The sequence below is a fragment of the Mycobacterium sp. NGS63 genome (assembly GCF_059812295.1).
The window spans coordinates 1-54,583 of sequence record NZ_JCALCJ010000004.1 but is presented as its reverse complement, the minus strand read 5'-3'; the positions used below and the strand labels follow the sequence as shown (position 1 = coordinate 54,583).

The following is a 54,583-nucleotide window of genomic DNA, read 5'->3' as shown; positions in this document are numbered from 1 at the left end:
ACCAGCTCGCGCGGACTGTCCGTGATACCGATCTTGACCTCCACCGTGGCCCCTTCCGCATGCTGTCGAAGTCTTGAAGTCATCCGACGTGTCAGCAGCAGGCTAGTGGACGCCCGCGCGGCGCATGTCCCCCCGGGCCGTGGTTCGCGATGAGCGAAACGTCGTCCGCCCGAAGATAACGATTCGCTCCCAGCTCGGCCACATGGCGCTCGGCGCCCCGGCGGGGCATCCACCACATCAGTAACATCGGCACCATCAGAAACATGCTTACCGATCGTCTCGGCCCAGTTCACGACTACCCCGACGACGACTACGACGACGGAGCCGACACCGACGTCCTGGGCGGCTACGGCGAGCTGGCGTGGCCGGCGGACACCCGCTGGCGCCCGGCGGCCGCGATCCTGGGCACCGTGGTGGCCGTCGGCGCCATCGCGACCGCCGTCATCATCAACAGCGGCGACAGCGCGTCGACCAAGGCCACCGTCGGGGCGCCCGCCCCGCACCCGCTGACGTCGGCACCGAGCGCGTCGCCCAGCCCGGCGCCCAGCGCCTCGGTGCCCCCGCTGCCGCCCGAGACGGTGACGACGGTGGCCCCGCCGCCCAGCGCGTCCCCGGTCCCGGTGCCGGCGCAGACGCCGACGGCCGCGCCGCCGCCCGTCGCCGCGCCGCCCCCGGTCGCGCTGAATCCGCGGACCGTCGTCTACAGCGTGACGGGGACGAAACAGCTCCTCGACCTGGTCAACGTGGTCTACACCGACGCCCGGGGCTACCAGCACTCCGAGTTCAACGTGTCGCTGCCCTGGTCGAAGGTGATCGTCCTGAATCCGGGCGTGCAGACGGTGTCGGTGGTCGCGACCAGCTTCTACGGCCATCTCAACTGCTCGGTCGTCAACGCCGCCGGTCAGGCGGTGGCGATGTCGGCCAACGGCGGCCCGGTGGCCACCTGCAGCCGCTAGCTCAGGCCCAGTTCGCGCATCCGGCGGTCGTGGGTCTGCTGCAGGCGGTCGAAGAACGCGCTGAGCTGGCCCAGGCCGCCGGGGCCGGCCACCACCAGGTCGACCAACTCGTCGTGCTCGGCCAGCACGTACTGGGCCTGGGTGATCGCCTCGCCGAACAGGCGGCGGGACCACAGCGCCAGCCGGCTGCGCTGCTTGCCGCTGGACATCACCGCGGCGCGCACCTCGGCGACGACGAACTGCGAATGCCCGGTCTCCGACAGGGCCGCGCGCACCACGTCGGCGACCTCGTCGGGCAGCCCGTCGGCGATCTCGAGGTACAGGTCGGCGGCCAGCGCGTCGCCCACGTACGTCTTCACCAGGGCTTCCAGCCAGGTGCTCGGCATCGTCAGCCGGTGGTAGTTCTCCAAGGCCGAGACGTACTTCGCCATCGCGGCGACCACGTCGACGCCGCGGCGCTCCAGCGCGTCGCGCAGCAGCTCGTAGTGCTGCATCTCGGCGGCGGCCATGCACGCCATGGAGATCCGTCCCCGCAGGTCGGGGGCCATCCGCGCCTCGTCGGTGAGCCGGTAGAACGCGGCGACCTCGCCGTAGGCCAGCACGGCGAACAACTCGTTGACGCCCGGGTGGTCCGCCGACAGGCGGGGGGCGGGCGAAGTGTCCACCTGGCCGGCGGGGGCGGGCACCGACGAGGGCGCCGAAGAGGGCGGGGTCATGGCAACACTCTAGTCGGCGGAATTAGGACAAACTGGGCGCCAGCTATCGACCAGCTATCATGGAACCCGGTATCGGCTGAAATTCAGTAGTGAGCCGGTACCGGCGAAATGTGCGTGCACAGCTGGCCCGCCCAGCCTGAGCCCCGCTCAGGCTGTAACGAGGGCCGCGACTCGGCGACGAATCGGAGTCGGAAACTCGTGCGCGCGTGACCGCGACAGAGAAACAACCGACAACACCGATACGTCACCGAAAGGCTTGTCATCCACGCATGACCGCACTCATCAGCACAACTGAAGCGACCCCCAAAACCACCTTCGCCGGCCTCGGCGTGCGCGACGAAATCGTCCGCGCGCTCGCCGAGAAAGGCATCGAGAGCCCCTTTGCCATCCAGGAGCTGACCCTGCCGCTGGCGCTCGCCGGCGACGACGTGATCGGCCAGGCCCGCACCGGCATGGGCAAGACCTTCGCGTTCGGCGTGCCGCTGCTGCAGCGCATCACCGACGGGACCGCCGCCCGGCCACTGAACGGCACCCCGCGGGCGCTGGTCGTGGTGCCCACCCGCGAGCTGTGCCTGCAGGTGACCGACGACCTCGCGCTGGCGGCCAAGCACCTTGTCGCCGACGAGGGACGCGCGCTTTCCGTGGTGTCCATCTACGGCGGGCGCGCCTACGAGCCCCAGATCGACGCGCTGCGCGCCGGCGCCGACGTCGTGGTCGGCACCCCCGGCCGGTTGCTCGACCTGTGCCAGCAGGGCCACCTGCAGCTGGGCGGGTTGTCGGCGCTGGTCCTCGACGAGGCCGACGAGATGCTCGACCTGGGCTTTTTGCCCGACATCGAGCGCATCCTGCGACAGATCCCCGCCGACCGGCAATCGATGCTGTTCTCGGCGACCATGCCCGGCCCGATCATCACGCTGGCCCGCACGTTCATGATCCAGCCCACCCACATCCGCGCCGAGGCGCCGCACTCGGCCGCCACCCACGACACCACCGAGCAGTTCGTCTACCGCGCCCACGCGCTGGACAAGGTGGAGCTGGTGAGCCGCGTGCTGCAGGCCCGCGACCGCGGCGCGACGATGGTCTTCACCCGCACCAAGCGCACCGCGCAGAAGGTCGCCGACGAGCTGGCCGAACGCGGTTTCGCCGTCGGCGCCGTGCACGGCGACCTCGGCCAGATCGCCCGCGAGAAGGCGCTCAAGGCGTTCCGGTCGGGCGAAATCGACGTGCTGGTCGCCACCGACGTTGCCGCCCGCGGCATCGACATCGACGATGTCACCCACGTCATCAACTATCAGTGCCCCGAGGACGAGCAGGCCTACGTGCACCGCATCGGGCGCACCGGCCGCGCCGGCAAGACCGGCGTCGCGGTCACGCTGGTGGACTGGGACGAGCTGCCCCGCTGGACGATGATCGACAAGGCGCTCGGCCTGGGCTCCCCCGACCCGGCCGAGACCTACTCCAGCTCCCCGCACCTGTACGAAGAGCTGGGCATCCCCGCCGAGGTGGGCGGCACGGTCGGCACGGCCCGCAAGTCGCACGGCCAGCGCCGAAGCGCTGCGACTGGCACGCAGAAGTCCGACAACGCTGAGAAGTCTGGGAAGTCCGGCCGCTCGCGCTCGGGCGCGCGCCGCCGGCGCACCCGCGGCGGCCAGCCCGTCACCGGGCACCCCAGCGCCGCCAACGGCGAGGCCGCCGCATCGGCGCCGCCCGCGGCGCCCGCCGCCCCCGCCGGGACCGGCGGGTCCGGCCGGCGCCGCCGCCGGCGCCGCAAGCCCGCCGAAGGCTCAGCGGCAGTGGCCAATTCGGCCGCCACGCCCGCCGGCTGACGGCCCCGCGGAAACGCATGGTCAAACCGGAGCGCCGGACCAGGGGCGACATCGTCGCCGCCGCGACCATCGCGGTCGTCGTGGCCGTCGCGGCGGCGCTGATCTGGTGGACCAGCGACGCCCGGGCCACGATCAGCCGCCCGGCCGCCGTGCCGCTGCCGGCACCGACTCCCGCCAAGGTGGTGCCGGCCGCGCTGAATCAGCTGTGGACCGCCCGGAGCCCCGGCACCAGCGCGCCCGTGGTGGTCAGCGGCACGATCGCCACCGGCGACGGCCGGCAGGTCGACGGGCGCGACCCGGGCACCGGCCAGTCCCGCTGGAGCTACGCCCGCGACCGCGACCTGTGCGGGGTTTCCTGGGTTTACCACTACGCCGTCGCCGTCTACCGCGACGACCGCGGCTGCGGGCAGGTCAGCACCCTGGACGGGGCCACCGGCCGGCGCGGGGCCGCCCGCAGCGGCTACGCGGATCCGCGCGTGCGCCTGTCCTCCGACGGCACGACGGTGCTCTCGTCCGGCGACACCCGGCTGGAACTGTGGCGCTCGGACATGGTCCGGATGCTGGCCTACGGCGAGACCGACGCGCGGGTCAAGCCGTCGGCGCGGGGGCTGCACTCCGGTTGCCGGCTGGTCTCGGCGGCCGCCAGCTCGTCGGCGGTATCGGTGCTGGAGAGCTGCGCGCAGCAGGCCGACCTGCGGCTGGTCCTGCTGCGCCCGGGCAAGGAGGACGACGAGCCCCAGCAGCGCGTCGTGGCCGAACCCGGGATCGGGGCGGATTCGGGCGCGCGCGTGCTGACCGTCTGGGAGAACAACACGGCGGTGTACCTGCCCGCGCCGCAGCCCCGGGTGGACGTGGTCGACGACGCCGGCACCACCGTCGCAAGCACGCTGCTGCCCAGGCCGCCGTCGAACGCGGCGGCGGCGTCGCAGGCGGGCAACCTGGTGACCTGGTGGACCGGCGATTCGCTGATGGTCTTCGACGCCGCCAACCTGACCCTGCGCTACACCATCGCCGCGGGGGAAAAGGCGCCGCTGGGTCCCGGCGCGATGATGGCCGGCCGGCTGCTGGTGCCGGTCACCGGCGGCATCGGCGTCTACGACCCGGTCAGCGGCGCGAACGAACGCTACATCCCGGTCAACCGGGCGCCGAGCACGTCGGCGGTGATCCCGGCCGTTTCCGGGGCGCGGGTGTTCGAGCAGCGCGGCGACACCGTGGTGGCGCTGGGCTGAGGCGCCGGCACTAGACCTCGACGGCGAAGGTGGGCAACGGTTTTCCCGACTTCCAGTGCTTGATCAACGCCTGCGCCAGCTCGCCGTAGGCCGACGCGCCCTTGTTCTTGCGCCCGGCCATCACCGACGAGCCCGACGCGCTGGCCTCGGCGAAGCGCACCGTGCGCGGGATGGGCGGGGCGAGCACCGGCAGGTCGTAGCGGTCGGCGACGTCGAGCAGCACGTCGCGGGTGTGGGTGGTGCGCGAGTCGTACAGCGTCGGCAGGGCGCCCAACAGCCGCAGCTCCGGGTTGGTGATCTGCTGGACGTCGGCGACCGTGCGCAAGAACTGGCCGACGCCGCGGTGCGCGAGCGTCTCGCACTGCAGCGGCACGATGACCTCGTCGGCGGCCGTCAGCCCGTTGAGGGTGAGCACCCCCAGCGACGGCGGGCAGTCGATGACGACCACGTCGAACTGGTCGGTGAGCTTGGCCAGCGCGCGCTTCAGCGCGTACTCGCGGCCCGCCCGCATCAACAGCATCGCCTCGGCGCCGGCGAGGTCAATGTTGGCCGGCAGCAGCGTCATTCCCTCCATCGTGGTGACCAGCGCGGCGTTCGGCTCGACCTCGCCGAGCAGCACCTCGTGGACGGACGCCGGCAGCTTGTCGGGGTCCTGGCCGAGGGAGAAGGTCAGACAGCCCTGCGGATCGAGGTCGACGAGCAGCACCCGTTTGCCCTCGTCCGCCATCGCCGCACCCAACGACGCGACCGTCGTCGTCTTGGCGACGCCCCCCTTCTGGTTGGCCACCGCCAGCACCCGGGTTTTGGTCACAAGCGCCGCTCCTCTCCCCATCGTCGCCGCGCGGTACAGTGCCCATCCTGGCATGTTCGACCGCGGTGCGCTGCGGGCTTCGACCCCCGCGACTCCGGCGAGCCGCGGGCGCGGTCGGGCAGAATCGGTCGATATGGGCCTGCACGATCACCAACTGCTGCTGCTTCGCCACGGCGAGACCGAATGGTCGAAATCCGGCCAGCACACCGGCCGCACCGAGGTCGAGCTGACCGACGCCGGCCGGGAGCAGGCCAAGCTGGCCGGGCGGGAGCTGGGCGAACTGGGGCTCGTCGACCCGCTGGTGATCAGCAGCCCGCGGCGGCGCGCGCTGGACACCGCCGAGCTGGCCGGACTCACCGTCGACGAGGTGTCCGACGTGCTCGCCGAATGGGACTACGGCTCCTACGAGGGGCTGACCACCGACCAGATCCACGAGTCGGTGCCCGATTGGCTGGTGTGGACGCACGGCTGTCCCGGCGGCGAGAGCGTGGCGCAGGCCAGCGCGCGCGCCGACCGCGCCGTGGCGATCGCGCTGGAGCACATGGAGTCGCGTGACGTGGTGTTCGTCGGCCACGGCCACTTCTCCCGTGCGGTGATCACCCGCTGGGTCGAGCTGCCGCTGGTCGAGGGCAGCCGGTTCGGCATGGTGACCGCCTCGATCGCGGCCTGCGGGTTCGAGCACGGGGTGCGGCAGCTCACCGCGCTCGGACTGACGGCCCAGTGATTCCGCCGTTCGCGCTGTGCGGGCCGCGCGGAACGCTGGTCGCCGACGGCGTGCGCGCCGGGTATCGCGACGTGGCCGCGGCACAGGCGGTGCTGCGCGCCGGGTCGGTCCCAATCGTGTTGGGCGCGTTGCCTTTCGACGTTAGCGGTTCCGCGGCCCTGCTGGTCCCGGACGCCGTGCGCCGCGGCGACGGGCCGCCCGACTGGCCGACGGGCCCGCTGCCGGCGGTGCGCATCGCCGCCGCCCTGCCGCCGCCGGCCGACTACCGCGCCCGGATCGCCCGCGCCCGAGACGCACTCGCCGCGCCGGACAACCCGTTGCACAAGGTGGTGCTGGCCCGCGCGCTGCGCCTGGTCGCCGACGCCCCGCTGGATGCGCGAATTATCCTGCGCCGCCTCGTGACCGCCGACCCGGCCGGCTACGGCTACCTCGTCGACCTGAGCCCCGCCGGCGGCGACTACGCCGGCGCGACGCTGGTGGGCGCCAGTCCCGAACTCCTGGTCGCGCGCGCCGGCGACCGCGTCGTGTGCCAGCCGTTCGCCGGCTCGGCCCCGCGTGCCGCCGACCCGGACGTCGACGCCGCAAACGGCGCCGCGCTGGCCGCGTCGGCCAAGGACCGCCACGAGCACCGGCTGGTGATCGACACCATGCGCGCCGCCCTGGAACCCCTGTGTGACGAGCTGACCATCGCGCCCGAACCCCAGTTGAGCCGCACCGCGGCCGTCTGGCATCTGTGCACCCCGATCAGCGGCCGGCTGCGCGAGAAGTCAACCACGGCAATCGATTTGGCGCTGACGCTGCATCCCACCCCGGCGGTCGGCGGGGTACCGACCAAGTCGGCGACCGAACTCATCGCCGAGCTGGAGGGCGACCGCGGCTTCTACGCTGGGGCGGTGGGGTGGTGCGACGCCGCCGGCGACGGCCGCTTCGTGGTGTCCATCCGGTGCGCGCAGCTGTCGGCCGACCGCCGCACGGCCGTCGCGCACGCCGGCGGGGGCATCGTCGCCGAATCCGATCCCGACGACGAAGTCGCGGAAACCACAACGAAATTCGCCACCATCCTCAGCGCATTGGAAGTCGAGCAGTGATGCCGACCATTCGCCGCGCCGCGCCGGGAGACGCCGCCGACATCGCCGACATGATTCACGCGCTGGCCGAATTCGAGCGCGCCGCCGACGAATGCACCGTCACCGAAACACAAATCTCCACAGCGCTTTTCGGCGATTCGCCCACGGTGCACGGCCACGTCGCCGACGTCGACGGCCAAATCGCCGCCATGGCGCTGTGGTTCGTCAACTTTTCCACCTGGGACGGTGTCGCGGGCATCTACCTCGAAGACCTGTTCGTGCGCCCGGGATTTCGCCGCCGCGGCCTGGCCCGCGCGCTGCTGGCCGCGCTGGCGCGTGAGTGCCGCGACAAGGGCTACACGCGGTTGTCGTGGGCGGTGCTGAACTGGAACGTCGACGCGATCGCGCTCTACGACGGCGTCGGCGCCGCGCCGCAGCGCGAGTGGACCACCTACCGGCTGTCGGGCCCCCGGCTGGCCGAGCTGGCCGGGCCGCCCTGATCGCCGGCGGCCCAGCGCACCGCCGCCGGGCTGAACAGCAAGCCCAACACCGCCAGCGCCACGACGGCCAGCGGAATGCCGAAGGCCAGCCGGTGCGAGCCGACCCCGAGGTACCAGGCCACCGGCAGCAACAGCAGCTGGGTGAACACCGCCAGCCCGCGCCCCCAGCGCCTGCCGACCACCAGCGCGCGCCCCGCGGCCAGCACGACGCCGCCGACCAGGATGAACCACACCGCCGTGCCTAGCCCGTTGACCACGCGCTGGTCGGCCCCCGCGATGCCCCGCACCACCAGCACCACGGCCACCACCAGTGCGGCTATGCCCTGCACGGCGACGATCAGGCCCGCGCCGCGCACGGCGCCCGGGGCGGCTGCAGGCTGCACAGCGTCAGCGTAGTCAGGCCGCATAAGCTCGGGGATCATGCGCGCCGTGCTGATCGTCAACCCCACCGCCACCTCCACCACCCGGGCCGGTCGCGACCTGCTGGCGCACGCGCTCAAGAGCCGCCTGCAGCTCACCGTCGAGCACACCACCCACCGCGGGCACGGCGCGGAACTGGCCCAGCGGGCGGTGCAGGACGGGGTCGACGTGGTCGTCGTGCACGGCGGCGACGGCACCGTGAGCGGGGTCGTCAACGGCCTGCTGGGCCGCCCCGACGCGCGCGCCGCGTCCCCGGGCGCCCCGGTGCCCGCGCTGGCGGTGGTGCCCGGCGGCTCGGCGAACGTGCTGGCGCGATCGCTGGGCATTCCACCGGATCCCGTCGCGGCCACCAACCAGCTCATCCAGCTGCTCGACGACTACCGCCGCCACCAGACGTGGCGGCGGATCAGCCTGATCGACTGCGGCGAGCGCTGGGCCGTGATCAACGCGGGGATGGGCGTCGACGCCGAGGTGGTCGCCGCGGTGGAAGCCCAGCGCAACAAGGGCGTCAAGGTCACGCCGCTGCGCTATTGGCGGGTGGCGATCCCCGTCACGCTCGCCTTCCGGCGCCGCGAACCGACCCTCACGATCGAGCTGCCGGGCCAAGAGCCCGTCGCCGGGGTGCACTTCGCCTGGGTGTCCAACACCAGCCCCTGGACCTACAGCAACAGCAGGCCCCTGGTGACCAACCCCGACTGCAGCTTCGAGTCGGGCCTCGGGGTGTTCGCGCTCACGGCCATGCAGGTGTTCCCGACGCTGCGGCTGGTCCGCCAGCTGCTGACCAAAGGCCCCAAAGGCACCCACAAGCAGCTCATCCGCGACGACGACGCCCCCTGCCTGACGGTGACCGCGACCGCGGGCCCGGTAGCCAGCCAATTCGACGGGGATTACCTCGGCCTGCGCCAAACCATGACGTTCCGGGCGGTGCGCGACGCGCTGCCCGTTGTGGCCCCGCCCACAAAAAGGGCCTCCGAGCTGCGCTGACGCCCGGGCCGCGAGATTTCCCCGGGGTGCGCGGCCTGGCAGTGTAGTACAACGGAGTAAGGGCCCGACTAAGAAATCACTGAAGTGAGATAGCCCACGAGGCAACTCGACACTATTGACATCTGTTGAGCCTGTGAAACGATCGAAAGGTTGCATGCAGAAATTTCGTAGGGGTGCGGACCCTTTTCTAGTGCACGCGTTAACAGCCGAAGAAAAAAGGCCGTGCGTCTTGCTGCGCACTCAGTGAGGAGTAATTACTTATGGATTGGCGCCACAAGGCGGTCTGTCGCGACGAGGACCCGGAGCTGTTCTTCCCGGTAGGGAACAGCGGCCCCGCGCTCGCGCAGATCGCTGACGCGAAACTGGTCTGCAATCGGTGCCCGGTGACCACAGAGTGCCTGTCCTGGGCCCTGAACACCGGCCAGGACTCGGGCGTCTGGGGGGGCATGAGCGAAGATGAGCGGCGTGCATTGAAGCGTCGCAATGCCCGGACGAAGGCCCGCAGCGGAGTCTGACCCAGTTTGCAGACAGTGCGGCCCCGACGATTGTCGGGGCCGCACTGTTGCGTAGTCCTATAGCAACAACCGCGTCCGCCGGCCGATCGGCACCCGCAGCACCACATCGGTGCCGCGCGCGGGGGCCCGGTTCATGCTCAGCGTGCCGTCCAGCTCCGCGGACACCAGCGTCCGCACGATCTGCAGGCCGAGGCTGTCGGAGGTCTCCAGGCTGAAGCCCTCGGGCAGGCCGCGCCCGTCGTCGTGCACGACGACGTCGAGCCAGCGCGCCGAGCGCTCGGCGCGGATGGTCACCGACCCCACCGGGGCCGCCGGGTCGAAGGCGTGCTCGATGGCGTTCTGGACGAGTTCGGTGATCACCATGATCAGCGCCGTCGCCCGGTCGGAGTCCAGCACGCCGAGGTCGCCGACCCGGTTGATGCGGATGGGCCGGTCCACCGACGCCACGTCGTTCATGATCGGCAGGATCCGGTCGATGACCTCGTCGAGGTTCACCTGCTCGTCCACCGACATCGACAGCGCGTCGTGCACCAGGGCGATCGACGACACCCGGCGCACCGACTCGATCAGCGCCTCGCGCCCCTCGGCGTTGGCGGTCCGCCTGGCCTGCAGGCGCAGCAGCGCCGCCACGGTCTGCAGGTTGTTCTTCACCCGGTGGTGGATTTCGCGGATCGTGGCGTCCTTGGAGATCAGGGCCCGGTCGCGGCGCTTGACCTCGGTGATGTCGCGGATCAGCACCGCGGCGCCGGCGCTGGCCCCGTGCACCACCAGCGGCACCGTCCGCAGCAGCACCGTGGCGCCGCCCGCGTCGACCTCCATCCGCATGCTCTCCCCGCCGGCCACCAGGTCGCGCACGTGCTCGGCGACTTCCTGCGCCTCGAACGGGTCGGAGATCAGCGGCCGCGTCACCTCGATGAGGTTGCGGCCCTCCAGCTCCGACGTCAGCCCCATCCGGTGGTAGGCCGACAGCGCGTTGGGGCTGGCATAGGCGACGACGCCGTTGACGTCGAGGCGGATGAAGCCGTCGCCCACCCGCGGGGTGGAGCGCGACATGACGACGTCGCCCACGTCGGGAAAGGTGCCCTCGGCGAGCATGTGCACCAGGTCCGTGGCGCACTCCCGGTAGGCGGTCTCCAGCTGGCCGGACGCGCGGCCGGCCGCCTCGGCGGTTTGATGCCGCGTCAGCACGGCCACCACGTGCCCGCCGTAGCGCACCGGCGACGCCTCGATGTGCGGGCCGGGCAGCGGCCACGAATGTTCTTGGCCCGCATCGCTTTCCGGTACGGCGGGCCCGGAGACGAAACTCTCGCCGACGAGCGGTAGCCGGCCGGCGGGGACGACGCTGCCCACCGCGTCGGTCTGCAGCACCGTCGGCGCCGTGTTGGGACGGCACTGCGCCACGCACACCAACACGCCGTCGTCGCGGCGCACCCACATCAGGTAGTCGGCGAAGGACAGGTCGGCCAGCAGCTGCCACTCCCCCACCACGGCGTGCAGGTGGTCCACGGCGTTGCCGGGCAGCATGGTGTGTTCGGCGAGCAGGTCACCGAGCGTGGACATGCGCCGGCTAGCTGATGACTGCGATGAGGTCGCCCGCCTGGATGACGTCGCCCACCGACACGCTCACCTTGCTGACGGTGCCGTCGACCTCGGCCAGGACGGGGATCTCCATCTTCATCGACTCCAGCAGCACGACGACGTCGCCCTTGCCGATCGGGTCGCCCTCGTTGACGACGACCTCGAGCACGCTGGCCACGATCTCGGCGCGAACATCCTCGGCCATATTCACCCCACTCATCCCGGCGATTTGTGCATGCTGGCTGCTAGGTCCGTCAAGCTCGGGTCTATCGAACCACAGGACCGGTCGGGGCCGCGGCACGTGGGCCGTTCAACCGCGCGCGGCGTGCCGTGAGACACTGGACGACAACTCAACGGGCGCCCGGCGCCTCGTTTGCACGCTATTCACGGAGGTTCGAAGACATGGCCAAGCGTGGCCGAAAGAAGCGCGATCGCAAGCACAGCAAGGCCAACCACGGCAAGCGGCCCAATTCCTAGTTAGCTTTGCTCCACTCCCCGGACGATCGTGGTCCGGCGGATTTCCAGCCGCAGGCGCTCCTTGAGGCCCTCGGGGGCCCGCTCGCCCTTGCATTTGGTCGCGATCAACGCCTTGAGCCGTTCCTCGATCCCATAGTGCTGGAAGCACCCGGGACACGCCTCGAGGTGCTGGCGCAGCCGTTCCTTGGACTCGGGGGTGCATTCGCCGTCGAGCAGGGTCCATACCTCGGCGATCACTTCGGCGCAGCCAAGGCCGTGCGAATGGCTGTCGTCGGCACGCGGACCGGTGGGGCCGGCAAACTCGCTCATGACGGCACCTCCTCGTGCGTCTGCTGACCGCGGCTGAAACCGCGCTCCTTGGCCACGTCAGCCAGCAGACCGCGCAGCTGACGTCGACCGCGGTGCAGCCGGGACATTACCGTGCCGATCGGCGTGTCCATGATCTCGGCGATCTCTTTGTACGGGAAGCCCTCGACGTCGGCGTAGTAAACGGCCATCCGAAACTCTTCCGGCAACGCCTGCAGCGCCTCTTTGATCTCGTCGTCCGGCAGCGATTCCAGCGCCTCGACCTCCGCCGAGCGCAGGCCGGTCGAGGAGTGCTCGGCGTTGGAGGCCAGCTGCCAGTCGGTGATCGCCTCGGTGGGGTACTCCGCCGGCTGGCGCTGCCGCTTGCGGTAGCTGTTGATGTAGGTGTTGGTCAGAATCCGGTACAGCCACGCCTTGAGGTTGGTGCCGGCCCGAAACGAGCGGAAGCCCGCGTAGGCCTTGACCATCGTTTCCTGCAGGAGGTCTTCGGCGTCGGCGGGGTTGCGCGTCATCCGCAGCGCACCGCCGTAGAGCTGGTCCAGCAGCGGAATGGCGTCGCGCTCGAAGCGCGCGGTGAGCTCCTCGTCGGTTTCTTCGGGCGGCGCCGGCTCGGCAGTTTCTAACAGCTGCTCGCCGTCGAGGCGATCTTGTGGGTCGGCCATCTCGATTAACACGGTCCCTTCCGCAGCCCTGTCGCCGGACGGCGCCGGACTCGCCAGCGAGCGGGTCAACTCGTCCTCCAACAGGCTCGTAGCCGTTGGCACCAGACTGCTCCTCCCAATCTAAAGGCTGCCCCCGACAGTGTCTGTTCTCGTCCGTCCCAGCCCTGCCGGTACCTGCCGCATCCGCATCAGAAACCGACTTCTTTAACAGCATCGGGCGACGCGCTATTTCCCGGGTGCAATTGCGCCCCGCGGTCCCCCAAGCGGTGGGCTTGAGCCGTGGCGTTAATGTGACGGCCATGTCTCTTCACGGCAAGACCATGTTCATCTCCGGCGCCAGTCGCGGTATCGGCCTTGCGATCGCCAAACGGGCCGCCGAGGACGGCGCCAACATCGCCCTGATCGCCAAGACCGCCGAGCCGCACCCCAAGCTGCCGGGCACGGTGTTCACCGCCGCCAAGGAGCTCGAGGAGGCGGGCGGGCAAGCCCTGCCGATCGTGGGGGACGTCCGAGACCCGGATTCGGTCGAGGCCGCGGTGGCCAAGGCCGTCGAGCAGTTCGGCGGCATCGACATCTGCGTCAACAACGCGTCGGCGATCAACCTGGGATCGATCACCGAGGTGCCGATGAAGCGCTTCGACCTGATGAACGGCATCCAGGTGCGCGGCACCTACGCGGTATCGCAGGCCTGCATCCCGCACCTGAAGGGGCGGGAGAACCCGCACATCCTGACGCTGTCACCCCCGGTGCTGCTGGGCAAGGAGTGGTTGAAGCCGACCGCGTACATGATGGCCAAGTTCGGTATGACGTTGTGCGCGTTGGGAATCGCCGAGGAAATGCGCGACGAGGGCATCGCGTCGAACACGTTGTGGCCGCGCACCCTGGTGGCCACCGCCGCGGTGCAGAACCTGCTCGGCGGCGACGAGGCGATGGGGCGCGCCCGCAAGCCCGAGGTGTACTCCGACGCGGCCTACGTCATCCTCAACAAGCCCGCCCGCGAGTACACCGGCAACACGCTGCTGTGCGAGGACGTGCTGGTGGAATCCGGCGTCTCCGACCTGTCGGTGTACGACTGCGTGCCGGGATCGAAACTCGGCGTGGACTTCTGGGTGGACGGCGTCAACCCGCCGGGATACACCGGGCCGTAGCCTCGTGGCGCGTGCCGCCACGCCGGGCATCGCGGCGCTCGTCAAAGCCGGTGTGCCGCACGAGATTGTGCACTTCGAGGCCGTCACCGACCTGTCACGGGACGCCGGGGCGGCGGCCGAGCAGGTGTTCAAGACGTTGATCATCGCGCTGCCGGGCGAGCTGGCGGTCGCGATCCTACCGGTGCCGGCGCGGCTGTCCCTGAAGTCGGCCGCGGCGGCGTTCGGAGTCGCCAGGGCCGGAATGGCCGATCCCGTTGCCGCGCAGCGGGCCACCGGCTACGTGGTCGGCGGCATCTCCCCGTTCGGTCAGCGCAGGCGGCTGCGCACGGTGCTGGACGCCTCGGCGTTGAGCTGGGAGCGGGTGTACTGCAGCGCGGGCAGGCGCGGCTGGGACGTCGCGGTCTCGCCGCACGACCTGATCCGGCTGACCGCGGCGCTCACCGCGGACATCCGGGCGATATGATTCGGTGGCCTCGCATCGCTTGGTGCTAACCCGTTGGCCGCCACGCGATCGCGGGACGCGAGCGGAGGCAGCGCGTGTCGTTTGTGCTGATCGGGACGGAAGCGGCGGCGGACGCGGCGACGGACTTGTCCGGCTTCGGGTCAACGCTCAGTGCGGCGAACGCGCTTGCGGCGGCGCGGACGACGGGAGTGCTGGCGCCGGCCGCCGATCAGGTGTCGGCGGCCGTCGCGTCGCTGCTCGGCTCGCACGCCGATGCCTACCGGGCGGCGGCCGGGCAGGCGGCGGCATTCCATGCCCAGTTTGTGCGCACGCTGAATGCCGGTGCGTTGTCGTACGCGGCCACCGAGGCCGCCAACGCGTCGCCCGAGCAGCAGATCCTCAACCTGATCAACTCGCCCACCGAGGCCCTGTTCGCGCGCCCGCTGATCGGCAACGGCGCCAACGGAGGGCCGGGCCAGAACGGCGGTGACGGCGGGTTGCTTATCGGCAACGGCGGCGCGGGCGGGGCCGGCGGCAACGGGCAGGCCGGCGGCAACGGCGGGAATGCCGGGCTGATCGGCAACGGCGGCGCCGGGGGGCTCGGCGGACCCGGCCAAGCGGGCGGCCACGGCGGAGCCGGCGGCCTGCTCTACGGCAGCGGCGGTTCCGGCGGGAACGGCGGGGCGAATCCCGCCGGAACCGGCGGCATCGGGGGTGGCGGCGGCAATGCCCCCGGGCTGATGGGCGCCGGCGGGGCCGGCGGCTCCGGCGGCACCGGTATGACCGGCGGCAACGGAGGTGGCGGCGGCACGGCCGGTCTGCTCGGTCACGCGGGCGGCGGCGGCGCCGGTGGCGATGGCAGCGGCAACGGCACCAACGGCGGAAACGGCGGAAACGGCGGAGACGCCGCGGTATTCGGCGCCGGCGGGAACGGCGGAGGGGGCGGCATCAACAATTCGGGGAACGGCGGCGCCGGCGGTTCCGGGGGCACCGGCGGGCACCTGTTTGGCAACGGCGGGAGCGGTGGACCCGGCGGCACCGGCGGCGTCGTCGGCATCGTCGGCGGCAACGGTGGCATCGGTGGCGCCGGCGGCTTCGCCCCCGGCCTGGTGGGCCAGGGCGGGGCCGGCGGACCCGGCGGGAGCGGCAGCATCAACGGTGCGCAGGGCGGCGCCGGCGGCGCCGGCGGGCTGCTGCTCGGCAGTGGCGGCGCCGGCGGGCATGGCGGTGCCGGCGACTTCGGGGGCACCGCCGGCAACGGCGGCAGCGGCGGCAACGCCGGGCTGATCGGCAACGGCGGGGCCGGCGGAACCGGCGGCGCCAGCGCGACGGGCGGCTTGGCGTCGGGGTCCGGCGGTGCGGGCGGCACCGGCGGGCAGCTGGTCGGCAACGGAGGCAACGGCGGTAACGGCGGTGCCGGCGCGAATGCCGGTGGCGCCGGCGGCGCCGGCGGGGCTGGCGGCGGGGCCGGCGGGCTGATCGGAAGCGGCGGGGCGGGCGGCACCGGTAGCGGTGGGACCGCCACCGGCGGGGCGGGCGGCAACGGCGGCAACGCGGCGCTGCTCTACGGCGACGCCGGCGATGGCGGAGGCGGCGGGGCAGGTGGGACCGCGGGCGGCAACGGCGGAACCGGCGGGATCGCAACGGGTTTGGGAAACGGCGGTAACGGCGGCGGCGGTGGCGCCGCGACGCTCGGCGGTCTCGGAGGCGCCGGCGGGACCGGCGGCGTCGTCGGTCACGGCGGGTCCGGCGGCGCCGGCGGCACCAGCCACGGCAATGGCGTCAACGGTGGTGGTGGCGGCAGCGGCGGTAACGCCCGGGTGTTCGGCGCCGGCGGTGCCGGCGGGGCCGGCGGCACCAGCGACACCGGGACCGGCGGGACCGGCGGGGCGGGCGGCCTCGGCGGGCGCCTGTTCGGCGGCGGCGGGGCCGGCGGTAGCGGGGGCGGCGGCGGCATCGTCGGCATCGTCGGCGGCAACGGTGGCGCCGGCGGTGCCGGTGGCAACGCCAAGGGGCTGATCGGCCAGGGCGGGGCCGGCGGTGCCGGCGGCGCCGGCACCCTCAACGGTGGGCGTGGGGGTGACGGCGGCAGCAGCGGGCAGCTCTACGGCAACGGCGGGCTTGGCGGCGCCGGTGGCGACGGGGGCGCCCCCGGTGTTGGCGGCAACGGCGGCAACGGCGGCAACGGCGGCAACGCCACCACCCCCGGAACCGGCGGCGTGGGCGGCACGGCCGGCCGGCTATTGGGCGCGCCGGGCGCTCACGGCGCTGACGGGACATAGCGCCCGGCGGCCAAGCCGCTTAGAGCTTCTTGGCCCGGCTGCGGGTCTGGAAGGCCGTGACGATGTCGAGGATGCCGATGGCGATCAGCCACCACCCCGCGACCAGGGTCAGCACCGCGATCGAACGCAGCGGGGAGATGATCAGCACGGCGCCGCCGACCACGATGATCAGCCCCGACAGCACCTGCCAGCCGCGGCCGGGCATGTGGTCCAACGCCAGCGCCGCGGTGAGCAGCGTCATCCCGCGGAACAGCCAGCTGATGCCGATCCAGATCGCCAGCAGCCAGACCGCCTCGAATTCGTCGCGGAAGCAGAAGAACCCCAGCACCAGCGACACGATGCCGGTGATGAACGTCAGCACCCGCATGGCGGCCCCGGCGTGGGTGCCGAACGACGCAAACACGTATCCGATGCCGGACACCACCAGGTAGATGCCGAACAGCACACCCGCCACAAACAGCGTCTTGCCCGGCCAGGCCAGCACGATGACGCCCAGCGCCACCGCGGCGACGCCGATCAGCAAAAGCAGCTGCCACGCGCTGCGAGCAAGCTGCTGCAGAGGACCCTCAAACACGGTCTGTTCGCTATTGGTCATGCGAATATGATTCGCCACCGCGGCGTCAAGAAAATGTCCATGGCGACACGATTCGGTATCGCGGGCGCGTATTGCGCACAATGAAGGCTTGAATAACGCGCTGGTGGTGGGCGGCGGGCCGAACGGGCTCGCCGCCGCGATCTGTCTGGCCGCCGAGGGTGTGCGGGTCACGGTGCTCGAGGCCGCCGACGAGGTGGGCGGCGGCGCCCGCAGCGGCGAGGCGATCGTCCCCGGTCTGCTGCACGACCACTGCTCGGCGATCCACCCGATGGCCGTCGGCTCGCCGTTCCTCGGGCGTTTCGACCTGGGGCGGTACGGCCTGACGTGGCGCTGGCCGGAGATCGATTGCGTGCACCCCCTCGACGGCGGCGGCGCCGGAGTCCTGCACCGCTCGGTGTCCGAGACCGCGGCGGGTCTGGGTCCCGACGGGCCGCGCTGGCGGCGCGCGTTCGGCTACGCCGCCGGCCGGTTCGACGCCCTGAGCGACGACATCATGCGACCCTTGCTGCGCTGGCCGCGCCACCCGCTGATGCTGGTCCGGTTCGGCGCGCCGACGCTGGTGCCCGCGTCGACGTTCGCGCGGCTGTTTCGCACCGATGCGGGCCGGGCGTTGTTCGGGGGTGTTGCGGCCCATGCCTTCCGGCCGCTGCACTACCCGATGACCTCCGCGATCGCGATGGGCATCATCGCCGCCGGCCACCGGCACGGCTGGGCGGTGGCCGAGGGCGGATCGCAATCGATCACCAACGCGATGGTGGCGCTGCTGACCGAGCTGGGCGGCACCATCGAGACCGGTGTCGCGGTCACGGCGGCGTCGCAGCTGCCGCCGGCCGATGTCACGCTGTTCGACCTGGCGCCGGGCGCGGTCGCCGAGATCTTGGGAGACCGCCTGCCACGCCGAATTTCGCGCGCCTTCACCAGGTTTCGCCGCGCCCCGGGCGCATTCAAGGTCGACTTCGCCGTCGAGGGCGGCGTGCCGTGGGCCAACCCGCACGCCCGTCGGGCCGGCACCGTGCACCTGGCCGGCACGTACGCCGAGCTGGCCGCGACGGAGCGGGAGATCCATGCCGGGCGCATGCCGCAGCGGCCGTTCGTGCTCGTCGGCCAGCAGTACCTGGCGGATCCGCAACGCTCGGTGGGCGATACGCACCCGGTGTGGAGCTACGCGCACGTGCCTCACGGCTACACCGGCGACGCGACCGAGGCGATCGTCGCCCAGATCGAGCGCTTTGCGCCGGGTTTCCGGGATCGCGTCATCGGGTTGGCGATTCGCTCGACGGCGGAGATCGCCACCTACGACGCCAACTTCGTCGGCGGCGACATCATGACCGGCGCCAAGGACATCCGCCAGCTGACGTTCGGGCCGCGAATCACGCTGGCGCCCTATAACATTGGCGTTCCGGGCATGTACATCTGCTCGGCGGCCACCCCGCCGGGACCCGGCGCGCATGGCATGTGCGGGGCCAACGCCGCCGCGCTCGCGCTGGCCTACCTGAAACGCTGATTCGCTGCCCGGTGTGGCGTACCCTCAACCCACCAGACAGATGAACCGGTGAGGTGGCTATGGGAGACGGTCGGTGGATTCGGTTGGGTGGCGTCGCAGGACTCCTCTACGTCGTCGTCGCGGTTGTCGCCGCAACGATCACCGGTGCACCGCCGCAGGCGAACGACGATGCCGCCACCTACCGCAACTTCTTCGTCGACCATCATTCCCAATTGGTCACTCAAGCATGGATGTACGCATTGGCCGCGCCGCTGATGGCCATGTTCGCCCTTGCGGTGCATCGGATCCTGCGCAGATCGGAGGACACCGGCTACCCCGCCGGGATATTCCTGCTCGGCACCGCGGGTGTCGCCACGCTGCTGCTGGTGACGCAGGCCATCCAGATCGCCATCGCCCAGCACGCCGACCGCTTGCCGGCTGAAGTCGTCTTCGCGGTCGGCGTGCACTTCCCGGGCGTGCTGATCGGGTTGTGGGGCTCATTCATGGCGGCAACGGCTTTCGCCTATGCGTACTGCGTCTTTACGCACGGCGTGCTGCCGAGGTGGACCGCCTATCTGGCGGTACTGGCGCTAACCGTCAACCTGCTCGGGACGGCGGGCGTCTTCTTCCGCACCGGCGCGTTCAGCATCGAGGGCGGCGTCTCGGCGTGGGCACCCGCCATCTCGACGGTGCTCTGGTATCTGGGCACGTCAATCGCGATCCTGCGCACCAAGGGCTCGGCGACAACCCGGCGTGACCCGGCCGCTCACGAATACGTGTAGAAGCCCTCGCCGCTCTTGACGCCGAGCTTGCCGGCGTCGACGTAGCGCTGCAACAACTCCCGCACGCTGACGGGGAGGTGCGGAAACTCTTCGGCGTAGTGGTTTTCGATGTCGAGCACGACGTCGAGCCCGATGAAATCCATCATCTGGAACGGTCCGGCCGGCACACCCCAGTTGACCTTGAACATGCCGTCGACGTCCTCGGGGCGGGCCACGCCCTCGGCGACCACCGCCAGCGACTCGCGCTTGATGGCCGCCCAGATGCGGTTGAAGATGAAGCCGGTCGACTCCTTGCGCACCTCGAAGGGGTAGACGCCGAACTCGGGCAGCACGGCCAGCAGCGTGTCGAGCACGCCGCGGTCGGTCTGGCCGTCGGACATCACGTCCACGGCGTTGATCTCGGGTGGCATGTGAAAGTGCGTGTTGCACAAGCGGGTTTTGTCCCGCACGTTTTCGGCCATCAGCCGCGACGGGTACGACGACGAGTTGGTCCCGAAGATGGTGTCCGGCGGGGCCGCCTGTTCGATCTGGCCCCACAGGGGAATCTTGATGTCGAGCTTTTCCGGGACGGATTCCACGGCGAGCCACGCGCCGTCCAGCGCCTCCTGCAGCGACGCCGCCGCCGTCGCGACGCCCACTTCACCAATCCCCCGGCGCTCCACCACCCCCGGTACGGTGTCCGCGACGTACCGCGTCGCGTCGGCGAGCTGTTCGGCGCGCCGCGCGTAGATGCGCACGGTCCCGCCGCGGCTGGCGAACATCACCGCGATGCGCCGCCCCAGCGTCCCCGCGCCGATCACCGCCACCGGGCGGTCGCGGATGTCGTCGAATGTGTACGGATACGAGCCGGTCACATACGCATACTAAGTGGTGCCGGTGCTACCTTACGAGTCGCTTTGCAAATAGCCAACATTCGGTTTCGGGTCGGAGCGCCTATTTGCCCTTCGCCATTTCTTCCACCCGCTTATCGACTTTGCGCCCCGTCTTCTCGCTCGCTTTGAGCGCCGCCTTCGCGGCCGCCACCTGCACTGCCTTCCTCGACACCATCTTCCCCGCCTACTTCCTCGCCGTCCGGTTCGAGAGCGGTTTGCTCGGCAATCAGCTGTAGCACCTTCGCATCGCTCTGCGTTGCCAGTTTAGATTCGAACTGGGCTTCCAGCACCTTCCAGCCGAGTTCGGCCTCGGTATTGTTGTCGCTGAATGTGCGTTCGAATGCCCATGCGGTGCGGCGCCACCACTCGGAGCGGTTGATCAGCTGGATCCACGCCTGCGCCGGCACATTCTCTCCCGTCTGATCGGCACCGCTACAGCAGCTTCATCTGCTCCGATCGCTGCTCGACCGGCTCGAGAAGCTCCGGCCCGTTGTTGCGGATGCTGTTCACCAGCGTCGACACCTCGCGCATGGCGATCCCACGCACGTCGGGGGCGCGGGTCAGCAGCTTCTCGTCGATCGGGGCGTCCGGGTTCAGCCAGCGGTCCCAATCCCGTTCGGGCACAACGAGAGGCATCCGGTCGTGGATCTCGGCGAGCTCGCCGGGGGCGTCGGTGGTGATGATCGTGCAACTCAGCAGCGGCGCAGCGTCTTTCGCCGGCTTCCAGACCGACCACAAACCCGCCATGAACAGCGGCTCGCCGTCCTCGCGGTACATGAAGAACGGGGTCTTGCGGGATTCTTTGTCGGCGCCATTGACCCGCCATTCGTAGTAACCGTCCATCGGTATCAGGCAGCGCTTGGACTTGGCGCTCGAGCGGAACGCGGGCGAGCTGGTGACCTTGTCGGCGCGGGCGTTGATCAGCAGCGGGCCCTTGCCCTCCGGCGCCCCGTCGGCCCCTGCCTTGGCCCAGGGCGGGATCAGACCCCAGCGCATCAGCCGCACCCGGCGGGTGGGGTCGTCCTCGGGTTCGGCGTGCCGGGTGACCACGGTCGCGATCGTGGTGGTCGGGGCCACGTTGTAGTTGGGCGCGTCGGTGTTGGGCGCGGTCCCGGTCGCCTCGTCGATCGCCTTGATCTTCTGCGCCAGCAGCGCCGGATCCGTCGTCACCGCAAAACGTCCGCACATGCCTCCATGGTGCCCGAACCCAGCGACAGGCGATGATGGACCGGTGAGCACATGGCCGGCCCCGCAGGCGACCGCGCCGGTGCACGCGACGGTGACGGTGCCCGGCTCGAAGTCGCAGACCAACCGGGCGCTGGTCCTCGCCGGCCTGGCCGCCGCGCAGGGCCACGGCGCCTCCACCGTCAGCGGCGCGCTGCGCAGCCGGGACACCGACCTGATGATCGGTGCGCTGCGCACCCTGGGCCTGGCCGTCGACGGCGCCGGGCCCGAGCTGACCGTCGGCGGCCGGATCTCCCCCGCCCCCGGCGCCACGGTGGATTGCGGCCTGGCCGGCACGGTCCTGCGGTTCGTCCCGCCGCTGGCGGCGCTGGCCGCCGCCCCGGTCACCTTCGACGGCGACGAACAGGCCCGGGCCCGACCCATCGCGCCGCTGCTGGACGCGCTGCGCGGCCTCGGCGTGCCCATCGACGGCGCCGGACTGCCGTTCCTCGTGCACGGCCGTGGATCGGTCGCCGGCGGCACCGTCGCGATCGACGCCTCGGCGTCCTCCCAGTTCGTGTCGGGCCTGCTGCTGTCCGCGGCGTCGTTCACCGAGGGCCTGACCGTGCAGCACACCGGCGCGGCGGTGCCGTCGGCGCCGCACATCGCGATGACGATCGTCATGCTGCGCCAGGCCGGCGTCGATGTCGACGATTCCGTCGCCAACCGGTGGCGGGTGCGCGCCGGCGCGGTCGCGGCCCGGCACTGGGACGTCGAGCCCGATCTGACCAACGCGGTGCCGTTCCTGGCCGCTGCCGTGGTCGGCGGCGGAACGGTGCGCATCGCCGGCTGGCCGGCCACCAGCGTGCAACCCGCCGAGCACATCCTGGGCGTCTTGGGCAAGCTGAATGCCGTTGTCACCCACACCGATTCGTTCCTCGAGGCGCGGGGGTCGGGCGAGTACGCCGGATTTGACGTCGACCTGAGTGCCGTCGGCGAGCTGACCCCGTCGGTGGCGGCGCTGGCCGCGCTGGCCACCCCCGGATCGGTCTCGCGCCTGAGCGGCATCGCGCATCTGCGGGGCCACGAGACCGACCGGCTCGCCGCGCTGAGCACCGAGATCAACCGGCTGGGCGGCGACTGCGCCGAAACACCCGACGGCCTGGTGATCACCGCGACGCCGCTGCGCGCGGGCACCTGGCGCTGCTACGCCGATCATCGAATGGCGATGGCGGGCGCCATCATCGGGCTGCGGGTGCCGGGCGTCGAGGTGGACGACATCGGCGCCACCAGCAAGACGCTGCCGGAATTTCCGCAGCTGTGGGCGCGCATGCTGGGGTCCCGCGGTTGAGGCCCGGCGACTACGACGAGTCCGACGTCAAGGTCCGCTCCGGCAGGGGCTCGCGACCGCGAACCAAGACCCGTCCCGAGCACGCCGACGCCGAGGCCGCGATGGTGGTCAGCGTCGACCGCGGGCGCTGGGGGTGCGTGCTGGGCGGCCGCCCCGACCGCCGGGTCACCGCGATGCGGGCGCGCGAACTGGGCCGCACCCCGATCGTCGTCGGCGACGACGTCGACCTGGTCGGCGACCTGTCCGGGCGGACGGACACCCTGGCCCGCATCGTGCGCCGCGGCGAGCGCCGAACGGTGTTGCGGCGCACCGCCGATGACACCGATCCCACCGAACGGGTGGTGGTCGCCAACGCCGACCAACTGCTGATCGTGGTGGCGCTGGCCGACCCGCCGCCGCGCACCGGGCTGGTCGACCGGGCGCTGATCGCCGCCTACGCCGGCGGCCTCACCCCGATCCTGTGCCTGACCAAGACCGACCTCGCCCCGCCGGAGCCGTTCGCCGGGCAGTTCGTGGACCTGGACCTCACGGTGGTCGTCGCCGGCGTCGACGACCCGCTGCTCGCGGTCGCCGACCTGCTCTCCGGCAAGATCACAGTGCTGCTCGGGCATTCCGGGGTCGGCAAGTCGACGCTGGTCAATCGCCTTGTGCCCGAGGCGGATCGGGCCGTGGGCGCGGTGACCGAGATCGGCCGCGGGCGGCACACCTCCACGCAGTCGGTGGCGCTGCCGCTGGATCCCGGCGGCTGGGTGATCGACACCCCGGGCATCCGCTCTTTCGGGCTGGCGCACATCGCGCCCGACGACGTGCTGATGGCCTTCTCGGACCTGGCCGAGGCGATAGGCGAATGCCCGCGCGGCTGCGGGCACATGGGCCCGCCCGCCGACCCCGAATGCGCGCTGGACGCGCTCACCGGCCCAGCGGCCCGGCGCGTCGCCGCGGCCCGGCGGCTCCTGGCCGCGCTCCGGGAGCCTTAGCCCTGCCCCGGCGAGCGCGCGTGTTTGTACGCGACACGCCGTGTCAACGTGTGCATTTGCGGACGCTCGCGGGCAAAGAGGGAGCTAGGACCGCGCCAGGCGCACGCCGAGCTCGTCCGGCGGCACGGGATGCCCCTCGGCGCAACGGATTTCGACGGTCGCCTCGGCGCCGCAGCCCAGGTGGGTCAGCCGCAGGCGGTGGCGGCCCGGCAGGTGGCGCCGGCCCCACTCGAACATCCCCCAGACCACCGGCATGAAATCGACGCCGGCCTCGGTGAGCACATACTCCTCGCGGGCGCGCTGCCCGGGCTCGCGGTAGGGCCGCCGCTCCAGCAGCCCGAGGTCGACCAGCTCGGCCAGCCGCGCCGCCGTCGCGGCCTTGGTGATGCCGACCCGGCGGGCGAAGTCGTCGAACCGGGTGGTGCCGTAGTACGCCTCGCGCATGATGAGCATCGCCGACTTGGTGCCGAGCACCGACATGGTCTTCTCGATCGCGCACTCGCCGACCGCCGACCACTTCTCGCGATCCGCGAGCAGCCCCTGCAGCATTGTCACAAAGATCACCTCCCGTTCTGGGTTGCATCGAGTATACCTAGGTGTTACAGCTGGATATAGTCGTCAATACTCAGCCTCCCGGGAGGAACCATGAACCGCGACGCCGTCATCGTCGGAGCCGTCCGCACCCCCATCGGCAAGGGCAAGGCCAGCGGGGCGCTGCACGACGTGCTGCCCGCCGACCTGCTGGCGCACAGCCTGCGGGAGCTGGTGACCCGCACCGGCGTCGACCCGGCGCAGGTCGACGACGTCATCGCCGGTGCCGTCACTCAGGTCGGCGACCAGGCCGTCAACATCGCGCGCAACGCGCTGCTGGGCGCGGGCTTCCCGGAGTCGGTTCCCGGGGTCACGATCGACCGCCAGTGCGGGAGCAGCCAGCAGGCGATCAGCTTCGCCGCCCAGGGCGTGATCGCCGGCGCCTACGACCTGGTGATCGCCGGTGGCGTGGAGTCGATGAGCCGTGTCCCGATGGGCACCTCGGTGCTGCCGGGCAGCGACCCGTTCGGCCACGACATGGCGCGCCGCTACCCCGACGGTCTTGTGCCACAGGGCATCAGCGCCGAGCTGATCGCCGCCAAGTGGGGCTTCTCGCGCACCCAGCTCGACGAGTTCTCCGCGGCCAGCCACGACAAGGCCGCCCGCGCCACCAAGGAGGGCCTGTTCGACAACGAGCTGGTCCCGATCGCCGGGCTCGCCACCGACGAGATCATCCGGCCCGGCACGACCGTCGAGACGCTGGCCGCGCTGCAGCCGGCGTTCTACAGCGAGTCGGCCAAAGAGCGCTTCCCGCAGATCAATTGGGAGATCACGCCCGGCAACTCCTCGCCGCTGTCCGACGGCAGCGCCGCGGTCCTGATCACCACCAGCGAGGTCGCGAACAGGCTGGGCCTGCGCCCGCTGGCGCGCATCCACACCACGACCGTCGTGGGCTCCGACCCGCTCTACATGCTGACCGGCGTCATCCCCGCCACCGAAAAGGTGCTGAAGCGGGCCGGTCTCACGCTGGCCGACATCGACCTGTTCGAGGTGAACGAGGCCTTCGCGCCCGTCGTGCTCGCGTGGGCCCAGGACACCGGAGCGGACCTGGCCAGGACCAACGTCAACGGCGGCGCCATCGCGATCGGCCACCCGCTCGGCGCTAGCGGTGCCCGCATCATGACGACGCTCGTCAACGCGCTACACCAGCGCGGCGGCCGGTACGGCCTGCAGACAATGTGCGAGGGCGGCGGCATGGCCAACGCCACCATCGTCGAGCGGCTCTAAGGGCGCGGGCATGCCGAGCGAAACCCGCTTCGGCGGAGTGAGATTGCGCTACGACAGCGCCAAGAGCTACGACGAGCTGGTGGCCGCGCTGTTAGCCGACATCGGCGACGAGCCGGTGCCGATCAACGACATCGCGGCGACCACCGACGGCTGGCAGTCCTACCGGCATCAGGTCGAAACGCGGGTCGGGCCAAGCGGATTCATGCTGTTCGGCGTGATCGACCACGGCGCGTGGCTCCCGAAGTCCGGCATCGAGCGCAAGGCGCTGCGCGTGGTCCTCGGCAACCCGCTGATCGCGATCACGATGCTGCGCCATGACGTCACCGCGGGCCTGTTCGCCCCCGTCGAGTTGCTGATCCTCGACGAGCCCGGTGGCAGCAGCCTAACCTACGTCAGGCCGTCGTCGCTGATGGTCGTCGACCCGAACCGCGAACTGCTCAGCGCCGCCCTCCAACTCGACGCCAAGCTGGCCGCGCTGGCGGCCAAGGTCACCGGCGACTCCTGAACGAAGCCTCGCGTGTTAGTGCGCGAGTTGGCTGGAGTACCAGTGGCAGACGTCGTCTCCCCGGTTGTAACGCCGGAACCAGCGGTCGGCGAATTCGGGAAGTGGTTCGGTCGCGGGGTTATGCAGCGGTGTTTGGCTCATCAGCACGCGGGCGGTGGTGGCGAGCTTCTGCTTCCAGGGCACCGTGTGCAGCGCGGGCTTCACGCGCCCAGCGGCACCGGTGTCGCGGCTCGGCCTGCGGTCCCGTACCTTGCCGAGAATGCCTCGCAGCGGGGCGAAATCGCGGGCGTTTACGCCTCGCTCGGACAGGGGCACGCTGGCGTCGATGCTGTCGAACAGGTGGTTGGAGACGTCCAGCAGGTGCTTGACGACGCGGGGCAAGGCACGCATTCGGTACAGCGTGTCGCCTACGACCGCGTCGTAGATGATCAGCGCCGAGCTGCGGTGCTCGACCTCTTCGACGAAGTGCCACATCAGCAGCGATGCCACCCGCTCGTCGCCGGGGCGAAACAGCGTGGCCTCGTTGTCGAGCAACATCTTGAAGAACGGCGTGAATGTTGCTTCCAGGTTCGCGACGTAGGCCAGTCGGAATGTCAGCGGGGTCGTTTCCGTGAGGCGGTCATAGGATCCGACGGCCTGGTCGAGCGCGCCCTGTAACCCCGGGTGGCGCCGGGTCAGCGCCCGCACGTGTTGACGGTGTGCGTTAGCGTGCTGCGCCTCCTGCCGCAAGAACGCCTCCGCCTCCTCAGCGACCGCGGTGTCGGTGATGTGCGGCATGGCTTCCCGAACGGCCGAGACGATCATCTTCTCGAAGCAGATCGCCATGATCGAGACCATGTTCATGTAGGTCGAGAAGGCGGGGTTCTCGGCGTTCCACTTGAATGGCACGTCTCCGTCGAGATCGAAACGTATGCGTCGAATTTCGAGTTCGGTCATGGCGCCACCTCGTGCCGGGTCCGCCGCGTTCGACGCAGCAGAGCAGATGGACTGCGGACCGTCGCCGACGCGGTCAGCGCGGCCGCGAGCAGGACGCATGCCAGCGCGTAAACCAAACTGCCGGTTGGTGTTCCGCCGGGCGTAATACCGTTGGACGCGCTCACGTAGGCGGGGATCGCCGACCACCACAGCGCCCCGAGCGCGATCAGGTATGCAGCGCCGAAGACGCCGACGAACAGATTGCGCGCGCTGGGGGTGAACGCCGAGTTGCGCCATTGACGCCACAGCACCGGGATGGCCACCACGGCGAACGCCGCGAGGATGACGAAGTACACCGCCCGCCGCAGCGCACCGTCCGGGTGGTCTCCGCCGGCCAGCAGGATCGGCAGATTGGCGGCGACCAGGCCCAGCGGCACCAGCACGGACACACCGAATGTGCGGGCGGTCAAGGCGATTCGACTCAGCACTCGGCCACGTTCGATGGGCCGCGCGACCAGGAGCTGCGCGAACAGCGCGACGCAAGCCGGTCCGACGGTGGCGAACAGCAGGACGCTGCTCATCGGGACCGAGGCCAGCATCGGGTGGTTGATCGCGTTGTCGGCGTTCCACGTCCACCAGCGCAATTGCGGACCCAACTGGTCGAAGATTTCGTAGAAGCAGTTGTGGACGAATCCCACGCACACGGCGCCGACGAACGCGCCCCAGTCCCGAAACACGCCCAGGCTGCGAACCACCTCGTAGGCCAACGTCATCATCGCGGGGTACAGCGCGACGATGTAGATCGGCAGCCGGTCGTACATGAACTGGACCGTGAAGACGTTGTGCACGAAGACCGCGCCGATGGTGTCGTCGACGCCGAAGACGGTCGGAAAGTACAGAGGCGGCTCAACGATGAGCAGGTAGATGACCGTCGCGAACCAGATCACGAGGTTGACGGGATCGCGGTCGCGGCGCATCCGGCGGATCGCCCACCACAGCGCCAGCACCGCTCCCGTGACGATCAACAGTTCGAGCACCGGCAGCGTCCAATTCGCCAGTCCGAACGGATTCCTCAGCGTCACCCACGGCGCGGCGTGCTCGCAGCTGAACCCCAGGCGGTTAGCCATGCGTTCGATGTCGTCGCTGCATTGACCGCTCATCCGTGGGCGTCCTCAGTCGCTGGCACGTGTCGAGAGCATGCACGTGCTTACCGAAAGCCTGACGATACATGTCTAGCAACCCTGTGTCGTCGATGTCCAGCCTCGATTACATTTGCAGCCATGCGGACCCATGGCTGGCGGGGAAAACCGCCGGACAGCGACGAGGAGGCCGTCGCGCGGATCGTGGCGGCAGCCGACCGCTGCGTGCGGCGCCGCGGCGGACAGACCACCATCGCCGACGTCGCGGACGAACTCGGGGTCAGCAGGAAGACGGTGTATCGGTACTTCCCCAGCACCACGGCGTTGCTGCGAGCGGCTGCTACCCAGGGCACGCGGAACTTCCTGGAGACCATGGCCAAACGCCTGAGATGGATTGACGATGTCGCCGACGCCGTTGTCGAGGGCATCGTCCTCACCGTCACCGCGGTGCCTGACGAGCCGTACCTTCAACTGCTGCTCGATGAACCGTCACACGCACTGCTGCGCAGCATCACATCGGAGACGACACGTCGCATCGGAGAGCAGGTTCTCGTAGAGAACACCTCCATCGACTGGGAGCGAACGCCGATCGCGTCGCACACGCTGGACGAATTAGTCGAATGGTCACTGCGCGCGGTGCACTCCTTTATGTCCAACCCCAGCGACCCGCCGCGCGACGCGGACGAACTTCGCGGTTACCTCCGGCGCTGGCTGGCGCCGGCGATCAGGGAGTGGGCCGAACGGCCCGCACCGGAAATCGTCGCTGACACCCGGTTCAAAGCCCGAGCGCTCGGCGCGCGCGACGAGCCCGGCTGAAACGCGCCCGGATCGCCGAGGCGGTGGCGATCATCGCGCCAGCCACGAGGTGCGGATCGGATCCGGCTCAGAGCCAGCCGGTGCGGGCGGCAGCGACCGGCTCGGCGGGCGACGGCGCCAACGTCCCGTCGCGCACGCCGTCGAGCATCCGCCGCACCGCGGCGACGATGTCCGGGGCCGCCGCGACGAGCCCCGCCTTGTCGGCCTCGGTGACGTCCGCGGTGTCGACGCCCGCCCGGGCCAGCACGGTGTCCGGGTCGGCCAGCTGACCGGCCAGCCACGACACCGGGTCGGCCGACAGCTCGGGGACGAAGTGCCGGCGGCCGGGTTCCCAGCCGTCGAAGCGGGGGTGGTGGTGGGCGCGGTCCAGCGTCCCGGGCGGGCTCTCCGTGGAGCCGAAGAGGTCCACCCGCCACACCGGGCGGCCGAAGGAGATCGGGACGCCGGCGTAGATCGACCCGTGCGGCTCGGCCCGGTCGACGACGCGCAATTCCAGCCTGACCCCACGCTCCGGGGTCTCCTGACCGGCGAGCGGGCGCGGGTCCACGAAATACATGTCCCCGACGACCACACCCAGGGTTTCGAATCCGAACGCTGCGAACATCGCGTGCCTTTCACTAACGTCCCTCGAGCGTAGCCGCCGCGCCGAACGTGCAGCCAGGGCGGAAATTGCACGCCCGCGGCGGCGAAAACCCGCCCTCAGTTCACGCTCGGCGCGAGAGGGGTTAGGCGCGAGAGGGGTTAGCGCGAGGGGGTTGGGGCGTCAGGCCGCCAGGCCGCGGGCTTGCCGCTGGTCGCGGCGGGCGCGCCGCCAGCCGCGCACGGTGCCGATCGCGGTCTTCAGCCCGCGCCGGCGTCCGGTCGCCGGGTCGGTGCCCGCGAAACCGGGCTCCAGCTGCTCGAACATCCGCTCGCTGCGGGTCTCCGGCGCGTCGTCGGCGTCGTCGTGCAGGTACTTGTTCGGCAGCGACAGCTTGGCCAGCGTGCGCCACGTCTTGGCGTACTGCAGCAGGAATGAGCCTGTGGTGTAGGGCAAGTCGTACTTGTCGCACACCTGGCGCACCCGCACCGAGATCTCGTGCAGCCGGTTGCTCGGCAGGTCGGGATACAGGTGGTGCTCGATCTGGTGGCACAGGTTGCCGCTCATGAACCGCAGCACCGGCCCGGCCTCGAAGTTGGCGCTGCCCAGCATCTGGCGCAGGTACCACTGGCCCTTGGTCTCACCGATCATGTCGGTCTTGGTGAACTTCTCTGCGCCGTCGGGGAAATGGCCGCAGAAGATCACGGCGTTGGCCCACACGTTGCGGATCACGTTGGCGGTCGCGTTGGCCGTCAGCGTCGAGCGGAAGCTCGCTTCGGGCGACAGTGCGGTCAGCGCCGGGAACGCGACGTAGTCCTTGACCACCTGGCGGCCCGCCTTGGCCAGGAACTCGTCGATGCGTTGGCGGGCGTCCTCGTTGTCCATCCGCTTCTTGACGATCTTGCCGATCTCCACGTGCTGCAGGCCCACGCCCCACTCAAAAAGCAGCGCCAGCAACGTGTTCCACACCAGGTTCAGGATGTTGAAGCGCTTCCAGCGCTGGTCGCGGGTGACGCGCAGCATGCCGTAGCCGACGTCGTCGTCCATCCCGAGGATGTTGGTGTACTTGTGGTGCACGAAGTTGTGGGTGTAACGCCAGTGCTTGGACGACCCGCTCATGTCCCACTCCCACGTCGAGGAGTGGATCTCCGGGTCGTTCATCCAGTCCCACTGGCCGTGCATGACGTTGTGGCCGATCTCCATGTTCTCGATGATCTTGGCCACGCCCAGGGTGAGGGCGCCGGCCCACCAGGCCGAACGCCGCGAACTGGCGGCCAGCGCCACCCGGCCGGCCACCTCCAGCGCGCGCTGCGCGGCGATGGTGCGACGGATGTAGCGGGCGTCGCGCGCCCCGCGAGAGTCCTCGATGTCCTGGCGGATGGCGTCGAGCTCAACGGCCAGGCTTTCGATGTCGGCGTCCGTCAGATGGGCGAATACGTCGACGTCGGTGATCGCCATCGTCTTCTTCTCCCTGCTGTCGTTGTCCGGGTCAATACCTACGCTATCGTAACCTACGAATCCGTAGGTTACCTGTGAGTAGCCTTTAGATGTCGAGCACGCAATCGCCGGACGCGGCCGACACGCAGGTCTGGATCCGCGTCCCGGGGTCGTGTTCGGCGCCGGTCCGCAGGTCGCGGACGTGGCCGTCCACCAGGCCGACGACGCAGGACTGGCAGATGCCCATCCGGCAGCCGAACGGCATCTGCACGCCGGCGCCCTCCCCGGCGTCCATCAGCGACGTCGCGGCATCGGCGGCCACGGCGCGCCCGCTGCGGGCGAACGTGACGGTGCCGCCGGCCCCGGCGGGTGCGGCCCGCGACACCGCGAAGCGCTCCAGGTGCAGCCGGTCGCCGATGCCGGCCGCCGACCACGTCTTCTGGGCCTGGGCCAGCATGCCCTCGGGCCCGCACGCCCAGGTCTGACGCTCGCGCCAGTCGGGCACCTCGTGGTCCAGCGCGGCGAGGTCGAGGCGGCCCTGGGTGCGCGTCTCGCGCACCTGCAGCCGGTAGCCCGGCTGGTTGGTGGCCAGGTCGGCCAGCTCGGCGCGGAACATCATCTCGGCCTCGGTGGGCGCCGAATGCAGGTGCGTGACGTCGCCGATCTGGTTGCGGCGCACCAACGTTCGCAGCATCGACATCACCGGCGTGATGCCGGACCCGGCGGTGAGGAACAGGATCGACGGCGGCGCCGGGTCGGGCAGCACGAAGTTGCCCTGGGGCGCGGCCAGCCGGACGATGGTCCCGGGCTCGACGCCGGCCACCAGGTGGGTGGACAGGAACCCCTCGGGCATCGCCTTGACGGTGATGGTCACCGTGCGCGGCCCGCCCGACCCGGAGGACTCGGCCGGACTCGAGGTCAGCGAGTAGGACCGCCAGCGCCAGCGGCCGTCCACCAGCAGCCCGATCCCGATGTACTGGCCCGGCTGGTAGTCGAAGCTGAAGCCCCAGCCCGGCTTGATCACCAGGGTCGCGGAGTCCTCGGTCTCCCGCCGCACATCGAGGATGCGGCCCCGCAATTCGCGCGCCGACCACAGCGGGTTGGCCAGGTGCAGATAGTCGTCTGGCAACAGCGGCGTGGTGATGCGCGCGGCCAGCCTGCGCAGCGCGTGCCAGCCGGGATGCCGGTCCGCCCCGGCGACGACGGGGCGCCTGGTGTCCCCGATGTTGGCGGTGATCGGTGCGTACTGCTTGCCCACTAAAAAAGCTCCTGCTCGCTACGCCCCTCCAAAAGGCTACGGTACCGTAACCTACGGTGGCGTATCCAGGTGCGCTGGTCAGGACTGCGTCACAGTGCGCCGGTTACAGCAGGTCGAGCAGGAACGGCAGCTCCTGGGTCGCATACCACGCCAGGTCGTGGTCCAGCGCGTCGCCGACGACCAGCTCGGCGTCCTCGTCGCCCAGGTCGGCGGCGTCGATGACCTCGATCGCCCTGGTGACGTCGGGCTCCGCGGCGGTGTTGTCGACGTAGGCGGCGACCACCTGGTCGAGCGTGACGGGCGCGCCGACCCGCACGACGGCGTCGTCGAGGTCGGGGCGGTATGTGATGTCGTCCACCTCGGCGGCCAGCACCGCGCGCCGGGGCGGCAGACCGGCTTCCCCATCGGCGGCCTCGGCGGCCAGCAGCCGCAGCGACGCCAGCGCCGCCTCGCGCAGCGCCACCTCGGCGAGCTCGTCATCGTCGCCCTCCGCGTAGGCCTCGCGCAGCCGCGGCGTCAGCGCGAACGCGGTGCCGTTGACCGGCCACAGCGAACCGTCGGCGACGAGCCGCTGCAGCATCGCCAGGGTTGCCGGGATGTAGACCTGGATCATCCGCGCCCGATCAAACTCGCCGCGTAGTCGTCGACGTAGGTGGACAGCTCGCGCGGCGGGCGCTGGTAGTTGCCGCTGACCACCGGGCGTTTGGGCAGCTTGACCTTGGGCCGCCCGACGTCGTGGTAGGCGACCGTGGACAGCAGATGGGCCATCATGTTCAGGCGCGCGTGCTTCTTGATGTCGGATTCCACGATGTACCAAGGGCTGGCCGGGGTGTCGGTGTGGACCATCATCTCGTCCTTGGCGCGCGAGTAGTCCTCCCACCGGTACAGCGATTCCAAGTCCATGGGGCTCAGTTTCCATTGCCGCACTGGGTCGTTCAGCCGCGCCCGGAACCGGCGCAGCTGCTCGGCCTCGGAAACGGAAAACCAATACTTGCGCAACAGGATCCCGTCGTCGATGAGCATCTGCTCGAAGATCGGCGTCTGCCGCAAAAACAGCGCATGCTCTTGCGGCGTACAGAATCCCATCACCTTTTCGACGCCGGCGCGGTTGTACCACGACCGGTCGAACAGCGCGATCTCGCCCTTGGCGGGCAGGTGGGCGATGTAGCGCTGAAAGTACCACTGGCCGCGTTCGCGATCGGTCGGGGCGGGCAGCGCCACGATCCGGGCGACGCGCGGGTTGAGGTATTCGGTGATCCGCTTGATGGTTCCGCCCTTGCCCGCCCCGTCGCGACCCTCGAAGACGACGACGAGACGCACACCGATGTGCCGCACCCACTCCTGCAGCTTCACGAATTCGGTTTGGAGCCGGAATAATTCGGATTCGTAGACGACGCCGGAGATTTTGCGCGCGGCCGGCGGGCCGTCGTTCGTCTCGGTGCTCACACCAACGAATGATAGATCCAGGCACGGGTTTTCACCCGGCTAGTCAACGGGAAGCCCCCAGGAGTTCCTCGAGGGACTGGTTCAACAGGCCCGGCAGGAGGTCGACGTCGCTCATCGCGTCGCGGTCGGCGTTGATCCCGAAGTACAGCATGCCGTTGTAGGACGTCACGCTGATCGCCAGCGCCTGCTCGTTCAGCAGCGGGGGCACGGCGTAGGTCTCCAGCAGCTTGGTGCCGGCGATGTACATCTGCGACTGGGCGCCCGGGGCGTTGGTGATCAACAGGTTGAACGTGCGCTTGGAGAAACTCGGGAAGCCGGTGGCCACGCGAATTCCCATGGCGTGCAACGTCGGTGGAGCAAAGCCCGACAGGGTGACGATGGTGCGGGCGTCGACCAGGCTGGCGGCGGTCGGGTTGGACTCGGTGGCGTGGGCGATCTGCGACAGCCGCACCACCGGGTTGGCCTCCCCCACCGGCAAGTCCACCAGGAAGGGCGTGACCTGGCTGATCATCTGGCCGGGCCCGGTCGAGTCGAGCTGCTCGTCGGCGTAGACCGACAGCGGCGCCATCGCGCGCACCGTCGCCGTCGGCGACACCGCCTCCCCGCGGGACAGCAGCCAGTTGCCCAGCGCGCCGGCGATGACGGCGAGCACCACGTCGTTGATGTCGCAGTCATAGCGGGCGCGCACCGTGCGGTAGTCCTCCAGGCTGCCGCGCGCGACCGTGAACCGCCGGTTGCGCGAAACGGTGGCGTTGAGCGGGCTGCTCGGCGCCGTGCCGCGCGCCACCGCGCGCGCGATGTCGACGACGCGGCGCCCGGCCTCGAGCAGCGCGCCGGCATCCGTCGCCAGCCCGGCCACGGCGGATCCGACGGCCTGCAACTGCGCGCCCGGCCCGGCCATCCAGTCGCCGATGGCGCCCAGGACCAGCCGCGTGGGGCCGGGGTCGCGTTCCGGGATCCAGATGTCTTCGGGAAACGGCGGGGGGCGGCGCGTCCGGTCGGCGATGACGTGGCCGATTTCCAGCGCGGTCATGCCGTTGATCAACGCCTGATGCGACTTGGTGTAGAGGGCGACGCGGTTCTTGGCCAGGCCCTCGACCAGGTACATCTCCCACAGCGGGCGCGACTTGTCCAGGGGGCGGGCGGCCAGCCGCGCGATCAGCTCGTGCAGCTGCTCGTCACTGCCCGGCGACGGCAGCGCCGAGCGCCGCACGTGGTAGGTGATGTCGAAGTCGTTGTCGTCGATCCACACCGGCCTGGCCATGCCGATCCGCACCTCGCGCACCTTCTGCCGGTAGCGCGGGATCTGGGCCAGCCGCTGTTCGACCGTGGCCAGCAGCGCCTCGTAGCTCAGTCCCGCCCGCGGGCGCTGCAGGATGGACAGCGACCCGACGTACATCGGGGTGGCCGTGTTCTCCAGCCGGTAGAAGGAGGCGTCCGCCTGGGACAACCGGGTCACCATTGCGGCGCTGTCCTCCTGGAGTTTCGTTAAGTGAACGGGTGTTCCCGCCCACGGTAATCGCCGGAACGGCGCGCGGCTCGGCGCGGGTACGCGTTGGCTGGTCGGCGCGGATACGCGCCGGCACGCCCTGTGCCATGATGACCACTGACCACCCCAGCGTCTGCCACTCTCCAGCAGCGTCGACCCGATGAAGAGTGCGCGTTGACCGCTTTCGCCGTGACGCCCGTCGTCGACTACGAACCGCCCAGGGGAGACGTCCCCCGGTGCCGGCAGCCGCCCCACGCGGCGCCGCGCCGCCGGCCGCACGCGCCGCGCCGCCCGTGCCCCGCACAACCGGCCCGCCAACCGCGGGCGTCGGCGGAGCCCGCAGCGCCGATGCGCCAGGCCGCCGTCTTCGCCGACGCCGCGCTGCGCCGGGTGCTGGAAGTCATCGACCGTCGCCGTCCCGCCGCCCAGCTGCGGCCCGTGCTGGCGCCCGCCCTGGTGGACTCGGTGCTCGCGATCGGCCGCTCGGCGGCCGGCCAGGCGCACGCCGCCGCTGTGCTGCGCCGCACGCGGCTGCAACCGGCGGGGCACCACGACCCCGAGGCCGCGGCCGAGGTGTTCGGCTCCTACAGCCGCGGGAACCGGGTGCATGCCATCGCCTGCCGCGTGGAACGGGTCCGCACCGGTGGCGCCGCCCGGTGGCTGGTGGTGGCGCTGCACATCGGCTGACGCTCAGGCCGCGGCGGTGGACGGGCCGCCTGCGTACCGGGCCAGCACCGGCCCCGCGATCGCCATGACGAAGACGTACGACGTGGCCAGCGCGGCAACCCCGGGAATGGACGTGCCGACCAGCCCGATGATGATCAGCGAGAACTCGCCCCGGGCGATCAGCGCGGTGCCCGCGCGCAGCTGCCCGCGCCGCGCCACGCCGTCGCGCCGGGCCGCGACGATCCCGGTAACCACCTTGGTCGCGGCGGTGATCGCGGCCAGCGCCAGCGCCACCGGCAGCATCGGCAGCAGCTCCTGCGGGTCGACCGACAGGCCGATCGCCAGGAAGAAGATGGCGGCGAACAGGTCGCGCAGCGGGCCGAGCACCTGACGCGCCCGGTCGGCCGTCGCCCCGGTCAGGGTGAGGCCCACCAGAAACGCGCCGACGGCGGCCGACGCGTGCAGCTCCTCGGCCACCGCCGCCACGATCAGCGTGATGCCCAGGACCCGCAACAACAGCTGCTCGGAGTCGGGATGTTCGACCAGCCGGCCGACGTGGTGCCCCCAGCGGTAGGAGGCGGCGAACGCGGCCACCAGCGCCCCGACCGCGGCGACCATGCCGGCGAGGGCCTGCACCCAGCCGCCGCCCGCGGCGAGCACCGCGAACAGCGGCAGGTAGGCCGCCATCGCGAAGTCCTCGAGCACCAGCACCGACAGCACCGCCGGCGTCTCCCGGTTGCCGAGCCGGCCCAGGTCCTGCACGAGGCGGGCGATGACGCCCGACGAGGAGATATAGGTGACCCCGGCCAGGGCCAGGATGGCCACGCCGTTCAGTCCCAGCAGCCAGCCGGCGACCGCGCCGGGCGTGGCGTTGAGCACGATGTCGACGGCGGCCGACGGCAGGTGGTGGCGCAGGCTGCTGGCGAACTCGGTCGCCGAGAACTCCAGGCCCAGGGTCAGCAGCAGCAGCACCACGCCGATGGGTGCGGCCGTCTCGATGAACTCGCCGGCCGCCGCGACCGGCAGCAGCCCGCCCTTGCCCAGCGACAGGCCCGCCAGCAGGTAGACCGGGATGGGGGACAACGCCAGGCGGCGGGCCACGGCGCCCAAGACGGCAAGCGTGGCCAGGAGGGCGCCGAGTTGTAGCAGTAGCGCCCCCGAAACCTGCATCGGCTCAGCCCTTGTCGATGATCTGTTCGACGCCGGCGATGCCGTCCTCGGTGCCGATCACGATCAGGACGTCGCGCGCGTGCAGCATCTCGGCCGGGCCCGGCGAGGCGAGCACTTCGTCGTTGCGCACGATCGCCACGATGGACGCCCCGGTGCGGGTGCGGGCCCGGGTGTCGCCGAGCGGATGGTCGACGAAGGGGCTGCCCGCCACGATGTGGACCTGCCCCGTCTCGAGCCCGGGCACCTGCCGGGACAGCTCGGTGAACCGCTCGGCGATGCGGGGCGCGCCCAGGATCTGGGCGACGGCCTCGGCCTCGTCGTCGGCCAGGTGCAGGACGGGGCGAGCCTGGTCGGGGTCGTCGGGACCGTACAGGACGACGTCGAAGTCGCCGCCCCGGCGTGCGATGATGCCAATCCGTTCACCCTTGTGGCTGGTGAATTCGTATCGGAGACCGACGCCCGGCAGCAACACCTCCTTGACATCCATGCGTCCATCTTTGCAGGCGCGGCGGGCCGGTCAACCGGCCCGGTTCACGCCCGCGGCCTGACGGGGCGAGAGTCAGTGCTGGCCAACCGTTTCCGCCGGCTGGTGGCGCGGATGCGGGAGCAGCATCGGCACGTCGCGGCGGTAGTCGAGGTATTGGTCACCCAGTGCGTCGACGAGATTGCGCTCCTCGAAATGCAGCGCGATCAGCACGTAGCCCGTCATCGCGATCGAGAAGAGCAGGTGCCCGGCGGTCAGGGTGGGCGTCGCCCAGAAGGCGATGAGCAGGCCCAGCATCAGCGGGTGGCGCACCAGCCGGTACAGCCATCGCGCGTGAAAACCGATGTGGCTGTAGGGCTTTCCACGCCACGCCAGATACACCTGCCGCAGGCCGAACAGATCGAAGTGGCTGACCATGAAGGTCGACGCCAAAGCGATCCCCCAGCCCAGCCAGAACACCGCCCACACGGCCACGCGGCCGGCCGGCTGGCGCACGTCCCAGATGACGGCCGGCATCGTGCGCCACTGCCAATACAGCAGCACCAGCACCGCGCTCGAGGCCACCACGTAGGTGCTGCGCTCGATCGACTCCGGCACCAGGCGGGTCCACCACTGTTTGAACGCCGGCCGGGCCATGACGCTGTGCTGGACGCCGAACGCGGCCACCAGCAACACGTTGACCAACAGCGCCTGGCCCATGGGCGCCGACAGCCCGTGATCGACCGTGCGCGGCACAAAGAGGTTGCCCACGAAGGCAATGAGATACAAGAAGGCGGCGAGGAACAACAGGTACGCCGCCGCGCCGTAGGCGACGATCAGGTAGCGCTTCATGGGTCCCAGTGTCCGCCGCACGGGCCAGGCGGTATATAGGTCATTTGCCTCAACTTCGCGCGGGCGGGCGCTAGTTATTTTTGACTAGTCCGTGCCGCAGCGCGTACATGCTGGCGCCGATGCGATTGGACACGCCGATCTTCGCGTACGTCCGCTCGACGTGGTTGCGGGCCGTCTTCTCGCTGATCACCAGCGAGGCGGCGATCTCCTTGTTCGACGCGCCGCGGGCGACCAGGCACAGCACCTCGACTTCGCGGGGGGTGAGGCCGTCCGGCCGCAGCTTCGGCCGGGCGGCGGGTTGCCCGGCGGCGTGCAACACCGCCTCGACGGCCACCGGGTCCAGCTCGCCGGCGCGCGCCCGCTCACGCAGCCGCCGCGCCGCCGCGTCCGGAGCCAGCTCGTCGCGGTACGGCCTTGGCTCGCAGGCGGATTGGTAGCCGACCGCGGCGGCCAGGACGCGGTCGGGCACGGTCAGCGCGGTCCCCGCGAGCCCGCGCGGATACCCCGAGCCGTCCAGGCATTCGTGGTGGTTGCCCGCGACCTCGGCCAGCCGGGCGAGGCCGGGGACCTGGTTGAGGATCCGCACGGTGAGGTAGGGGTGCAGCCGGACCCGCTCGAACTCGGCCGCGCTCAAAGACGCCGGCTTGGACCAGATCTGGTTCGACACCCCGATGCGGCCCAGGTCGTGGACGTGGCCCGCGCGCCGCGCCAGCGCGGCCGTGTCCGCGTCGGCGCCGGTGGCCGCCGCCGCGTCGCCCGCGAGCTTGGCCACCGCGCGCGAATGTCCCAGGGTGAAGGGGCATTTGAGGTCGACGAAGTCGCCGAGGGCGACCAGCAGCGCGTCCAGGCCCCGGTCGTCGAGGCGTTGGTGGCGATCGGGCGCCTCGCGCAGCGCCGCCGCCCAGGCGTCGCCGGCCGGCGGCCCGGCCAGGATCGTGTCGGCGTGCCGGGTGAAGGCGTCGACCACCTGCGGGTCGAACTGGCCGCCCCGGCGGGCGCGCGCCATCGCGACGGCGCCCTCGACGCCGCAGGCGCGGTGGTGGACCTCGACCATGTCGGCGAGCTGGGCCACCCGCATCTGTATCGGGATCGCCTCCCCGTGCGCGCCGGTGGGCAGGCCGCCGCCGTCGTAGCGCTCGAAGGCGAACCCGAGCGCCGCCTGCACGTCGGGGCCCAGGCCGATGCGGTCGGCCAGCAGCGCCGCGGAGGTGCAGTGCGAATGGATCAACCGGGACAGCTGGCCGCGCGCGTTGACGAACAGCGTCGCCATGATCGTGAGCCGGTGCACCAGCGGCTGACCGCGCCCGACGTTGCCCGCCAGGAAGCGCCAGTACGGCAGCCCCGACCAGTCGACCAGATAGGAGTCGTGCCGCACGGCGATGTCGTCGCCGAACCATCGCGCGTATTCGTGCGAGTCGGCGTGGCACCCGATCCACATGATCAGCGTCGTGTAGTAGACGCAATCCCGTTGGGCCGCGGGCAGTCCGAGCCGATCGGCCAGCCTGGTGGCGATCAGCGCGGAGCGCAACATGTGCTCGGCGGGTTGCCCCAGTCCGAGGTCGATCGCCACCGACAGCGCCGCCAGCAACTCCGCGCGGGTGGGTGGCTCGAGCCCCGGCGTGGACCTCATGGACCACATTGTGCCCGTCAGGCGATCGAAACGGTGCGCCCGACGGCGCGGTGCCGGGCGGGGTCAAAGGTGTCGAGGTGGCCCCCGCCCACGACGAAGTATCCGCGCTGCGGCGCGCGGAATCCCGCCAGCCGGGCCTGCGCGCGCAGCGGCCCGACCGGGCCGAGGTCCGCCCCGCGCAGGGCCGCGCGGGACCCGGTCACCGCCCAGAATTGCGTGGGCGCGAGCATGAATCGCTGACCGTTGGGCGCGGCCCCGGACAGCCGCACCCGCCCGGCGCCCAGCACCGGCCCGGCGGCCCGCCCGATCGCGCCGAGGGCCGCGCGGTTGGTCCACGCCCGCGTGGGCAGCCGCCGCGCCATCCCGGTCATCAGCCGCGTCACTGCGGTGGTCCCGAGGTCCAGGCGCCACTCGAGCAGGCCGGGGATCTCGACGCACAGCGACCACGGGGTGACCCAGGCGACGTCGATATCGCACTGCACCGCGTCATTGGGGGTCGCCGCGCTGAAGTACCGGGCGCAGCTCAGCGGGCCCGGCGTCGTCGCGTAGAACGTCCACACGCCGGCCGGGTCGCGGTGCCACACCGACCGGTAGCCCGGCGCGAACGACGCCGCGGGAATACAACGCAGGGCCAGGTAGTGCCCGCCGACGAACGGCAGGCCCAACACGCCGAAGCCGACGAATCTTTCGTCATCGCCGGCGGGCAGCACGGGGTTCTGCAAGACGGCCGACGCCGCGTCCAAGGGAGTTTTGCTCATAACGGAATGCTGGACGCCGGCGGCCGCCCGGCGCATGAGGCGGCTGCCTCAATTCCGAAGCGGCTAGCGCTTCTTGACCGATTTCGGCGGCTTGGCGCCGCGGCCCTGCCGCCGCGCGGCCTCGCGACGCTCGCGCCGGCTGGCGCCGCCGGGCACACCGGCCGGCGTCTTCTGCTGGCCGCCGTTGCGCTGCACCTGCGCCGACCCGTCCTCCGACGGACCGGAATACGTCATCGCCGGTGCCTCATTGTCGATTCCCTTGGCGCGCAACACGCTTGGCGCCTCCTCGCGCGCCGGGGCGGGGGTTGCGGTCGTTTCGGGCGCGCCGTCCTGCTGTGCGGCGGCGGTTGCTTCCAACTCCGCCAGCCCCTCGGGCGTCGGCTGCGGGGCGACCTGCGGCGCGGGCACCGCCTCGACGGTGACGTTGAACAAGAAGCCGACCGACTCCTCCTTCATGCCGTCGAGCATGGCCATGAACATGTCGTAGCCCTCGCGCTGATACTCCACCAGCGGGTCGCGCTGCGCCATCGCCCGCAGCCCGATGCCCTCCTTGAGGTAGTCCATCTCGTAGAGGTGCTCGCGCCACTTGCGGTCGATAACGTTGAGCAGCACGTTGCGCTCCAGCTGGCGCATCGCGCCCTCGCCGGCGATCTCCTCGAGCTCGGCTTCCCTTGCGCCGTAAGCGCGTTCGGCGTCCTTGATCAGCGCCTCGAGCAGCTCCTCGCGGGTCAGGTCGTCGCGGTCGGAGTCCACGTCGGGATGCGTCAGGCTCTCGTGGGTGATCCCGACCGGGTACAGCGTCTTCAGCGCCGACCACAACGCGTCGAGGTCCCAGTCCTCGGCGTAGCCCTCGGCCGTCGCGCCGTTGACGTAGGCGGTGATCACGTCGCGGACCATGTCCAGCGCCTGGTCCTTGAGGTTCTCGCCCTCGAGGATGCGGCGGCGCTCGGCGTAGATCACCTTGCGCTGCTGGTTCATCACCTCGTCGTACTTGAGGACGTTCTTTCTGACCTCGAAGTTCTGCTGCTCGACCTGGGTCTGGGCGCTCTTGATGGCGCGGGTCACCATCTTGTTCTCGATCGGCACGTCGTCGGGCAGGTTGAGCCGGTTGAGCATCGCCTCCAGCGCCGCGCCGTTGAAGCGGCGCATCAACTCGTCGGAAAGCGACAGGTAGAACCGCGACTCGCCCGGGTCGCCCTGGCGGCCGGAGCGGCCGCGCAGCTGGTTGTCGATGCGCCGCGACTCGTGGCGTTCGGTGCCCAGCACGTACAGGCCGCCGGCCTCGATCACCTCGGCGGCCTCCTTGGACGCCTCCTCCTTGACCTCGGGCAGCTCGGCGTGCCAGGCCTCCTCGTACTCGTCGGGCGTCTCCACCGGGTCCAGGCCCCGCTCGCGCAGCCGCTGGTCGGTGAGGAAGTCCACGTTGCCGCCCAGCACGATGTCGGTGCCGCGGCCGGCCATGTTGGTGGCCACGGTGATGCCGCCGCGTCGGCCGGCCACGGCGACGATCGTCGCCTCCTGCTCGTGGTACTTGGCGTTGAGCACGTTGTGCGGCAGGCGCCGCTTCTGGAACTGCCGCGACAGGTACTCCGAGCGCTCCACACTGGTGGTGCCGATCAGGACCGGCTGGCCCTTCTCGTAGCGCTCGGCGACGTCGTCGACCACCGCGATGTACTTGGCTTCCTCGGTCTTGTAAATGAGGTCCGAACAGTCGGTGCGGATCATCGGCTTGTTGGTCGGGATGGACACCACGCCCAGCTTGTAGATCTCGTGCAGCTCGGCCGCCTCGGTCTGGGCGGTGCCGGTCATGCCGGCCAGCTTGTCGTAGAGCCGGAAGTAGTTCTGCAGCGTGATGGTGGCCAGCGTCTGGTTCTCGGCCTTGATCTCGACGTGCTCCTTGGCCTCGATGGCCTGGTGCATGCCCTCGTTGTAGCGGCGGCCGATCAACACGCGGCCGGTGAACTCGTCGACGATGAGCACCTCGCCGTCGCGGACGATGTAGTCCTTGTCGCGGTTGAACAGCTCCTTGGCCTTCAGCGCGTTGTTGAGGTAGCTGACCAGCGGCGAGTTGGCGGCCTCGTAGAGGTTGTCGATGCCGAGCTGGTCCTCGACGAACTCGACGCCCTTCTCGTGCACGCCGACGGTGCGCTTGCGCAGGTCGACCTCGTAGTGGGTGTCCTTCTCCATCAGCGGCGCCAGCCGGGCGAACTCGGTGTACCAGTTGGAGGCGCCGTCGGCGGGGCCGGAGATGATCAGCGGGGTGCGGGCCTCGTCGATCAGGATGGAGTCGACCTCGTCGACGATCGCGTAGTTGTGGCCGCGCTGCACCAGGTCGTCGAGCGAGTGCGCCATGTTGTCGCGCAGGTAGTCGAAGCCGAACTCGTTGTTGGTGCCGTAGGTGATGTCGGCGTTGTAGGCGACGCGGCGTTCGTCGGGCGTCATCTGCGCGAGGATCACGCCGACCTGCAGGCCCAGGAATCGGTGCACCCGGCCCATCCACTCGCTGTCGCGTTTGGCCAGGTAGTCGTTGACGGTGACGATGTGCACGCCCGTGCCGGCCAGCGCGTTGAGGTAGGCCGGCAGCACGCAGGTCAGCGTCTTGCCCTCACCGGTCTTCATCTCGGCGACGTTGCCCAGGTGCAGCGCGGCCGCGCCCATCACCTGCACGTCAAACGGGCGCTGGTCCAGTACCCGCCAGGCGGCCTCGCGGGCCACGGCGAACGCCTCGGGCAGCAGGTCGTCGAGGGTCTCGCCCTCGTCGAGGCGCTTCTTGAACTCGTCGGTCTTGGCCCTCAGTTCCGCGTCGGTGAGCTTCTCGACGTCGTCGGACAACGTGTTGACATAGTCGGCCACCCGCTTGAGGCGCTTGACCATGCGACCTTCACCAAGGCGCAGCAACTTCGACAGCACAGCTATGTCCCCTGTTGTAGAGAGTCCTCTTCTTTGATGAGCGACCCCCATCGTAGGCGACGAACCCGCCGCGCCCCCCGATCAAGCCAGCCGGATCAACCCATAGTCGTAGGCGTGCCTGCGGTAGACGACCGACGGCCGTTCGGTCTCCCTGTCGTAGAACAGGAAGAAATTGTGCCCGACGAGCTCCATCTCGTAGAGCGCCTCGTCGACCGACATCGGCGTGGCCTGGTGCTCCTTGGTGCGCACCACCCGCCCGGGCTCGTGGTCGTCAAGCGGTTCCGCGCCGTCGTGTTGGTGGGGTTCGACGGGCCCGGAGTTGAAGGCGCCTTGCGGCAACGGGGTCACCGCGGTGGCGGCGGCCAGCGAAACCGGGGTCTTGTCGCCGTAGTGGACCTTGCGGCGGTCCTTGACGCGGCGCAGCCGGTTCTCCAGCTTGTCGACGGCCGACTCGAACGCGGCGTAGAAGCTGTCGGCGCAGGCCTCCGCCCGGCTCACCGGCCCGCGCCCGCGGGCGGTGATCTCCACGCGTTGACAGGACTTGCGCTGGCGCCGGTTGGGCGCGTGCTTGAGCTCGACATCGAAGAGGTAGATGGAGCGATCGAAGCGTTCGAGGCGGGCGAGTTTTTGCGAGACGTAGACGCGGTAGTGATCGGGGATTTCGACGTTGCGGCCCTTGAACACGATTTCGGAGCTGGTCAGTTCGGCCGGCTCGGTGCTCTCTGCCGGCGGTTGGTCCAGAATCTGACCGGGATCCACGGTAAGCCTTGACATACGTGTCAACTCGTTTCCTTTTCCACGTCGCACGCGCTGCGTGCCGGCTTTCAGATGGCGCAACGACGGGGTGGGAACGGCTCTCGAGTGGAGCGCCGCCGCAGGCTGCCCGCCGGTGCAAGGTGTCGAATACTCACCCCCTCTGCAGTGGCGTCTCAGCCCGGGGAATCGCGACCGGATGTCCCGGAACGTTGTTTTCGACGTTAGCTCTAGTTCGCCTTGGGATGCCACCAATTTCGCACAGCTGTTGCGAGTTCTTCACAACCTCTTGGCCGCCGGGCGTCGAGTTGTTGCGGGCATCTGCGCGGTCTTCGGCAACAACTCGACGTTCGGCCGCGCCGGGGTTTCACGCCGCGGCGATCGCGAGCACCGCGGCCACCCGGACGCCGGCCGCCTGCAGCGTCCGCACCGATTCGCGCGCCGTCGCGCCGGTGGTGACGATGTCGTCGACGATCACCACTTCCGAGCGCGGCGGCCGGCCCCGCAGCACCACCCGGCCGGCGAGGTTGCGCTCGCGCGCCGACGTGCCCAGGCCCACCGAGTCGCGGGCCCACGCCCGCATCCGCAGCGCCTGGGCGACGGTGACGTCGGGGTGCCCGGCCACCGCCGCCCGCGCCACCCGGTCGACGGGATCGCCGCCGCGCCGGCGCGCCGCCGAGCGCCGCGTCGGGGCGGGCACGAGCGTCAGCGGGGTGTCGACCATCCCCCACGCCAGCAGCCGGTGCAGCCCGAGGGCCAGCGCGTGGGCCAGCGGCGCGACCAGGTCGCCGCGCCCGCGCTCCTTGAGCGCCAGGATCGCCCGGCGGCGCGCGCCGGCATAGCGGCCCAGCGCGAACACCGGCACCTGCGGGTCGACGCGGGGCGTGATCACGTGCGGCTCGTCAGGCCGGACCGCGAGTTCCCTGGCGCAGCCGTCACACCAGCGGGTCGACGGCGCCCCGCAGCCGCCGCATTCGGTCGGCAGGATGAGGTCGAGCACGCCCGCCAGTGTGGCGGGAGCCCCTGACAGCTAGCCCGGCAGCACCGGCGCCGCCCCGGGCGCCGACAGCCCGGTCACCTCCGACCAGCTCTGCTGGCTTTCCGGGGCCGACGCCGAATACTGCAGCACCCCCGACGGGGCGGCGACGTACACGCTCGACGGGTTGGCCGCGACGACCGACACCGGGGTCTGCAGCCCGCGCGCGGGTGCGTCGGAATTCACGCCGTCGAGGTTGACGTAGGACACCGGGTGGCTGGGGTCGGTGCGGGTCACCACGATGTCGTCGCCGGTGCGCCACGACAGCGAGATCACCGAATTGCCGAGGCCGAAGCCGAGCCGGCGCGGGTAGGTCAGGGCGTACTGCCCGGCCTGCGTCTGCTCCACCCCGGCGAGGATCACCTGGCCGTTGATCGCCATCGCGGCGCGCGTCCCGTCGCGGGACAGCTGCAGGTCGGTGATCGGCCCGGGGAAGCTGGCGGACACCAGCGCCGAATCCACCGGGATGCGCGCGGGCTGCCCCGACGCCGGTTCCTGGATCGCGCGCAGCACGTTGTTGTTGTCGACCACCACCCACACGGCGTCGTCCAGCGCCCAGCTGGGCCGCGTCAGGCTGCGCCCGTCGGCGGATTGCACCGCCTCGCCGCCCAGGTCGCCGATCCACAGCGACGCCGCCTGATCCGGGGCGCCGCGGCGCAGGGTCACCACCGACGCCACCTCGCGGCCGTTGCGCGACAGCGCGGCGCCGGTCTGATCGCCCATCCGCCCGAAGGCCCCCGCCACGTTGGTGGCGTGCTGGCCGTCCAGCCCGACGAGCGACCCGTTGACCAACGCGTGCAGGCCCGCGCCCGCGCCGTCGGCGACGCCCGGGTCGGTGGCCGCGACGTCGGAGGTGGTCCAGCCCTCGGCGAACCTGTCGTCCAGCGGCGCGCCGTCGGCGTTGATCACGTATGGGCCCCTGATGTCGGCGCGGGCCAGCGTCCAAATGATCTGTGCGGCAAGCAATTGCCGGCTGTGCGGATCGGTGGTGGACAGCTTCTCCAGGTCGATGCGGGCGCCGCCGTAACCGCGGCCGATCCCGTTCTTGCCGCCGTCGGCGCGGGTCACCGGACCGCGCAGGCGCAGCGGCGGGGCGAGCAGGTTGCGCACGGTGTGGGCCATCTCCGGGCGCGGGCCGGCCAGCATCTTGGAGATCAGCTCGGTGGGCAGCTGGTCGTGATCGGACACCGCCACGTAGCGCGGATCGGGCACCACGGTCTTGCCGGTGGGGTCGGCGAAGTACAGGGTGTTGCGCTTGTAGGTCGACTGGAACTGCTGCCAGTCCAAAAAGACCCCGTTGGGCAGGCGGTCGATGCGCCAGCCGTCGCGCGTCTTGACCAGCTCGATCGGGCCGGGGTCGGGCAGCACGCCCTCGGCGGTCTCGAAGACGCCCACGTCGGACAGCGAGCCCAGGATGTCGGCCCGCATGGTCGCCGAAACCCGTTCGGCGCCACGGGTTTCCACGAACACCACGTGGTCGATCAGCAGGGCGCTACCGGCGTCGTCCCACGAATTGGACGCCGACTGGGTGAGGAATTGCCGCGCGGCCAGGTGCCGGTTGGCGGGATCCGCTGTGGCCTTGAGGAATTCGCGCAGTAACACGTCGGGGTCCATGCCCGGGGTGGGCTTGGGCAGATTCGACGGCGCCGGCCGTTCGACGGTGCCGATGGCCTGCGGGGCCGACGAGCTGGGCACTCCGGCGCACCCGCCCAGCAACACCGCGGCACAGAGCAGGCCTACCAGCCGCCGCACCTAGACGCTCCTTTCGGCGTGTTCGCGTTGACGGGTTTGGGGTTCGGGCGCGGGCGCCGGCGCGGGTTGCGGGATCGGCTTCAACGGCAGCGGGCTGGTGGTGACCTTGTGCCCGCGAACCAGCGGCAGGGTCAGCCGGAAGCAGGCGCCCTGACCGGGTTCGCCCCAGGCCTCCAGCCGGCCCTGGTGCAGCCGCGCGTCCTCGATGCTGATCGCCAGGCCCAGCCCGGTGCCGCCGGAGCGCCGCACCCGCGACGGGTCGGAGCGCCAGAACCGGCTGAACACCAGCTTCTCCTCGCCCGGCCGCAGCCCCACCCCGTGGTCGCGGACCGTGACGGCGACGGTGTCCTCGTCGGCGCCCATCCGGATGCGCACCGGCTTGTGCTCGGCATGATCGATGGCGTTCGCGATCAGGTTGCGCAGGATCCGTTCCACGCGGCGCGCGTCGACCTCGGCGATCACCTCCTCGCCGGGCAGGTCGACCAGCAGCTCGATACCGGCCTCCTCGGCCAGGTGGCCCACGTTGCCCAGCGCGCTTTGCACGGTGGAGCGCAAATCGACCGCCTCGACGGACAGCTCGGCCACGCCGGCGTCGTGCCGCGAGATCTCCAGCAGGTCGTTGAGCAGCGTCTCGAACCGGTCCAGCTCGCTGACCATCAGCTCGGTGGAGCGGGCGAGCGTGGGATCGAGGTCGGCGCTGTGGTCGTAGATCAGGTCGGCGGCCATGCGCACGGTGGTCAGCGGGGTGCGCAGTTCGTGGCTGACGTCGGAGGTGAAGCGGCGCTGCAGGTTGCCGAACTCCTCGAGCTGGGTGATCTGCCGCGACAGGCTCTCGGCCATGTCGTTGAACGACACGGCCAGCCGCGCCATGTCGTCCTCGCCGCGCACCGGCATCCGCTCGGAGAGGTGTCCCTCGGCGAACCGCTCGGCGATCCGCGACGCCGAGCGGACCGGCACCACCACCTGGCGGGAGACCAGCAGCGCGATCCCGGCGAGCAACACCAGCAGCAGCGCGCCGCCGGTGATCATCGTGCCGCGCACCAGCTGAATGGTGGCCTGCTCACTTTTGAGCGGGAAGATCAGGTACAGCTCGAGGTTGGCCACCTGCGCCGACGCCGGCGTGCCGATGACCAGCGCCGGGCCCGAGAAGCCGTCGGTGTGCACCGTGGCGTACTGGTAGGCCGCCTGCCCGGCCTTGACGAAGCCCCGCAGGGAGCCGGGCACCTGGTCGACGGGCCCGGCCGTCGTGGCGGCGCGCGGGCCGTCGCCCGGCACCATCAGCACCGCGTCGAACGCGCCGGCCAGCCCCGCGCCCGAGGCCGGATCGGTCTTCGACGTCAACGTGTTGCGGGCCAGCTGCAGGCTGCTGTCCAGCGAGCGCGTCTCCTCGCCGTTGACGATCCCACTCACGGTGGTGCGCGCCCGCTCGATCTGCTCGATGGCGGCCTTGACCTTCACGTCGAGAACCCGGTTGGTGACCTGGCTGGTCAGCACGAAGCCGAGCGCGAGGATCACCGCCAGTGACAGTCCCAGAGTCAGCGCCACGACTCGCAGCTGTAACGATCGGCGCCACGCAACGCCAACGGCTCGACTCAACGCACCCATGCCGCGGCTCATGGGGCCGGAACGCCCCCAACGACTACGCGTGCGTCGCCGCGAGGCTCGGATCACTCGCGACGCCCTGCATCGTCGCCGGCGCGGATCACGGGGGTCCGGCCTTGTATCCCACTCCTCGAACGGTCAACACCACGGTCGGGTTCTCAGGGTCTTTTTCGACCTTGGCCCGCAGACGCTGGACGTGCACGTTCACCAGGCGGGTGTCCGCCGGGTGCCGGTATCCCCACACCTGTTCGAGCAGCACATCACGAGTAAACACCTGGCGCGGTTTGCGTGCCAGCGCGACCAACAGGTCGAACTCCAGCGGTGTGAGGGAGATCTGCTCGCCGTTGCGGGTGACCTTGTGCGCGGGCACGTCGATGTCGACGTCGGCGATGGAAAGCATCTCCGCGGGCTCGTCGTCGTTGCGCCGCAGCCGCGCGCGCACCCGGGCGACCAGCTCCTTGGGCTTGAACGGCTTCATGATGTAGTCGTCGGCGCCCGACTCCAGGCCGAGCACCACGTCCACGGTGTCGGTCTTGGCGGTGAGCATCACGATCGGGACGCCGGAGTCGGCGCGCAGCACCCGGCACACGTCGATGCCGTTCATGCCCGGCAGCATCAGGTCCAGCAGCACCAGGTCGGGGCGCAACTCGCGCACCGCGGTCAGGGCCTGAGTGCCGTCGCCGATGACCGCGGTGTCGAAACCCTCCCCACGCAACACGATGGTGAGCATCTCGGCCAGCGAAGCGTCGTCGTCGACGACCAAAATCCTTTGCCTCATGAAGTCCATGGTGTCACCAGATCGGGACAAATTCGGCGCACCACACGGGCGTTTCTTGGGCGAGACGGGCAAATCGTGACAAATTTGTGCTATCTGGGGGTCAAATCGGCCGCCAGCGCGCCCGCATCGACGTCGGCGTCGACGACCAGCCAGCGCCCGCCCCAATTCGCGGCGGCCAGCTCCGCGTAGACCGCGCCGGTGCGCTGCTGCAGTTCGTCGTCGCGTTCGTAGCTGTCGCGCGCCCGGCCCGGCTCGTGTTCGGCCCGGTGGCGGGCCCGCTGCGCGGCCAGCTCGGCGGGGACGGCGAGCAGCACCTGCCAGTCGGGCGCCGGCAGCCGCAGCCGCTCGTATTCGAACCGGCGCACCCAGGCGACCGCCTCCCCCGCCGCGTCCTGGCGCAGCCGCGCGGCGCTGTAGGCCGCGTTGGAGGCGACGTAGCGATCCAGGATCACGACGTCGTGGTCACCGGCGAGGCCCTCGATCTCCCCGACCGCCCCGGCGCGGTCGAGCGCGAACAGCATCGCCATCGCATACACCGACGACGCCAGGTCGCCGTGCTCGCCGTGCAGCGCCTCGGCCACGACGTCGGCGGTCACCGATCGCCCGTAGCGCGGGAACGCCAGCGTGGCCACCGACTTACCGGCGGCGCGGAACGCGTTGCTCAGCCCCTCGGTGAGCGTCCGCTTGCCCGAGCCGTCGACGCCCTCGATCGCGATCAGCACGGCGCGAGCCTAAACCGCCGAGCGGGCGGCTGGCCGCACGCTCGCCGCCGAATGTGCGGCCAGCCGCACGCTCGGCGAACCGAGTGAGGGCTCAGTACCGGTAGTGGTCGGCCTTGTAGGGGCCGTCGACGTCGACGCCGATGTACTCGGCCTGCTCCTTGGTGAGCTTGGTCAGCTTGCCGCCGAGCGCCTCGACGTGGATGCGCGCCACCTTCTCGTCGAGGTGCTTGGGCAGCCGGTACACCTCGTTGTCGTACTCGTCGTTCTTGGTCCACAGCTCGATCTGCGCGATCACCTGGTTGGAGAAGCTGTTGCTCATCACGAACGACGGGTGGCCGGTGGCGTTGCCCAGGTTCAGCAGCCGGCCCTCGGACAGCAGGATGATCGACTTGCCGCTGTCGGGGAACGTCCACACGTCGACCTGCGGCCGGATGTTCACCTTCGTCGCGCCCGAGCGCTCCAGCTCGGCGACCTGGATCTCGTTGTCGAAGTGCCCGATGTTGCCCAGCACCGCATGGTCTTTCATCGCCTTCATGTGCGCCAGCGTGATGATGTCCTTGTTGCCGGTCGCGGTGATGACGATGTCGGCGGTGCCGATCGCGTCCTCGACGGTCTCGACGTCGTAGCCCTCCATCAGGGCCTGCAGCGCGTTGATCGGGTCGATCTCGGTGACCACGACGCGCGCGCCCTGGCCCTTGACCGACTCAGCACAGCCCTTGCCGACGTCGCCGTAGCCGCACACCAGCACCTTCTTGCCGCCGATCAGCACGTCGGTGCCGCGGTTGATGCCGTCGATGAGCGAGTGCCGGCAGCCGTACTTGTTGTCGAACTTGGACTTGGTCACCGAGTCGTTGACGTTGATCGCCGGGAACGCCAGGTCCCCGGCCGCGGCGAACTGGTAGAGCCGCAGCACGCCGGTGGTGGTCTCCTCGGTGACGCCCTTGATCGACTCGGCGATCGTCGTCCACTTGTTCTTGTCGGTCTCGAAGCGCTTGCGCAGCAGCTCCAAAAAGACCTTCCACTCGGTGGGGTCGTCGTCCTCGGCGGGCGGCACCACGCCGGCCTTCTCGTACTGCGCGCCGCGCAGCACCAGCATGGTGGCGTCGCCGCCGTCGTCGAGGATCATGTTCGCCGGCTCGTCGGGCCAGGTCAGCATCTGCTCGGCGGCCCACCAGTACTCCTCGAGCGTCTCGCCCTTCCAGGCGAACACCGGGACACCCTTGGGCTCCTCCGGGGTGCCGTGCTTGCCGACGACCACCGCGGCGGCGGCGTGGTCCTGGGTGGAGAAGATGTTGCACGAGGCCCAGCGGACCTCGGCACCCAGTTCGACGAGGGTCTCGATGAGGACCGCGGTCTGCACCGTCATGTGCAGCGAGCCCGACACCCGCGCCCCCTTGAGCGGCTGCACCTCGGCGTACTCCCGGCGCAGCGACATCAGGCCCGGCATCTCCTGCTCGGAGAGCTCGATGTCCCGACGACCGTAATCCGCCAACGACAGGTCGGCGACCTTGAAATCGATGCCGTTGCGAACGTCGGGGGTCAACGCGTTTTCGGTCGTCGTCATGGCGTGATTCATCCTTAGAGGCTTAACGGATCCGGGTGGTACATAGCTTGGGTATGTACCGCCGCCACTGTAGTCGCCGCGACGTCAGGGAATGTTGACGACCCCGTGCCGCTCGGCGAACGGCGTCATCAGCCGGGCCAGGTCGGCCGCGACGTCGTGATCGGCCTCCGGCGGCATCGACACGTAGCTCAGCGCCAGCCGCACGATGGCGCGGGCCAGCACGCCGGCGTCCTCGTCGCTGGTGGCGATCCAGCTCTGCGTGAACGCCGCGGTCAGCCGCGCCGACGCCCGGGTGATGATGGGCGCGCTGTCGGTGGTGATCAGCTGCAGCAGGTCGGGTTTGGCGACCCCGCTCAGCAACGAGATCACCAGCGGGTCGGCCGCGGACTCCGCGAAGAACGACCGGAACCCCTGCAGGAACGCCTCGGAGATGTTGCCGACGTTGGCGTCCAGCGCGGCGCCCACGGCGTCGACCAGGCGATCGGCCAGGCGCAGCGCGTACCCCTGCGCCAGGCCCTGCCGCGAGCCGAACTCGTTGTAGATGGTCTGCCGGCTGATGCCCGCGGCGCGGGCGACGTCCGACAGCGTGATCGCCGACCAGTCCCGGGCCAGCAGCAGATCCCGCATCGCGTCCAACACCGAGTCGCGCAGCAGCACGCGCGACGCCTCGGCGTAGGGCATCCGCTTCACAGGCGCGAGAATAGTCGCTGGGGCGCTCATGGCCGTGCCACCTCGACCATCTCGAAGTCGGACTTGGCGGCGCCGCAGTCCGGGCAGCTCCAGTCGTCGGGGATGTCGTCCCAGCGGGTGCCGGGGGCGATGCCGTCCTCCGGCCAGCCCAGCGCCTCGTCGTACTCGAAGCCGCACTGGATGCACCGGAACAGTTTGTAGTCGCTCACTGGTTTGCTCCTTCTTCGATGCTGTTGAAATCTGGCTTCTCGCGCACCGCGCAGTCCGGGCAGCACCAGTCGTCGGGAACATCCTGCCACCGCGTGCCCGGCGGAAAGCCTTCCCGGGCATCGCCTTTGGCCTCGTCGTAGACGTAGTCGCAGACCGGGCAGCCGTAGGCGGTCATTTACCGACCCCCTGGGCCCCGTACCGGGCCAGCAGCCTCTCGCGCTTGCGCGGTTGCAGGTTGACCCGGGCGATGTCTCCCTCATAGTGGTCCAGCACCCGGTGGTCCATCACCTTGCGCCACAGCGGCGGGAAGTAGGTCAGCGTGATCATCGACGCGTACCCGCTCGGCAGGTTGGGCGCGCCTTCCATGCTGCGCAGCGTCTGGTAGCGGCGCGTCGGGTTGGCGTGGTGGTCGCTGTGCCGCTGCAGGTGGTACAGGAACAGGTTGGTGACGACGTGGTCGGAGTTCCAGCTGTGCACCGGCGCGCAGCGCTCGTAGCGGCCGTTGGCGTTCTTGCCGCGCAGCAACCCGTAGTGCTCGAGGTAGTTGACCGCCTCCAGCAGGCCGAACCCGAAGACGGCCTGGACGATCACGAACGGGATCAGCGCCGGGCCGAAGATCGCGACCAGCGCGCCCCAGAACACCACCGACATCAGCCACGCGTTGAGCACGTCGTTGGCCAGATACGTCCTGGGGTTCCACGGGTTCTTGCCCAGCCGGCGCAGCCGCTGCGCCTCGAGGTGCAACGCCGAGCGCAGGCTGCCGAACACGCTGCGCGGCAAGAACTCCCAGAAGCTCTCGCCGAAACGCGCCGACGCCGGGTCTTCAGGAGTCGAGACGCGTACGTGGTGGCCGCGGTTGTGCTCGATGTAGAAGTGGCCATACCAGGACTGCGCCAGGGTGATCTTGGACAGCCACCGCTCCAGCGACTCCTTCTTGTGTCCCATCTCGTGCGCGGTGTTGATTCCCACCCCTCCCAGGACACCGACCGACAGCGCCACGCCCAGCTTGCCCGCCCAGCCCAGCGGCCCGTCGAAGCCGAGCCAGCTCAGGTTCGACGCGGTGAACAGGTAGGCGCCCAGCACGACGCTGGCGTACTGGAACGGAATGTAGGCGTAGGTGCAGTAGCGGTAGTACTTGTCGTTTTCCAGCGCGTCCATCACCTCGTCGGGCGGGTTCTGCCCGTCGGGCCCGAAGCGCAGGTCCAGCGCCGGCAACACGACGTAGAGCAGGATCGGCCCGATCCACAGCGGCACCTGCGCGGCGGCGTGCCAGCCGAGCCGGTTGGCCGCCCACACGAGGGGCAGCATCACGAACAGCGCCGTCGGGGCGATCAATCCCATCAGCCACAGGTGGCGCTTCTTGTCGCGCCAGACCGGGGCCTCGGCGGCCTCCGGGCCGGCTGCGGGGCTGAGTGTGGTCATTGCCAAACCTCCTTGTGTGCGTCAGGCCACGTTGAGATTGGACATTACGACAGTTTGCGTCTTGTGTCTAGACATTAGAGCTTAATTTGTAAACCTTGCCGCCCCGCAGCGGACTCGGGGTGTGAATTCTCGGCGTCGGGTGTGAGCGCAGGGCGGCCGGACCGGCCGGTTTTCCGCCCAGGATTCACACTCGACGCCCACGCTTCACGCTCAATGCCCGGGGGCAGGGCCAGACGCGGGTCAGATGTCGAGTGTGAATCCTCGGCGTCGAGTGTGCAGAGAGGGCGGCCGATCGGGCCGGTTTCCCGCCCAGGATTCACAATCGACGCCCACGC

General features: G+C 70.4%; 58 protein-coding genes (1 of these 58 cut by a window edge). 20 read left to right on the top strand and 38 right to left on the bottom strand.

The window, feature by feature from the left end; all coding sequences use genetic code 11:
• On the bottom strand, window positions 1–44 hold the 5' portion of the coding sequence (locus AC5Y4Z_RS10705; RefSeq protein ID WP_499963469.1) for a DUF3107 domain-containing protein. 232 nt of this gene lie to the left of the window's left edge; the window shows 44 of its 276 coding nt (coding positions 1–44); it begins with the start codon at window positions 42–44; its stop codon lies off the left edge, out of view.
• A 201-nt stretch (window positions 45–245) separates the two neighbouring features.
• Here AC5Y4Z_RS10705 and AC5Y4Z_RS10700 point away from each other — a divergent pair, with 201 nt between their 5' ends.
• Window positions 246–956, top strand: coding sequence for an MmpS family transport accessory protein (locus tag AC5Y4Z_RS10700; protein WP_499964729.1), 711 nt, complete (start codon window positions 246–248; stop codon window positions 954–956).
• Here AC5Y4Z_RS10700 and AC5Y4Z_RS10695 read toward each other — a convergent pair.
• Entirely contained in the window at window positions 953–1,642 is a 690-nt protein-coding gene (locus AC5Y4Z_RS10695) for a ferritin-like fold-containing protein (protein WP_499964727.1), read from the bottom strand. The genes AC5Y4Z_RS10700 and AC5Y4Z_RS10695 overlap by 4 nt on opposite strands.
• A 299-nt stretch (window positions 1,643–1,941) precedes the next feature.
• Here AC5Y4Z_RS10695 and AC5Y4Z_RS10690 point away from each other — a divergent pair, with 299 nt between their 5' ends.
• Both AC5Y4Z_RS10690 and AC5Y4Z_RS10685 read left to right on the top strand, forming a co-directional pair.
• Window positions 1,942–3,498 (top strand): DEAD/DEAH box helicase, encoded by a 1,557-nt coding sequence (locus tag AC5Y4Z_RS10690; protein ID WP_499963466.1) that lies wholly within the window; start codon window positions 1,942–1,944, stop codon window positions 3,496–3,498.
• 17 nt (window positions 3,499–3,515) lie between these two features.
• On the top strand, window positions 3,516–4,727 hold the full coding sequence (locus tag AC5Y4Z_RS10685; RefSeq protein WP_499963464.1) for an Rv3212 family protein: 1,212 nt from the start codon (window positions 3,516–3,518) through the stop codon (window positions 4,725–4,727).
• A gap of 10 nt (window positions 4,728–4,737) precedes the next feature.
• Here AC5Y4Z_RS10685 and AC5Y4Z_RS10680 read toward each other — a convergent pair whose 3' ends face one another.
• Entirely contained in the window at window positions 4,738–5,538 is an 801-nt protein-coding gene (locus AC5Y4Z_RS10680; protein WP_499963462.1) for a ParA family protein, read from the bottom strand.
• Window positions 5,539–5,671: 133 nt separating this feature from the next.
• Between AC5Y4Z_RS10680 and AC5Y4Z_RS10675 the strand changes: the two genes are divergently transcribed.
• The 3 genes from AC5Y4Z_RS10675 to AC5Y4Z_RS10665 are packed head-to-tail and all read left to right on the top strand — an operon-like array spanning window position 5,672 to window position 7,829.
• Window positions 5,672–6,262 carry an acid phosphatase gene (locus AC5Y4Z_RS10675; RefSeq protein WP_499963460.1) on the top strand — a complete coding sequence of 197 codons (591 nt, stop codon included), beginning with the start codon at window positions 5,672–5,674 and terminating at the stop codon, window positions 6,260–6,262.
• Window positions 6,259–7,350 carry an isochorismate synthase gene (locus AC5Y4Z_RS10670; protein WP_499963456.1) on the top strand — a complete coding sequence of 364 codons (1,092 nt, stop codon included), beginning with the start codon at window positions 6,259–6,261 and terminating at the stop codon, window positions 7,348–7,350. The genes AC5Y4Z_RS10675 and AC5Y4Z_RS10670 overlap by 4 nt, the downstream gene beginning before the upstream one ends.
• The gene (locus AC5Y4Z_RS10665; protein WP_499963454.1) at window positions 7,350–7,829 is read left to right on the top strand and encodes a GNAT family N-acetyltransferase; all 480 of its coding nucleotides are present in this window, start codon (window positions 7,350–7,352) and stop codon (window positions 7,827–7,829) included. The genes AC5Y4Z_RS10670 and AC5Y4Z_RS10665 overlap by 1 nt, the downstream gene beginning before the upstream one ends.
• Here AC5Y4Z_RS10665 and AC5Y4Z_RS10660 read toward each other — a convergent pair.
• The gene (locus AC5Y4Z_RS10660) at window positions 7,781–8,236 is read right to left on the bottom strand and encodes a hypothetical protein (RefSeq protein ID WP_499963452.1); all 456 of its coding nucleotides are present in this window, start codon (window positions 8,234–8,236) and stop codon (window positions 7,781–7,783) included. The genes AC5Y4Z_RS10665 and AC5Y4Z_RS10660 overlap by 49 nt on opposite strands.
• Before the next feature lie 13 nt (window positions 8,237–8,249).
• On the opposite strand from AC5Y4Z_RS10660, the gene AC5Y4Z_RS10655 reads away from it, so the two are divergent.
• Together AC5Y4Z_RS10655 and whiB1 are read left to right on the top strand one after the other, a co-directional pair.
• Window positions 8,250–9,233, top strand: a complete 984-nt coding sequence (locus AC5Y4Z_RS10655) for a diacylglycerol/lipid kinase family protein (protein WP_499963450.1) — start codon at window positions 8,250–8,252, stop codon at window positions 9,231–9,233.
• Between the two features lie 260 nt (window positions 9,234–9,493).
• On the top strand, window positions 9,494–9,748 hold the full coding sequence (whiB1, locus tag AC5Y4Z_RS10650; RefSeq protein ID WP_023371700.1) for a transcriptional regulator WhiB1: 255 nt from the start codon (window positions 9,494–9,496) through the stop codon (window positions 9,746–9,748).
• A 57-nt stretch (window positions 9,749–9,805) separates the two neighbouring features.
• Here whiB1 and AC5Y4Z_RS10645 read toward each other — a convergent pair whose 3' ends face one another.
• A complete protein-coding gene (locus AC5Y4Z_RS10645; RefSeq protein WP_499963448.1) occupies window positions 9,806–11,308 on the bottom strand; it encodes a sensor histidine kinase in 1,503 nt (500 codons plus the stop codon).
• A 7-nt stretch (window positions 11,309–11,315) separates the two neighbouring features.
• Complete coding sequence (locus AC5Y4Z_RS10640; RefSeq protein ID WP_499963446.1) at window positions 11,316–11,531, bottom strand: biotin/lipoyl-binding carrier protein; 216 nt, start codon at window positions 11,529–11,531, stop codon at window positions 11,316–11,318.
• A 197-nt stretch (window positions 11,532–11,728) separates the two neighbouring features.
• Here AC5Y4Z_RS10640 and AC5Y4Z_RS10635 point away from each other — a divergent pair, with 197 nt between their 5' ends.
• On the top strand, window positions 11,729–11,803 hold the full coding sequence (locus tag AC5Y4Z_RS10635) for a 50S ribosomal protein bL37 (RefSeq protein WP_085976515.1): 75 nt from the start codon (window positions 11,729–11,731) through the stop codon (window positions 11,801–11,803).
• Here AC5Y4Z_RS10635 and rsrA read toward each other — a convergent pair whose 3' ends face one another.
• Complete coding sequence (gene rsrA / locus AC5Y4Z_RS10630) at window positions 11,804–12,112, bottom strand: mycothiol system anti-sigma-R factor (RefSeq protein WP_499963444.1); 309 nt, start codon at window positions 12,110–12,112, stop codon at window positions 11,804–11,806. It lies immediately after the preceding gene.
• The gene (locus AC5Y4Z_RS10625; RefSeq protein WP_499964724.1) at window positions 12,109–12,771 is read right to left on the bottom strand and encodes a sigma-70 family RNA polymerase sigma factor; all 663 of its coding nucleotides are present in this window, start codon (window positions 12,769–12,771) and stop codon (window positions 12,109–12,111) included. Before AC5Y4Z_RS10625 ends, rsrA begins: the two co-directional genes overlap by 4 nt.
• Before the next feature lie 299 nt (window positions 12,772–13,070).
• Here AC5Y4Z_RS10625 and AC5Y4Z_RS10620 point away from each other — a divergent pair, with 299 nt between their 5' ends.
• The 3 genes from AC5Y4Z_RS10620 (at window position 13,071) to AC5Y4Z_RS10610 (ending at window position 16,643) form a co-directional block, all read left to right on the top strand.
• Window positions 13,071–13,919, top strand: coding sequence for an SDR family oxidoreductase (locus AC5Y4Z_RS10620; protein ID WP_499963442.1), 849 nt, complete (start codon window positions 13,071–13,073; stop codon window positions 13,917–13,919).
• Between the two features lie 4 nt (window positions 13,920–13,923).
• Window positions 13,924–14,382: a YbaK/EbsC family protein gene (locus AC5Y4Z_RS10615; protein WP_499963440.1), complete on the top strand. Its 459-nt coding sequence runs from the start codon at window positions 13,924–13,926 to the stop codon at window positions 14,380–14,382.
• Window positions 14,383–14,456: 74 nt separating this feature from the next.
• A complete protein-coding gene (locus AC5Y4Z_RS10610; RefSeq protein ID WP_499963438.1) occupies window positions 14,457–16,643 on the top strand; it encodes a PE family protein in 2,187 nt (728 codons plus the stop codon).
• A gap of 19 nt (window positions 16,644–16,662) precedes the next feature.
• Here the strand turns inward: AC5Y4Z_RS10610 and AC5Y4Z_RS10605 are convergent, their stop codons facing one another.
• Window positions 16,663–17,238 carry an HdeD family acid-resistance protein gene (locus tag AC5Y4Z_RS10605; protein ID WP_499963436.1) on the bottom strand — a complete coding sequence of 192 codons (576 nt, stop codon included), beginning with the start codon at window positions 17,236–17,238 and terminating at the stop codon, window positions 16,663–16,665.
• Between the two features lie 88 nt (window positions 17,239–17,326).
• Between AC5Y4Z_RS10605 and AC5Y4Z_RS10600 the strand changes: the two genes are divergently transcribed.
• On the top strand, window positions 17,327–18,742 hold the full coding sequence (locus AC5Y4Z_RS10600; RefSeq protein WP_499963434.1) for a phytoene desaturase family protein: 1,416 nt from the start codon (window positions 17,327–17,329) through the stop codon (window positions 18,740–18,742).
• A gap of 59 nt (window positions 18,743–18,801) precedes the next feature.
• The gene (locus AC5Y4Z_RS10595) at window positions 18,802–19,503 is read left to right on the top strand and encodes a DUF4386 family protein (RefSeq protein WP_499963432.1); all 702 of its coding nucleotides are present in this window, start codon (window positions 18,802–18,804) and stop codon (window positions 19,501–19,503) included.
• Here the strand turns inward: AC5Y4Z_RS10595 and AC5Y4Z_RS10590 are convergent.
• From AC5Y4Z_RS10590 to AC5Y4Z_RS10580, 3 genes are all read right to left on the bottom strand, one after another.
• Entirely contained in the window at window positions 19,488–20,357 is an 870-nt protein-coding gene (locus AC5Y4Z_RS10590; RefSeq protein ID WP_499963430.1) for a 3-hydroxyacyl-CoA dehydrogenase family protein, read from the bottom strand. The genes AC5Y4Z_RS10595 and AC5Y4Z_RS10590 overlap by 16 nt on opposite strands.
• A gap of 110 nt (window positions 20,358–20,467) precedes the next feature.
• Window positions 20,468–20,782 carry a hypothetical protein gene (locus AC5Y4Z_RS10585; RefSeq protein WP_499963428.1) on the bottom strand — a complete coding sequence of 105 codons (315 nt, stop codon included), beginning with the start codon at window positions 20,780–20,782 and terminating at the stop codon, window positions 20,468–20,470.
• A 25-nt stretch (window positions 20,783–20,807) separates the two neighbouring features.
• Complete coding sequence (locus AC5Y4Z_RS10580; RefSeq protein WP_499963426.1) at window positions 20,808–21,563, bottom strand: SOS response-associated peptidase; 756 nt, start codon at window positions 21,561–21,563, stop codon at window positions 20,808–20,810.
• A gap of 43 nt (window positions 21,564–21,606) precedes the next feature.
• On the opposite strand from AC5Y4Z_RS10580, the gene aroA reads away from it, so the two are divergent.
• Together aroA and rsgA are read left to right on the top strand one after the other, a co-directional pair.
• A complete protein-coding gene (gene aroA / locus AC5Y4Z_RS10575; RefSeq protein WP_499963424.1) occupies window positions 21,607–22,890 on the top strand; it encodes a 3-phosphoshikimate 1-carboxyvinyltransferase in 1,284 nt (427 codons plus the stop codon).
• On the top strand, window positions 22,887–23,867 hold the full coding sequence (gene rsgA, locus AC5Y4Z_RS10570) for a ribosome small subunit-dependent GTPase A (RefSeq protein WP_499963422.1): 981 nt from the start codon (window positions 22,887–22,889) through the stop codon (window positions 23,865–23,867). Before aroA ends, rsgA begins: the two co-directional genes overlap by 4 nt.
• An 84-nt stretch (window positions 23,868–23,951) precedes the next feature.
• Here rsgA and AC5Y4Z_RS10565 read toward each other — a convergent pair whose 3' ends face one another.
• A complete protein-coding gene (locus tag AC5Y4Z_RS10565; RefSeq protein WP_499963420.1) occupies window positions 23,952–24,422 on the bottom strand; it encodes a winged helix-turn-helix transcriptional regulator in 471 nt (156 codons plus the stop codon).
• A gap of 90 nt (window positions 24,423–24,512) precedes the next feature.
• Between AC5Y4Z_RS10565 and AC5Y4Z_RS10560 the strand changes: the two genes are divergently transcribed.
• Complete coding sequence (locus tag AC5Y4Z_RS10560) at window positions 24,513–25,685, top strand: thiolase family protein (RefSeq protein WP_499963418.1); 1,173 nt, start codon at window positions 24,513–24,515, stop codon at window positions 25,683–25,685.
• Window positions 25,686–25,695: 10 nt separating this feature from the next.
• Window positions 25,696–26,190, top strand: coding sequence for a DUF302 domain-containing protein (locus AC5Y4Z_RS10555; RefSeq protein ID WP_499963416.1), 495 nt, complete (start codon window positions 25,696–25,698; stop codon window positions 26,188–26,190).
• 15 nt (window positions 26,191–26,205) lie between these two features.
• On the opposite strand, the gene AC5Y4Z_RS10550 is transcribed toward AC5Y4Z_RS10555, so the two are convergent.
• Together AC5Y4Z_RS10550 and AC5Y4Z_RS10545 are read right to left on the bottom strand one after the other, a co-directional pair.
• On the bottom strand, window positions 26,206–27,126 hold the full coding sequence (locus tag AC5Y4Z_RS10550) for a metal-dependent hydrolase (protein WP_499963414.1): 921 nt from the start codon (window positions 27,124–27,126) through the stop codon (window positions 26,206–26,208).
• Window positions 27,123–28,265: a hypothetical protein gene (locus AC5Y4Z_RS10545; protein WP_499963412.1), complete on the bottom strand. Its 1,143-nt coding sequence runs from the start codon at window positions 28,263–28,265 to the stop codon at window positions 27,123–27,125. Before AC5Y4Z_RS10545 ends, AC5Y4Z_RS10550 begins: the two co-directional genes overlap by 4 nt.
• A 120-nt stretch (window positions 28,266–28,385) precedes the next feature.
• Here AC5Y4Z_RS10545 and AC5Y4Z_RS10540 point away from each other — a divergent pair, with 120 nt between their 5' ends.
• Entirely contained in the window at window positions 28,386–29,060 is a 675-nt protein-coding gene (locus tag AC5Y4Z_RS10540; protein ID WP_499963410.1) for a TetR/AcrR family transcriptional regulator, read from the top strand.
• 67 nt (window positions 29,061–29,127) lie between these two features.
• Here AC5Y4Z_RS10540 and AC5Y4Z_RS10535 read toward each other — a convergent pair whose 3' ends face one another.
• From AC5Y4Z_RS10535 to AC5Y4Z_RS10510, 6 genes are all read right to left on the bottom strand, one after another.
• Window positions 29,128–29,664, bottom strand: a complete 537-nt coding sequence (locus AC5Y4Z_RS10535) for a hypothetical protein (RefSeq protein ID WP_499963408.1) — start codon at window positions 29,662–29,664, stop codon at window positions 29,128–29,130.
• A 159-nt stretch (window positions 29,665–29,823) separates the two neighbouring features.
• A complete protein-coding gene (locus AC5Y4Z_RS10530; RefSeq protein ID WP_499963406.1) occupies window positions 29,824–31,098 on the bottom strand; it encodes a fatty acid desaturase family protein in 1,275 nt (424 codons plus the stop codon).
• Between the two features lie 85 nt (window positions 31,099–31,183).
• A complete protein-coding gene (locus AC5Y4Z_RS10525; protein ID WP_499963404.1) occupies window positions 31,184–32,335 on the bottom strand; it encodes a ferredoxin reductase in 1,152 nt (383 codons plus the stop codon).
• 103 nt (window positions 32,336–32,438) lie between these two features.
• Window positions 32,439–32,948, bottom strand: coding sequence for a DUF6912 family protein (locus AC5Y4Z_RS10520; RefSeq protein ID WP_499963402.1), 510 nt, complete (start codon window positions 32,946–32,948; stop codon window positions 32,439–32,441).
• A complete protein-coding gene (ppk2, locus tag AC5Y4Z_RS10515; protein WP_499963400.1) occupies window positions 32,945–33,781 on the bottom strand; it encodes a polyphosphate kinase 2 in 837 nt (278 codons plus the stop codon). The genes AC5Y4Z_RS10520 and ppk2 overlap by 4 nt, the downstream gene beginning before the upstream one ends.
• A gap of 43 nt (window positions 33,782–33,824) precedes the next feature.
• Entirely contained in the window at window positions 33,825–35,243 is a 1,419-nt protein-coding gene (locus AC5Y4Z_RS10510) for a WS/DGAT/MGAT family O-acyltransferase (RefSeq protein ID WP_499963398.1), read from the bottom strand.
• Between the two features lie 201 nt (window positions 35,244–35,444).
• On the opposite strand from AC5Y4Z_RS10510, the gene AC5Y4Z_RS10505 reads away from it, so the two are divergent.
• The gene (locus AC5Y4Z_RS10505; RefSeq protein WP_499963396.1) at window positions 35,445–35,957 is read left to right on the top strand and encodes an Rv3235 family protein; all 513 of its coding nucleotides are present in this window, start codon (window positions 35,445–35,447) and stop codon (window positions 35,955–35,957) included.
• A 3-nt stretch (window positions 35,958–35,960) separates the two neighbouring features.
• Here AC5Y4Z_RS10505 and AC5Y4Z_RS10500 read toward each other — a convergent pair whose 3' ends face one another.
• The 17 genes from AC5Y4Z_RS10500 to AC5Y4Z_RS10420 all read right to left on the bottom strand — a co-directional run bounded on the left by AC5Y4Z_RS10500 (window position 35,961) and on the right by AC5Y4Z_RS10420 (window position 54,248).
• Window positions 35,961–37,106 (bottom strand): cation:proton antiporter, encoded by a 1,146-nt coding sequence (locus AC5Y4Z_RS10500; RefSeq protein WP_499963394.1) that lies wholly within the window; start codon window positions 37,104–37,106, stop codon window positions 35,961–35,963.
• Between the two features lie 4 nt (window positions 37,107–37,110).
• Window positions 37,111–37,593, bottom strand: a complete 483-nt coding sequence (locus AC5Y4Z_RS10495) for a cation:proton antiporter regulatory subunit (RefSeq protein WP_499963392.1) — start codon at window positions 37,591–37,593, stop codon at window positions 37,111–37,113.
• 72 nt (window positions 37,594–37,665) lie between these two features.
• Window positions 37,666–38,421, bottom strand: coding sequence for a methanethiol S-methyltransferase (gene mddA / locus AC5Y4Z_RS10490; protein WP_499963390.1), 756 nt, complete (start codon window positions 38,419–38,421; stop codon window positions 37,666–37,668).
• 70 nt (window positions 38,422–38,491) lie between these two features.
• Entirely contained in the window at window positions 38,492–40,051 is a 1,560-nt protein-coding gene (locus tag AC5Y4Z_RS10485) for an HD domain-containing phosphohydrolase (protein WP_499963388.1), read from the bottom strand.
• A 17-nt stretch (window positions 40,052–40,068) separates the two neighbouring features.
• Entirely contained in the window at window positions 40,069–40,809 is a 741-nt protein-coding gene (locus AC5Y4Z_RS10480) for a hypothetical protein (RefSeq protein ID WP_499963386.1), read from the bottom strand.
• Between the two features lie 63 nt (window positions 40,810–40,872).
• Window positions 40,873–43,719, bottom strand: coding sequence for a preprotein translocase subunit SecA (gene secA, locus AC5Y4Z_RS10475; RefSeq protein WP_499963384.1), 2,847 nt, complete (start codon window positions 43,717–43,719; stop codon window positions 40,873–40,875).
• Window positions 43,720–43,800: 81 nt separating this feature from the next.
• On the bottom strand, window positions 43,801–44,478 hold the full coding sequence (gene hpf / locus AC5Y4Z_RS10470) for a ribosome hibernation-promoting factor, HPF/YfiA family (protein WP_499964721.1): 678 nt from the start codon (window positions 44,476–44,478) through the stop codon (window positions 43,801–43,803).
• Between the two features lie 361 nt (window positions 44,479–44,839).
• Window positions 44,840–45,472 carry a ComF family protein gene (locus AC5Y4Z_RS10465; protein WP_499963382.1) on the bottom strand — a complete coding sequence of 211 codons (633 nt, stop codon included), beginning with the start codon at window positions 45,470–45,472 and terminating at the stop codon, window positions 44,840–44,842.
• A 30-nt stretch (window positions 45,473–45,502) separates the two neighbouring features.
• A complete protein-coding gene (lpqB, locus tag AC5Y4Z_RS10460; RefSeq protein ID WP_499964719.1) occupies window positions 45,503–47,251 on the bottom strand; it encodes an MtrAB system accessory lipoprotein LpqB in 1,749 nt (582 codons plus the stop codon).
• 9 nt (window positions 47,252–47,260) lie between these two features.
• Complete coding sequence (gene mtrB, locus AC5Y4Z_RS10455) at window positions 47,261–48,931, bottom strand: MtrAB system histidine kinase MtrB (RefSeq protein WP_499963380.1); 1,671 nt, start codon at window positions 48,929–48,931, stop codon at window positions 47,261–47,263.
• Between the two features lie 31 nt (window positions 48,932–48,962).
• Window positions 48,963–49,649: a two-component system response regulator MtrA gene (gene mtrA / locus AC5Y4Z_RS10450; RefSeq protein WP_499963378.1), complete on the bottom strand. Its 687-nt coding sequence runs from the start codon at window positions 49,647–49,649 to the stop codon at window positions 48,963–48,965.
• An 80-nt stretch (window positions 49,650–49,729) separates the two neighbouring features.
• Complete coding sequence (locus AC5Y4Z_RS10445; protein WP_499963376.1) at window positions 49,730–50,362, bottom strand: dTMP kinase; 633 nt, start codon at window positions 50,360–50,362, stop codon at window positions 49,730–49,732.
• A gap of 91 nt (window positions 50,363–50,453) precedes the next feature.
• Complete coding sequence (gene ahcY, locus AC5Y4Z_RS10440; RefSeq protein ID WP_499963374.1) at window positions 50,454–51,926, bottom strand: adenosylhomocysteinase; 1,473 nt, start codon at window positions 51,924–51,926, stop codon at window positions 50,454–50,456.
• A gap of 84 nt (window positions 51,927–52,010) precedes the next feature.
• On the bottom strand, window positions 52,011–52,646 hold the full coding sequence (alkX, locus tag AC5Y4Z_RS10435) for a TetR family transcriptional regulator AlkX (protein ID WP_499963371.1): 636 nt from the start codon (window positions 52,644–52,646) through the stop codon (window positions 52,011–52,013).
• Window positions 52,643–52,825, bottom strand: coding sequence for a rubredoxin RubB (rubB, locus tag AC5Y4Z_RS10430; RefSeq protein ID WP_068100530.1), 183 nt, complete (start codon window positions 52,823–52,825; stop codon window positions 52,643–52,645). The genes alkX and rubB overlap by 4 nt, the downstream gene beginning before the upstream one ends.
• Window positions 52,822–53,001 (bottom strand): rubredoxin, encoded by a 180-nt coding sequence (locus AC5Y4Z_RS10425; protein ID WP_499963369.1) that lies wholly within the window; start codon window positions 52,999–53,001, stop codon window positions 52,822–52,824. The genes rubB and AC5Y4Z_RS10425 overlap by 4 nt, the downstream gene beginning before the upstream one ends.
• Window positions 52,998–54,248 carry an alkane 1-monooxygenase gene (locus AC5Y4Z_RS10420; RefSeq protein WP_499963368.1) on the bottom strand — a complete coding sequence of 417 codons (1,251 nt, stop codon included), beginning with the start codon at window positions 54,246–54,248 and terminating at the stop codon, window positions 52,998–53,000. Before AC5Y4Z_RS10420 ends, AC5Y4Z_RS10425 begins: the two co-directional genes overlap by 4 nt.
• Window positions 54,249–54,583: the final 335 nt, after the last annotated feature.

What these genes read in the sequence shown, in the direction of transcription:
- AC5Y4Z_RS10690 (WP_499963466.1), top strand. Translation starts at nt 1,942, where the DNA reads ATGACCGCACTCATCAGCACAACTGAAGCGACCCCCAAAACCACCTTC.
- AC5Y4Z_RS10685 (WP_499963464.1), top strand. Translation starts at nt 3,516, where the DNA reads ATGGTCAAACCGGAGCGCCGGACCAGGGGCGACATCGTCGCCGCCGCG.
- AC5Y4Z_RS10675 (WP_499963460.1), top strand. Translation starts at nt 5,672, where the DNA reads ATGGGCCTGCACGATCACCAACTGCTGCTGCTTCGCCACGGCGAGACC.
- AC5Y4Z_RS10665 (WP_499963454.1), top strand. Translation starts at nt 7,350, where the DNA reads ATGCCGACCATTCGCCGCGCCGCGCCGGGAGACGCCGCCGACATCGCC.
- AC5Y4Z_RS10660 (WP_499963452.1), bottom strand. Translation starts at nt 8,236, where the DNA reads ATGCGGCCTGACTACGCTGACGCTGTGCAGCCTGCAGCCGCCCCGGGC.
- AC5Y4Z_RS10655 (WP_499963450.1), top strand. Translation starts at nt 8,250, where the DNA reads ATGCGCGCCGTGCTGATCGTCAACCCCACCGCCACCTCCACCACCCGG.
- whiB1 (WP_023371700.1), top strand. Translation starts at nt 9,494, where the DNA reads ATGGATTGGCGCCACAAGGCGGTCTGTCGCGACGAGGACCCGGAGCTG.
- AC5Y4Z_RS10645 (WP_499963448.1), bottom strand. Translation starts at nt 11,308, where the DNA reads ATGTCCACGCTCGGTGACCTGCTCGCCGAACACACCATGCTGCCCGGC.
- AC5Y4Z_RS10640 (WP_499963446.1), bottom strand. Translation starts at nt 11,531, where the DNA reads ATGGCCGAGGATGTTCGCGCCGAGATCGTGGCCAGCGTGCTCGAGGTC.
- rsrA (WP_499963444.1), bottom strand. Translation starts at nt 12,112, where the DNA reads ATGAGCGAGTTTGCCGGCCCCACCGGTCCGCGTGCCGACGACAGCCAT.
- AC5Y4Z_RS10625 (WP_499964724.1), bottom strand. Translation starts at nt 12,771, where the DNA reads ATGGCCGACCCACAAGATCGCCTCGACGGCGAGCAGCTGTTAGAAACT.
- AC5Y4Z_RS10620 (WP_499963442.1), top strand. Translation starts at nt 13,071, where the DNA reads ATGTCTCTTCACGGCAAGACCATGTTCATCTCCGGCGCCAGTCGCGGT.
- AC5Y4Z_RS10605 (WP_499963436.1), bottom strand. Translation starts at nt 17,238, where the DNA reads ATGACCAATAGCGAACAGACCGTGTTTGAGGGTCCTCTGCAGCAGCTT.
- AC5Y4Z_RS10595 (WP_499963432.1), top strand. Translation starts at nt 18,802, where the DNA reads ATGGGAGACGGTCGGTGGATTCGGTTGGGTGGCGTCGCAGGACTCCTC.
- AC5Y4Z_RS10580 (WP_499963426.1), bottom strand. Translation starts at nt 21,563, where the DNA reads ATGTGCGGACGTTTTGCGGTGACGACGGATCCGGCGCTGCTGGCGCAG.
- AC5Y4Z_RS10560 (WP_499963418.1), top strand. Translation starts at nt 24,513, where the DNA reads ATGAACCGCGACGCCGTCATCGTCGGAGCCGTCCGCACCCCCATCGGC.
- AC5Y4Z_RS10555 (WP_499963416.1), top strand. Translation starts at nt 25,696, where the DNA reads ATGCCGAGCGAAACCCGCTTCGGCGGAGTGAGATTGCGCTACGACAGC.
- AC5Y4Z_RS10550 (WP_499963414.1), bottom strand. Translation starts at nt 27,126, where the DNA reads ATGACCGAACTCGAAATTCGACGCATACGTTTCGATCTCGACGGAGAC.
- AC5Y4Z_RS10545 (WP_499963412.1), bottom strand. Translation starts at nt 28,265, where the DNA reads ATGAGCGGTCAATGCAGCGACGACATCGAACGCATGGCTAACCGCCTG.
- AC5Y4Z_RS10540 (WP_499963410.1), top strand. Translation starts at nt 28,386, where the DNA reads ATGCGGACCCATGGCTGGCGGGGAAAACCGCCGGACAGCGACGAGGAG.
- AC5Y4Z_RS10535 (WP_499963408.1), bottom strand. Translation starts at nt 29,664, where the DNA reads ATGTTCGCAGCGTTCGGATTCGAAACCCTGGGTGTGGTCGTCGGGGAC.
- AC5Y4Z_RS10530 (WP_499963406.1), bottom strand. Translation starts at nt 31,098, where the DNA reads ATGGCGATCACCGACGTCGACGTATTCGCCCATCTGACGGACGCCGAC.
- AC5Y4Z_RS10520 (WP_499963402.1), bottom strand. Translation starts at nt 32,948, where the DNA reads ATGATCCAGGTCTACATCCCGGCAACCCTGGCGATGCTGCAGCGGCTC.
- AC5Y4Z_RS10510 (WP_499963398.1), bottom strand. Translation starts at nt 35,243, where the DNA reads ATGGTGACCCGGTTGTCCCAGGCGGACGCCTCCTTCTACCGGCTGGAG.
- AC5Y4Z_RS10500 (WP_499963394.1), bottom strand. Translation starts at nt 37,106, where the DNA reads ATGCAGGTTTCGGGGGCGCTACTGCTACAACTCGGCGCCCTCCTGGCC.
- AC5Y4Z_RS10495 (WP_499963392.1), bottom strand. Translation starts at nt 37,593, where the DNA reads ATGGATGTCAAGGAGGTGTTGCTGCCGGGCGTCGGTCTCCGATACGAA.
- mddA (WP_499963390.1), bottom strand. Translation starts at nt 38,421, where the DNA reads ATGAAGCGCTACCTGATCGTCGCCTACGGCGCGGCGGCGTACCTGTTG.
- AC5Y4Z_RS10485 (WP_499963388.1), bottom strand. Translation starts at nt 40,051, where the DNA reads ATGAGGTCCACGCCGGGGCTCGAGCCACCCACCCGCGCGGAGTTGCTG.
- AC5Y4Z_RS10480 (WP_499963386.1), bottom strand. Translation starts at nt 40,809, where the DNA reads ATGAGCAAAACTCCCTTGGACGCGGCGTCGGCCGTCTTGCAGAACCCC.
- mtrA (WP_499963378.1), bottom strand. Translation starts at nt 49,649, where the DNA reads ATGGACTTCATGAGGCAAAGGATTTTGGTCGTCGACGACGACGCTTCG.
- ahcY (WP_499963374.1), bottom strand. Translation starts at nt 51,926, where the DNA reads ATGACGACGACCGAAAACGCGTTGACCCCCGACGTTCGCAACGGCATC.
- alkX (WP_499963371.1), bottom strand. Translation starts at nt 52,646, where the DNA reads ATGAGCGCCCCAGCGACTATTCTCGCGCCTGTGAAGCGGATGCCCTAC.
- AC5Y4Z_RS10425 (WP_499963369.1), bottom strand. Translation starts at nt 53,001, where the DNA reads ATGACCGCCTACGGCTGCCCGGTCTGCGACTACGTCTACGACGAGGCC.
- AC5Y4Z_RS10420 (WP_499963368.1), bottom strand. Translation starts at nt 54,248, where the DNA reads ATGACCACACTCAGCCCCGCAGCCGGCCCGGAGGCCGCCGAGGCCCCG.